This is a genomic window from Alteromonas aestuariivivens (assembly GCF_003367475.1).
GTDB lineage: Bacteria > Pseudomonadota > Gammaproteobacteria > Enterobacterales > Alteromonadaceae > Alteromonas > Alteromonas aestuariivivens.
Window position 1 is genome coordinate 1 of record NZ_QRHA01000017.1, and the last position, 51,787, is coordinate 51,787.

Consider the following 51,787-nt stretch of genomic DNA (forward strand, 5'->3'; position numbering starts at 1 on the left):
CCCCCAGCCAGTCGCAGAGCGACTGTCGTTCATTACTTGTCGAATGCCATTGGGCATTCGCCATGCTTCTGCGAAGCACCGTTCTTCACCCCCATGTGAGAGTAGCACACCGCCAGACTCCCAATTATACGAAGAAGCCCACTCAAACGAGTGGGCTTTTTTCGTATATGCGCAGTAAAACTGCACTACTCCTTGGTGGAAACCCAACCCATCGGGTTTCATGCGGAAAAAGCTGTGCGCCTCCCTCATATACTTCCCTGCAGAATTAATCAGGGCTAATGAAAATCCCTTGATTTTAGAGACAGAGTGTTAAGCCAGTCTGAACGGTCCGTCAGTTTCCCTGCAATGACATGGGTAACGCCTTCTTTCGAGCGTTCCAGTATGCCGTCTACCTGCAACAGGGTGGCCTTCAGAAATGCCTGCTGCTGATGCCGGGCGGTTGCCTGCCAGACCACCACATTAATATTACCGGTGTGATCTTCCAGAGTGACAAAGGTTACCCCGGATGCAGTGCCCGGTGATTGTCTTCCGGTAACACAGCCAATAATGTGGACCACACTTTTGTCGCTCAGTTCGCTAAGCTGTTCGGCAAAGCAAAACCGGCTTAGATTCTGGCTTTGGGCCAGTAACTTAATTGGGTGGCGCTGTACTGACAAAGAGGTAGATTCATAATCTTCCAGCAAGTTTTCCACTTCATTGGGCTGTAGTAACAGTGTTTGTTGATCATAGCCCGAAGAATTGCTAAACAGTGGTAAATTACGCTGTTGATCCATGATCTGCCAGCGTGCCTGATAGCGGTTCCCGGCCACAGGTTCAAAGGCGTTGGCACTGGCGAGCGCCGCAAGATCACCAGCATCAACAGCTAGTGCCTGTACCTCATCGATGCTTTGAAATCCGTTTGTCGGACGGCTTTTAATAATCTCCTGTGCGCTTTGTTCTGAAAGCCCTTTTATTATTCTGAACCCCAGGCGAAGGGCTTTATTGTGACCTTGGGCTTCCACCTTGTGATCGTACCCTGAATGATTAATGCAGACAGGCAATATGGTGATGTGGTGGCGCTGTGCATCCTGCACAATTTGACTGGGCGTATAAAAACCCATCGGCCAGCTGTTCAGCAGACCAACATAGAATTCGACCGGGAAGTAGTGCTTTAGCCAAGCGGATACGTACGCCAGCACGGCAAATGAAGCAGAGTGGGACTCGGGAAAGCCATAGCCGGCAAACCCCTTGATTTGTTCGAACAGTCTTTGTGAGAAATCCAGGCTGTAGCCGCGTTCCAGCATGCCATTGATGAGTTTGTCCTGGAATTCGTGCAGGCGCCCGTTTTTCTTCCAGCTTGCCATTGCTCTGCGCAACTGGTCCGCCTCACCACCACTGAAGCCTGCCGCGACCATTGCCAGTTGAATCACCTGCTCCTGAAAAATCGGTACTCCCATGGTGCGGGACAACACGTTCTTGACTTCATCAGAAGGGTAACTGATGGCTTCATCGCCATGACGCCGCAGCAAATACGGGTGCACCATATCACCCTGGATTGGGCCGGGGCGCACAATGGCAATTTGCACTACCAGGTCGTAATATTTGCGGGGTTTCAACCTTGGCAGCATCGACATCTGGGCACGGGATTCAATTTGAAATACTCCGACAGTATCTGCTTTGCAGAGCATATCGAATACCTGGCGGTCGTCTCCCAATCCGGTTATAAAGGGAATGCTCACCTCTTCTTTAAACTGCCGGTTGATGAGGGCAAAGCTTTTACGGATGGCGGTGAGCATGCCCAGTGCCAGTATGTCGACCTTCAGCAGGCCCAGACTTTCCAGGTCGTCTTTATCCCACTGGATCACGGTTCGCTCTGCCATAGCGGCGTTTTCTACCGGAACCAGCTCGTACAGAGGGCCCGCTGAAATCACAAAGCCGCCCACATGCTGTGACAGGTGCCTCGGAAATCCGAGGATAGCCTCGGTCAGGGTAACCAGCTGCTGCACCTTTGGAGTATCGGTTGCCAGCCCACACTGTTGCAACTGTTGCTGCCAGGGAATGACACGATCACGCCGGTTGATGTTTTTGATTACAAAATCCAGCTGGCTTTCGGCAAAGCCGAGGGCTTTACCGACTTCCCGGAAAGCGCTTTTAAATCGGAAGCAGATCACTGTGGCTGCGAGTGCGGTACGTTCGCGGCCATATTTCTGATAGATGTACTGGATCACTTCTTCGCGGCGCTGATGTTCGAAGTCCACGTCAATGTCGGGGGGCTCGTCACGTTCCTTGGAGATAAAGCGCTCGAACAATACATTGATTTGTCGTGGATCTACGGCAGTGATCTCAAGGCAATAGCACACCACAGAGTTGGCCGCCGAGCCTCGCCCCTGGTACAAAATATTCTGTTGCTGGGCGAATTGCACAATATCATGGATGGTCAGGAAGAAGTATTCGTACTGCTGCTCTTCAATCAGGGTCAGCTCTTTTTCGATGATGGTACGTATTTTCTGGCTGATACCGCCGGGAAAGCGCCGCCGGATCCCACGCTCGACACATTCCCGCAGATATGAGGTGGCAGTATGCCCGCCTGGCACCAGTTCGGCGGGATACTGATATTTCAGCTCCTGCAGATTAAAGCTGCACAGTCCCGCTATTTTGCGGGTTTCGTCTAACCATTGGCGGGGGTAAAGCTTGCTGAGCTTCCTCAGCGGACGCAAGCTTCGCTCGGCATTACATAAGCCTTGCCGGCCCAGACTCTGTACAGTGGTATGCTCCCGGATGGCGTGCAGTGCATGCTGTACCGACAAACGGTCCGTATGGTGGAACAACGCACCGGTGCAGGCACACACAGGGACGGCGAATTTGGTTTGCAGATGCTCGATGTGTTCAAACCGCTGGGTGTCCAGTCCATCCAGCAGCCGCTGTGCGCCTATCCACACTCGGTCACCAAAATTGCTGCACAGCCAGTCGCCCCAGTGATTGTCCTGTTGCTGTTTGCCAGAAGGGAGCCACAGAGCCAGGCAATGCTTGAGTGACTTCAAATCCCACTCGGCCAGAGTGTATTCACCTTTTGGGGAACGCCGGCGTGCATTACTGATGATTCGGCACAGCTCCGTATAGGCCTGCTTGTGCGGGCAAAGCAGTACCAGAGTGAGGCTGTCTGACAGTACCAGACGGCTGCCAACGATCAGCTTAAGCGGCAGCCGGTTACGCCTGATTTCGGCATGAGCCCGCACCACACCGGCTACCGAACACTCATCGGTGATGGCCAGCGCTTCGTAGCCAAGAAAGGCGGCAGTGTTGACCAGCTCTTCCGGGTCCGAAGCTCCAGTGAGAAAGCTGAAGTTTGACTGACAATAAAGTTCGGCGTACATAGCGGTCAGCAATACCAGCCGTGCACAAACCAGCCTTGCCCGGGGTCTTTAAAAATCTGCAGGTACTGACCGGTTTCGGTTACGGCAATGTAGTAATCCCTGCACACCGGTTGCTCGTCCCACCAGCCGGTATGTAACCGAAGCGGGCCATAGGTAATGCGGCAGGGCTGAGCCAGGGGAAAAGGTATAGGGCTGCATAGGGCCGGGTAGCCGGGCAGTGCCGGTATACTTACATTGTTGGCCACTGCCCGAGGGACCGGCTCGTAGCGATAGTCGTTCTGCTCTTGGGGTTGCAATACCCGTTCAGCCCCCAGCCGGGCCTGCAGACGGCCAATCAGCTGCATCTGGTTGAAATACTCAAAGCGATCTTCAAAGAAATCGTTGGATTGCCCATTCGGTTCTTCCAGAGTACCTGAGGCAAGTGCGATAGCTACCACTGGTGCCGGGAGCACAATCTGCTCAATTTTCAGTTCCACCAGAGCCTGCCATTCTTTTTGATGAGCCATGGCGGTAGCGGCCCGAACATCCAGTTTAAGTGGTGCCTCGTCACGAAAGTGCAGTGTCAGATACACATGGGCGGTGCAGGTGTTTCTGAGCCTCAGAAAAATCATCAGTTCATTCAGCAGCGAGTGTAGCCAGGGTATCAGTTGGGCCGTTTTATCGGCTTCATAACTTAATTCCTGATGACGGTGAAAATTCTCTGCGGGCCGAAAAAAGGTGACGGGGCTGGGTTTTGAGCCATTCAGGGCGCACACATAACGAATTAAATCATTGTGGAAACGCTTGCCAAGTTCGGTGGCGGGCAGGTTCAGCAGAGTTTTCAGATTGCGAATACCTACCCGGTTGAGTGCCTGCTTTTGCTTGTCAGTCAGATCGGTGTGCTCAATGGCGGTATTCTGCAACTGCTGGCGGATTGCCGCAGGGGCAGCCAGCAGCCGATTGCACCGGGCTCTGGCCAGAACCTTAGCGGATTCTACGCTCCAGCCACTGCCATAGTGATAGTGCCGTCCGGCACGTTGCAGTTCATTTTTAAGAGTCAGCCAAAGCGGAGTCAGGCCATTGTAATAACGCAGATGAGAGTCGAGGCGAATGGCCAGGTGGGCAGGGGGCAGCAACACGATATCAGAGACAATCTGATAAAGCTGATGGGCAATGGCGCTCAGTTGTTGAGCTTCCATGTCGCTGTGATAGTTGAGTACTTTCAGCGAGGGGCTCAGCGAGGCAGCCTGAGCCATGCCCATGCCTACTTCAATGCCTGCAGCTTGGGCCTGTTGGCAGCATTGCATAATACGATTGTCTGCCGGGTGATAAACAATCATGGGTGTTTGCAACGGTTGGTGCAGCGCAGCGTCAAGAGTCAGCTGGTAAAAATCCAGATACAGCCACAACATAAAACAGCCTTATCCGGCCTGGGATGAGCCTGAATAAATGGGGCTTGCTGCAGCCATTGCCTTCATAATGGCACTATTATCAGGTGTGTGCTGCAACCGGACAGGAATATTTTCTCTGGGCCAGCCTCCCTGCTGTTTGAGTATGTCTGCATATAACGACTGCTCTGACGGATGTAAGGCAAGATCCAGTGTGACTGGTAAAGACAGGCGGGACGATTGCAATGATTCCATCAACAGGCACAGGGTATGGTTATGGGTCGCCGCAACCTGAAGCCGACGGGCCGGTTTAGGTTGCAAAGCCGTTTGCCACAGCACCACCATTCGGCAGGCTCCGCTTTTCAGGCACTGTTCCGTGGCCCACAGTGCTTCGTTATCATTGGGCGGTTGGATCACGTATACCTGCGGAAGGTCGACACCAAGCTGTTTCAGCCAGGGTGCCTGGACCAGGCCGGGGGCGGCCACAAACACCAACAGTTTCTGGCTTTTGGGCTGGCAGATGATCGACTGCAATAAGGATAACTCACCGATACCCAGATGGCTGCGAATGCGCACCAGGCCGCTGGGCGGGAAACCGCCATTGAGTGCTTTATCCAGTTCCCGATGGCCGGTTTCCTGGCGCGTGCAACCCGAAACATTAAGGCCCTCTTTGGCCCGCCAGATACCGGGAAGTTGGAGAAGAGAGAATTCTGCGTCGTTCATCGTATAATTACCTGTATATTTATACAGTATTATAGATGAAGACAGAGCGAACTCAAGCGTAATAAAAACGCCGCTTCAACAGCGGCGTTACTATGAAAAAGTCAGCTTGAAAAATTACTGATTATCTTCGGTTTTTTCGCTCATCAACAACTTTTGGGTAAATGCATTGCAGGCGGTAACGTAGCCGTCTGGCGTGTTTTTGGACCAGGCCAGGCGGACTTCCCGGGGTTGTTTTTTGATGAACTCCCGGACTTCCTCCATATTGGCTTCACTCATTTGCAGGGCCCGGGTAAGGGCTTCTTCTACAGAGTGGCCTTTTTCGCAAAAGTCCATTATCACCTGAGGCATGCTGCGCACAATGCTGCGTGCAACCGGGTAGCTTTTTTCAGGCATTAAACCTTTACTGTGCGCCGTATCGAGCCGGGTCATAAAGGTTTTTTGCAATTCGTTGGCCACAAACAACAGGCTGGTTAACCCGCGGCTGGCCTTTTTGGCATTTTGACGTGCCGAGTTGCGGGTAAGGTTCAGGTCGCGCTGAAGGGTTTGGGAATGCACCACAAAATAAATCAGCAGCAGGACCATGATCCCAATAACAGAAAAAGCAATCAGCATTATTTTACCTTTTGTCGCTCTGCTTCGATGAATGTCTCTATGTTGCGCTTGAGTATAAACAGCGGCACGGAACCGTGTTCGAGCACAGCACGATGAAAGCGGCGCACATCGAAGTGGCTGCCCAGTTCCTGTTCAGCCTGCTTGCGCAGTGCTTTTATCTGAATTTCGCCGATTTTGTACGACAGTGCCTGGGCAGGCCAGGAAATGTAGCGATCGATTTCCGTACGCACGTTGTGTTCAGACAGCGCTGTGTTGGTGAGCATAAAATCCAGCGACTGCTGGCGGGACCAGCCGAACATGTGCATGCCGGTGTCGACTACCAGGCGGCAGGCGCGCCACATTTCATAGCTCAGACGGCCAAAATCGTCATAAGGGTCTTCATACATGCCAACTTCAACGCCCAGAAACTCGGAATACAGTCCCCAGCCTTCGCCAAACGCCGAAATGTAGGTTTGCTGACGAACTTTGGGTAAATCCTGCATTTCGCTGGCCAGTGAAATTTGCAGATGATGGCCGGGCACAGCTTCGTGCAGGGTAAGTGCCGTCAACGCATAAAGTGGTCGCTTATCAAGTGCGTAGGTGTTTACCCAGTAGTAGCCGGGTTGATCGTCCCGGGTTGGGTCGACATAGCGCCCGGTGGTGTATTTGGGCGCAATGCTGTCAGGTACCGGTTCAACACCATAAGGTGTGCGGGGCAGGTACTCAAACAGGCGGGGCAAACGGGCATCCATCTTTTTGGCAATGAAGGACGCTTCTTTGAGCAGTTCTTCAGCACTGCTGGCATAAAACCGGCGGTCGGTACGCAGGAACTGAATAAATGCGTTGATGTCACCATCAAACTCCAGTTTATCCACAATGGCCTGCATTTCATTGCGAATGCGTTTGACTTCCGCGAGGCCCAGATCGTGAATTTCCCGGGCGGTCATGTCTGTTGTGGTGTAGTGTCTGATACGGTTCTGATAGTAGGCTTCGCCGTCCGGCCAGTTCCTGGCGGCGATGTCATCCCGCGCATTGGGGATGTATTCATCAACCAGAAAGTCGTACACCATTTGATAGGCCGGTACTACCTGGTTGAGGATAACGTCTTCGGCCTGTTGTTTCAGTGCCTGTTGTTCAGCAGCAGAAATGTGGGCAGGAAACTGGGTAAAAGGGGAATAAAAAGTGCTGTCAGTGGCTTTGGTCACCAGATAGGGTTTGACCGAGTCTTCAAACCCCTGAAGAACCACTTTGGGTTGTGTGTAGCCCAGCTCCAGGCCAGTTTTCATATACGCAATATTTTGCTCAAAGTATTTCTTAAGAGCCCCAAGCCGTTGCAGATAATGTTGATAATCTTCGCGGGTTTTAAAGGTGATGCTGCGGGCCAGTGAGCCCATGGCGCTGTGAAATCCGTATTCGGAGGTCAGCGGGACAAGATGCGCCTGAAAGCGGTACTCGTCTATGTAATTGTCCAGCCGGTATTGCTGCATCAGCAACGAGATTTGCTCTTCGGCAGTGAGCTCGTCTTTGGCGATTGCGTTAAGCTGTTGAGAATAGTTCTGCCATTGGGCGTGCTGGGCCTTAAGCGCCGCAGGAGAGATGTCCGGCAGCTGGCTGTCTGCACTTTTGATTCCTTCACTGCTGGCCATCAGTGGTGATACACTGAGCTCATACTGCCAGATTTCATCCAGCAGTGTGCTGAGTTTCTGGCTGGCAGGCGATTGCGCCAATACGGAAAAATGAATCAGTGATAAGGCGAAAATAGCTAGGGTGTAGCGCGAAAATACTGGCTTTAACATGCGTTCTCCGGAACCTTGCCCCAGCGCTGCCGGGTTCTGGTTACTCTTTCTTGGGTGTATAAATCGGACTAGGAAACGCGGCTACTTTATCAGATAACTGGGTGATTTTGGCAGTACCTTGCTTTTTTACCTGATCAATTCTCAACACGTTGTGCATGGGAATGTAAGTGCGGGTGACGTCACCAAACTCGGATTTCAGCTTTTCGTGGCTGGGGTCAAGCACCAGACTGGTGTGTGTGTCCCAGACAAAATCACCAATTTCGACAAAGCCAAACAGGCTGCCCTGGCTGATTTCCCGGACATACAACTCATAGCGTTCACCATTGCTGATGAACTGAATTCGATAGAGAGGGTCGTTACGACTCATAGTACTTACCTGGTATTACGTTGACTCCAAAATGGGGGCCTCAACGCAGAAATCCACCCTTGATCTGCAATTTATTTGTTCGTCAAAAGCGGGTGTAACAGTGTATGGGTGGCAAGCTCCATTTCAAGTGCACTGTCTGCCAGAATGCTGTTTACGGCGAACCCCTGAACGTAACTGGTGAGTTGCAGGGCTGCCGATTCCAGGTTGATATCAGGCATCACCATTCCCTGGTGTTGAGCTTTTTCCAGGCAGCCAATGAAATCAAATTGCAGGCGGTCGAGATAATGGCGCCCCATGTCACGAATTACAGGGTCCTGCCTGCCGAGTTCTGTGACGCTGTTGATCAGTAGGCAGCCACGCTGGTGGATCAGTTCAATGTAGCGTTTGAAAAAGCGCTGAATGGATTCAATACCGGGTTGGAGTTCCATTTCGGAAATGATGGGAAACAGCTGGTATTGCTGGTAGTGTTCAAGCACCCGGTAGAGGAAATGCTGCTTGCTGCCGAATTCGAGGTAGAAACCGCGGCGGTTAAACTCCGTTCGGGCAATAATCTCATCCATGCTGGCACCGTAAAAACTGTGCTCGAGGAAAATACTGACGGCTTGCTCAAGAACCGCGTTGAGATCGTATAGGGCTGTTCTGGGCATGGTGGATAACTCCAACGGCTTAATAGAGTAGATTTAAGCGTAACCCATCGCTTGAAAAAGGCATAGACCGCAAACGTCACTTTGAGATATTTTCTGTACCGATTACGTGAGATAACATTAGGCTGATTTAGCCGTAACCTGAATAAAATTATGATTAAAAAACTGATATTGGGCGGAATGTTTTCCGTACTGAGCTGTGCTGCTTCGGCACAACAATCGGGGCAGCAAGCTCCGGCTTTTGAACCAGACACCAACCGAATCAAATCCCATTTGTTCTTTTTAGCTGATGATTTGCTGGAAGGGCGGGATACCGGTTCCCGCGGGCACGACATTGCCGCGCTTTACATCGCGACAGAGTTTGCCAAATACGGCCTTACGCCGGCGGGTACTGATGGCTACATGCAGCCCGTTAACTTCCGTAAGGCAAATCTGGTGCAGGAGTCGCCGACGTTCACATTTAACAATGGTGAGCAGGAAGTGACCTTTTCCTATCCGAAAGATTATCTTACCGGGCCCGACATTCTGCGCGCGGAGTCGACACTGCAAGGCGAGATGGTGTTTGTGGGTTACGGGATCGTGGCTGATGAGTTACAGCACAATGACTACGAAGGATTGGATGTCGATGGCAAAATCGTGGTGATGCTGTCTGGAAAGCCTCAGTCGTTTCCCAGTGAGGAAGGGGCGCATTTTGCCTCTGGTTATCAAAAAGGAAAATACGCTGCAGAGAGGGGGGCCATCGGAATTATCACTGTAACCACCCCAAGGGATGAAAAGGTGCGGCCGTATCAGACTCGTCTTAGCTACATTCACACTCCCCGCATGGCCTGGCTGCAGGATGATGGTACTCCCGCAAACAGCTTTCCTTCCCTGAAAGGTGGCGCGTATTTGTCACAACCTGCTGCAGAGCAATTGTTTGCCAATGCGCCGCAAACTCTTGAACAAATATACGCACAGCTTGAACGGGATGAATCTCCCAAGGGCTTTGAAATGGCGGGTGAAGTGAATATCTCCAGACGCAGCCTGCATTCACAAATTACCAGCCCGAATGTTGTAGGGATACTTGAAGGTTCCGACCCGGTTCTGAAGAGCGAGTATGTGGTGTTCAGCGCCCACTCAGACCACATTGGTTTCGCCAAAACCGTGAAGAAAGACAACATCAATAACGGCGCCATGGATAATGCATCCGGTACGGCCGTTATGCTGGAGACGGCTCGTTTATTCAGCGAAATGAAAGTGAAGCCAAAACGCTCCATTTTGTTTGTTTCGGTAACCGGAGAAGAAAAAGGCCTGCTGGGCGCTGATTATTTCGCGCGCAATCCTACCGTGCCGGTTGAGTCTATGGTGGCTAACGTAAACTTGGATATGCCGATTCTGACATACGAATTCGCAGATGTAATTGCATTTGGTGCCAACCACAGTGACATGAAAGCGTCAGTGGAACTGGCTGCCGGCAATGCAGGGGTCAGCCTCAGCGCAGACCCGTGGCCGGATCAGGCGCTGTTTACCCGCTCTGATCACTATTCGTTTGTGAAGCAAGGTGTACCGGCTGTTTTTCTGGTTCCGGGGTTGACCTCAAAAGATCCGGCGGTGGATGGCAGCAAGGTGTTCGGTACATTCCTTTCAACCCACTACCATAAACCCAGTGATGACATTCATCAGCCATTCAACTGGCAGGCGGCAAAAACCTTTACTGAGGTGAACGCACAGATTGGTTTGACGCTGGCGAACCAGGAACAGCGTACAAAATGGAATGACGGAGACTTCTTCGGGAACACATTTGGCCGTTAATGGCTGCAGGACAATAAAAAAGCGCCAATCGGCGCTTTTTTTATAAAAAGAACTGTCTGAAATTGCCCCACTGTTCATTGAACTGTTCAGTGGGCTTGCGGGTAAAGCCACTGCGGATAAACAGATTGATACGCCCATCGGTATAGCAAATCAGCATGTTGGCAATAACACCCTCATCTGCGCTTAAGGCTTTGCCTTCCCGCAGTTTACGCTCCCGAAGGACCTGCTTGAGTTGGGTTTCCAGCCGTTCATACAGCTTGGCGATGCGCGCGCGCAAGCGTTCCTGCTCACCCATCAGCGCATCGCCGTTCAGAATTCGTGTAATGCCGGGATTTTTCTCGGCAAACCCCAGAATCAGATGCAGAATTAGCTGACAGCGGGCAGCGGAATCTTTTTCTTCATTAATTATTTTGTTGATGCGGGAGAACAGGGTCTCTTCGATGAACTCGATTAATCCTTCAAACATCCGGGCTTTACTGGGAAAATGCCGATAGAGCGCCGCCTCGGAGACGCCGACTTTTTCAGCCAGTTTTGCGGTGGTTATCCGTTGCCCCGGACTGGTTTCCAGCATTCCGGCCAGCGCCTGAAGAATCTGAGCGCGCCGATTGGTTTTTTTTACTGCGGGCATAACGCGTGTGTTTCCTCTCATATCGGGCTTGCACCCGAACTCCATGTTAAGCGGCTTATGGTTAAGCGAGCGATTGCATCAATACTATCGGCACTATGCCGGTTAGTTTGATGTTTTATTGTTGTATTGGGTTGCCACCAGGGCAATTAGCGCATCAGCCAACTCGGTTTTTGTTGCAGGACCTAAAGACCGCTCACCACTATTCCAGAATACCTGTAAGGCATTGTGATCACTGTTAAACCCCAGGCCAGGTTGCGTGATGTCATTGGCGGCAATCATGTCGAGCTTTTTGTTGACCAGTTTTCCTTTAGCGTATTCAGCAAGATTCTGGCTTTCAGCGGCAAAACCAACAGTGAAAGGAGCAGATTCCAGACTGGCTACGGTTTTAAGAATATCAGGGTTTTTAACAAAAGTAAGTGTTAACTCCGTATCCGATTTCTTTATTTTGTTATCAGCGATAATACTTGCCCGGTAATCGGCAACGGCAGCGGTAGCAATAAAGATATCGCAAGGTGCGATATTTTCCAGCACAGAATCCAACATTTGCTGTGCGCTTTCAACGTCAAGACGGCGGCATCCTGCTGGCGTCGGTAAATTAACCGGGCCGGCTATCAGTGTAACTTCGGCACCTGCCCGCGCAGCAGCCTGCGCCAATGCAAAGCCCATTTTGCCAGAGCTGTGGTTGCTGATGTAGCGCACAGGGTCAAGCGCTTCCCGTGTGGGGCCCGCAGTAATAAGGAGCTTTTTGTTCTTAAGCAACAAGGGAGGCGGAGCGATTAATTTCTCAATCTGCTGAACAAGCTCTAGCGGCTCAAGCATTCTGCCAGGCCCTACATCACCACAGGCCTGTTCTCCATTATCTGGCCCAAGAATGGTCAGTTGGGGTTGCTGCAACACAGCCAGGTTACGCTGGGTTGCACTGGCCTGCCACATCTGCTGGTTCATTGCTGGGGCGATAAACACCTTTGCCGTTGTTGCCAGGAACAGCGTGGACAACAAATCGTCGGCAAGCCCGTGGGTCAGTTTTGCCAGGCAATGGGCGGTGGCGGGGGCAATCAGCAAAATATCAGCCCACTTGGCCAGCTCGATGTGCCCCATTGCCGCCTCTGCGGCAGGGTCGAGCAATTCATGATGAACCGGGTTGCCCGAAACGGCCTGTAAGGACAGGGGGCTGACAAATGCTTTGGCAGATTCGGTCAGCACTACGCGCACCTGAGCGCCCGCTGCAGTCAGCTTGCGCACCAAATCCGGGGTCTTGTAGGCCGCAATTCCGCCAGTGACTCCCAACAACACTTTTTTATCAGATAAGGACATGGCCGTTCATCAAGATCAGAAATCCCCAAAGCCTACCACGCTTAATGTCACGAGGGTAGGCACAACTGTCTGTTGAGGCAGTCGCTGATAGCCTGCAAAAGCAGTAAAACAGGAGGAAGGAATCAACGGGAGTCACAAATGGGTGTGAAAGACTGGCCCGCAGAAGAACGGCCAAGAGAAAAACTGATCAGGCAGGGCGTTGAGCAAATGTCTGATGCAGAATTGCTGGCAGTGTTGTTTGGAAGTGGGCAGCGTGGCTGCAGTGTGGTGTCTTTCGCCCGCCGATTGCTTGGTCAATTCGGCTCCCTGCGACGGTTGCTCAGTGCCAGTGCCGCGGACCTATGTCGGGTTGAGGGAATAGGGCCTGCCCGATACTGTCAGCTGCAGGTGGTTCTGGAGATGGCACGGCGGCATTATGAAGAGCCTCTTAAGAAGCAAGCGGTGTTCAACCACGCCGATGATGTTGTGCGCTACTTAAAAGCCCGTTTGCGTGACGAACCCTGTGAACGGTTTGGCGTGTTGATGCTCGACAGTCAGCACCAGTTGATTGCCTATAGGGCGATGTTTAACGGCACCATCAATGCGGCTGCGGTTTACCCTAGGGAATTGGTGCGGCAGGCCATTGCCGATAACGCCGCCGCTGTAATTCTGGTGCATAATCATCCATCGGGTATTGCTGAGCCCAGTGATGCGGACATTCGTCTGACCCGCGACGTGGTTGCAGCTATGGCACTGCTTGACATAACTGTGCTTGATCATTTTGTGGTGGGCGACAGCCAGACCGTATCCATGGCGCAACGGGGCCTTATTTGAACACGCATCGCTAGATTCATGTCCTGGTAAAAATTAGAGTTGTATAATTTTCGGACGGATATTAAGCTGTACATTACCGGGCCTATCGGCGGTAACTTTGCTGTGTAACCATTATAAGTACTGGTCAGCAGTGAAAAAATGCTATAGCATTATCTTTTCCGTGGTGTGGAATTTAAAGGAATCTAAATGAAAAAGTCACTATTATCTATTTTGCTAGGCGCCAGCCTGGCACTTTCTGCCAATGCACAGGAACAGGCCGCGGGTGCTTCAGCAACAGGTGCTGCAGCGGGTGGAATGACCGCTGGCCTGGTGGCAACCGGTGTGGTTGCAACGGGTATTGCTGCGGCTATGGTTGCCAACAACCGTGGTAGCGTTAATCAAGACAACCCGATTATCGAGCCGCCTCCTGTTGATATTATCTGTGACGGTGATGATCCCCTGGTTGACGGCGTGTGTGTTGGTACAACTAACACCGTAACAGTGTCAGGCACTCAAACCGTTACCCTGACAGTTACCTTCACCTACGCTCCAACTGTTGTTGAGTAAGTTAAGGTAAACCATGCGAAAAAGGCCGCTTGCAGTGAGCGGCTTTTTTTATGCTGTTTTTTGCTTGGCCTGGAAAGTTAATCTCTTCGTGTTATCGCATCTCCAATTTGCGTTTTATCAACGACGCAGCGTGTTATTTCTTATTGTTATCCTGGCTGGTGGGTTCACCGGTTGTTCCTCTACAAATAAAGCCTATTACGACACTATTCAGTTGGCCCTGGCGGATAATGATGTCAGCTTAAGCCTGGCTGAAGTGCAGGCCAGCAAAGCCGATTTAATGCAAGTGACCCGTGGCCAGCGTGACACGGTCGTTCTGGCGCTGGCCTTCATTGAAAGTGAGCTTTACAAATGGGTATCTGCTGACCATGCCTTGCTGGTTGCACACCATGGAGTGGTAACAGAAACCCAGGGGCTGGAGCATGATTTGCTTTATGTTAGTGAACTTGAAGCCAACCCATTTAAAACAAACCAGTTTTTTGCTCAGTGGAATTACCGGGTGGATATTCTTGGATTGGGTTATGGGCTTCCGGTTCAGACTCAGTGGCGCGTGGACGGTGAACAGACCCTGAACGTACTTGAGCACGAACTGGCCGTTATCCATGTGGTCCAGGATGTAACGTTTCCCCGAACGTCGCCTTTTTGGGAGTCCGGATTAAGCTGGCAAAATGAATACTGGATTGACAGCAACACCAAGCAACTGCTGCGCAGCACACAAAAGCTGTTTCCTGACAGTGAATGGCTGGATATGGTTTATCTCAGCCGTGCGGCACGGCTGATTGCATCCAGTGAGGGCGAGGAGTGATGAAAAAAGTCACAATGACGCTTTGTATGGCCTCGCTGGCAATGCTTTCCAGCAGTGTTTTGGCCGGGGTTCGGGTCCAGTTAAATCAGCAGGCTTACCAGTATGCCGGCCCGGTCAGAATGGAGCAGTTGCTCGCCCCCGTGGCCCAGCAGCAAAACTGGTATTGGCCTGCAAGTGCGCTTTATGTTATCGACTCTGAACAACCGGAAGCGTTGCGCAATGAGATACTGCAAGAACTCGATCAGTTGGTTATCGAGCTTGCTCCTCAGAGTGAAAAAGCTGTTTCCCTTAGAATGCTGCGTCAACAAATTGAGAGCTGGCATTTGGCACGACGGGTGAAAATTAACATCCATTACGATCGGGCACGGCTGGACCCAAAACACAACCCCATGGTTACTGACGGCGATTACCTGTTGAAGTTATCTGAGCGTCCTGCGCAGATTTATCTGTCCGGTCAGGTTTTCGAACCCGGAGCTTATGAGTTTCAACCGGCCAGCGTACCTTTCAATTACACAGAAGGGGTTAAAACACGCTTTGATGCGGAAACCGATTATGTGTTTGTGATTGAGCCCTCTGGCGCAATAAATAAGGTTGGAATTGCATACTGGAATCGTGAGTGGCAGCCCTTAATCCCGGGTAGTCAGATTTTCGTTCCTATTTCTTCAAGTTTGTTCAGCCCATCAACCCAAGTGTTGAATCAGAAAATTGCTGAACTGGCTGTTCATCGAGTGTTGCCCTGATGACTGTAGTATCCCGTATTGCATTAGTGATTTGTGTCGGATTGTCAGCTTTTGCTGCAATGGCTGGCTCTTCAGAAAGCCTCAGTGTATCGCATTCACAAATGGTCCAGGGTGGAACCGGCCTGATTCAGACGCCCACTGCCCGCATGGGCCCTGAGGGTGATTTTTCCGTTAATTATACCGATAACAATGAATACCGGTTTTGGTCCGTCAGTTTGCAGCTGTTTGACTGGATGGAGGCCACGGCGCGTTATACGGATGTGCGAACCCGCCTTTACAGCCAGGTCGAGAGCTTCAGTGGCGACCAGACCCTAAAGGATAAAGGCCTGGATGTGAAATTCCGCCTGTTGGAGGAAAGCTTTTATCTGCCGCAACTGGCGGTGGGATTCCGCGATTTCGGCGGCACGGGCTTTTTCGAAAGTGAGTATGTCAGTGCCAGTAAGGCCTGGGGCCCGGTAGATTTTCACCTGGGGCTTGGCTGGGGTTATCTTGGCACTCACGACGACATTACCAATCCGTTCTGTAAGCTGAAAGACAGCTTTTGCAGCCGGCCCGTGGATTACTCCGGGCGAGGCGGAAAAGTGGATTACAACCAGTTTTTCAAAGGCCCGATGGCGGTGTTCGGCGGGATAGAATACCAAACACCATGGGAACCCCTGCGGCTTAAGCTCGAATACGAAGGCAATAATTATCAGTATGATAGAGCCGGAGAGCTTGAGCAGGATTCTCGCTGGAACCTGGGGGCAGTGTATCGCTGGAACAACTTTGATCTAAGCCTGAACTATCAACGTGGAAACACCATCGGGTTTGGGATCAGCTACAGGTTTAATATGAACACCTTTTCCCAGGTGAAAGTGGATCGGCCGCCCCGTTCACTGATGCAAAGTGAGCCCGCGGCTGATATCGATACTCTGGACCGCACCCGGCTTTATCAGGATTTATTCCGTCAGGGCAGCTTTATACTCTCTGATACCGATATCAATGAGCAGTCTGCCACGTTCTATGGGCATCAAATTGCGTATCGCAATCCAAAAGAGGCTATTGAACGAGTTGGGCGCATTCTGGCTTCCGAACTGCCGGAATCGGTGAAAACCTATCAGGTGGTCGAGAATTCGGGCAAGATCCCAATGCTCAACACGGTTATCGATGCAGATGCCTTCAAAGCGGCAGCCCGTTATGAAGGCCTGGAAAGCAAGCTCGAGGACACCTACCTGCGCGTGACTCCGGATGATCAGCTTGTCGAAGGTTATGAGCCTGCTCGTCAGTCCGGAGCCTTTTTCTCAACCGATATTTTCTGGACCCAAACCTTTGGCAGTCCCGAAGATTTCTATCTGTATCAGGGGGGGCTGATTTTTGGTGGCGGCTACTCGATTGATCGGAAATGGACGGTATCCGGTAGCATCCGGGCCACGGTGTTGGATAATTTCGACAAGTTTACCTATAAGGTCGACAAGGAAGATTCAACTTTGCCAAGGGTGCGTACCTATGTTCGTGAATACGTAGACCGCAGCGTAGGAATCGATACTGGCTTTGTGCATTGGGCTGATCGCATTGACGACGATTGGTATCTGCAGGCTTACGGCGGCTATCTGGAAACCATGTTTGGCGGTGTGGGTGGCGAAGTGCTGTACCGGCCAGTAGACAGCAATCTGGCATTCGGCGTGGATCTTAACTTTGTGCAACAGCGCTCGTACGAAAATGTGCTGGGCTTTTTTGACTATAAAACGTTCACCGGGCATGCCAGCGTGTATTGGAAGCCTCAGTGGTCAGCGCTAAAGGGCACACAAATCTCTGTCAGCGCCGGGCAATTTCTGGCTAAAGACAAAGGGGTGAATATCGATTTTGCCAAGCGTTTCGACAGCGGCATCGTTGTAGGTGCCTATGCAGCGTTTACCAATGTCTCTGCGGATGAATACGGCGAAGGCAGTTTTACCAAAGGGTTTTACTTGTCCATCCCGTTTGATCTGTTCGTGGTAAAACCGGCTAAAGGGCGCGGGCGTTTCCCCTGGGTACCAATTTCCAGAGACGGCGGTCAGATGTTAAACCGGCCGATTCGTCTGATGGATATGACAGAAGTTCGGGCTCCGTTCTACGATTGATCGTTCTGTGCTGTAATCGAATCGAACATTGCTCAGTTATGAAAGCGGGCAGCAATGCCCGCACCACTTTGCGGGACGACAGCCGCGTTAGGGACGTTCTTTTATGATCTCAATTATCTCGGTGGTTGAAACTGAAGGTGTTCGTGGCAGGTAGATCACCTCGCAAACGTCTTTGAATTCGTCAAATTTACCTTCCCAGTCATTGCCCATGACCAGTACATCCGCCTTGTGAGCCAGAATATACTCGCGCTTTTTGGCCAATGATTCTTCTTTGAACACCTCGTCTACAAAGCGTAATGAGGAAACCAGTTCCAGCCGGCTTGAGTAGGGGTATATGGGGTTACGCCCCTTTTTGCTGAAGTTCAGTTCATCGGAAGACAACCCTACAATCAGGTGATCACCGTGGGTCCGCGCCCGTTGCAGGATCCGAACGTGGCCGATGTGCAGCACATCAAAGGTGCCGAATGTAATGACTTTACGCATGTTAACTTCTCACGTGGTCAGCAAGGTAGCGGGCAATACGGCTGGAGCACAGGCCGTCGGTGGTACCTACCATGGATTTGGTTAAATCTGCCCTTTCGGCCTGTTTGTCATGCGGGTTGGAAAGGCATTTAATGATTGCAGGCTTAACCTGTTTGGCCGAGGCGGCCCTGCGGGTAAGCGTGTGGAACAGTTCTATGTCCGGGTCGAGGCGTTGCTTCAGGCGAAACTTCAGTAAACCCGAATAACTCCAGCGAGTGCGGTAAAAATCACACCAGACAACGGGTTTGTCCATGGCGGCAAATTCAAAAATGGCCGAAGACGCATCCGATAACATGATGTCGGAAATTTGCATAAAGGGCACCAGGTTATAATCCTCTATACCCGCCAGATACACATTGCCGTATTGCTGCCAGGCTGAAAAACGTTCCCGTTGCGCCGCATACTTGCTTTTGGTCAGGCTGAAAAAGTGTGGCTTTACAATGAGGTTATAGTCCTGCAACTGTTCCGGCCAGTGAAGCGGAAAATGTTCAATGCTGGACGGGAAAAACGTCGGGGCGTAAAGAATGGTCTGCTTTTGTTCACTCAGCCCCAAAGAGGATAAAGGTAACAGGGGGGCGTCGCCACGAAATATAGGGTCAAGCTTGGCGTATCCGGTATCCACAAACGAACGGTCCGAAAATCGCTCTGACAAACGTTTCAGCCGCTCCTGACCTTCCACAAAGCGCACATCAAAGGGGAACTCAGAGACGTCGTAGTAGCAGGATTTAGGGCCGATACCGTGTTGCATCAGGGCAAGCCGGGCGGCAATACGGTGCTTGTCGCTGGCGTCAAAGGCAGGTACATTGCCAAATATTACCCAGTCAGCGTTACAGCGTGCATAGAACTCCAATGCATGGGTCTTACCTTCAAGGTATACAAACGAGAACCCTTCCGCTGTCAGGGCTTGTTCCTTAACCGCATCGAGTTCGGCTTCAGGGTACAGCACAAACTGGCACTTGGCGCCCTGGCGTGATAGCGCTTCTGCCACAGGCAGGTATTGTGGAAGGTAATACAGATGCTGCGTGTCAAACAGGATCTTGGCTGACATGTACGGGTCTCCGAAGCTTCAGGTTACAGCGATGTCAGACACAGCAGGCAACGGCTGGCGTAACAAATAAGCACTGCGAAAAGGCAAAAAATCAATCCTTCTAGTGTACCAGCAAATGCTGAAGGGCTCGAGTCTGGTTGTCTGTAGGGGGTGATGTGGGGGCGTTTTGAAAGGGTGAAAAGGCCTTCTTATGGCGCACAAGGTCAAAAAATCACCCCAAACCGGGTTCTTTTTTACTTTGATATTGAAACCTGGCCTGAATTGCTGTATAAAATGCGCCCTCTTATTTAAAGTAAACGTCAACTGACCCAGTGACTGAATGAAGTGGGTGGGTTCGATTGGCGCGACAGTTATCGTTGTTCTGGAGACAAATACAATGTCAAGAGTATGTCAAGTTACAGGTAAGCGTCCTGCGGTTGGTAATAACCGTTCGCACGCGAGAAACGCGACTCGTCGTCGCTTTTTGCCGAACCTTCAAACTCACCGCTTTTGGGTTGAGAGCGAAAACCGTTTTGTTAAGCTGCGTCTGTCTGCTAAAGGCATGCGTATCATCGACAAGAAAGGCATCGATTCAGTTTTGACTGACATCCGTGCTCGTGGCGAAAAAATCTAAGGAAGCCTGAAAATGCGTGATAAAATCAAATTAGTTTCTTCTGCAGGTACGGGTTTCTTTTACACTACCGACAAGAACAAGCGTAACATGCCTGGCAAAATGGAGATCAAAAAGTTTGATCCCGTTGTGCGTAAGCACGTTATGTTCAAAGAGGCCAAAATCAAGTAATTACACTTGCTTTTGTCTCCACGAAAACCCGGCCTTCGCCGGGTTTTTTGCGTGTATGCAAAATGGGTCCGATGCCGGTGAACGTCGGCTGAAAGGGTAAAGGACATTGGCAGTATGCTCAGGCTAACCAAACAAACCATGAACAACGTGGTGATATTTTCCATGTTGTTCATGATGCTGCTATTTAATCTGGATTCGTTCCTGCCGGCTGGCAAAGCGGAGGGTGAACGCCCGTTGTTGCCGCAGGAAAGCTATGTTCTGAAGATTGAGCAGGGCAGCCAGCGCCTTGAGCGGGCTGGGCAACAATGGCGGCAGGTAGCGGAGCGAATCGACGCAGCGGTCTCACCGGAAAACCAGATAAATGCGTGGCAGAGCGCACGCCTGAAGCCGGTTGAGAGTGTAGATCAGCAGGTCGCGGCCAGTTCGCCTTACGTAGTGGTGGTTTGGCTGGCCGGGCAGTCTGAAGGGCTGGTGGTAGGGTTTTATCCGGGCCAGGCCGATACCTGGGTGAAAATTCACGGTCAGTGGTTTCTCCTCACCGGAGTAACAATGCACGAACTGTTGCCGTGGAATCCGGCATGAAAAGTCATCACGGAGTGAGCAGTAATGCCTGAATTACCTGAAGTTGAAGTCAGCCGTTTGGGTATTTCGCCCTGGTTGGACGGCCAGCGTATTGTAAACGTTATTGTGCGTGATGGCCGCCTGAGATGGCCGGTGCCGGATGAGGTGTACCACTTAGAGGATGTGTTGGTAAAGGCTGTGCGGCGTCGGGCGAAATATCTGCTGATTGATGTGGGCGACGGTGAAATAGTTCTGCATCTTGGTATGTCCGGTAAATTACGCGTGGTTGATGCAAGCACCCCAGTGGTGAAGCATGATCATCTGGATTTTGTGCTCGGTAACGGGAAAAGCCTCAGATTCAACGACCCAAGGCGCTTTGGCGCATGCCTGTGGCAGCCCAGTGGGCAGCAACTGGTTCAGTTGGCCGGTTTGGGGCCAGAGCCTTTAACGGCCGACTTTGACGGCCAGCGATTGTACGTTCTCTCGCGTAACAAAAAATCTGCAGTGAAAAATTTCATTATGGACAATGCGGTTGTCGTTGGCGTGGGTAACATCTATGCCAACGAAGCATTGTTTATGGCGGGTATCGACCCACGGCGTGCGGCGGGAAGAGTGAGCCAGTCGCGATACCTGGCACTGTCTGAAGCAATCAAAAACGTACTTGGTTTTGCCATTGAGCAAGGCGGAACCACATTAAAGGATTTCGCCCAAAGTGATGGCAAACCCGGCTACTTTCAGCAGCATTTGCGGGTTTATGGCCGCACCGGGCAAGCGTGTGAACGGTGTGGGGGAGAAATTCACAGTGAAATCATCGGCCAGCGCAATACGTTTTTCTGCCCCCGGTGCCAGCGTTAACCCTTTTTGCCGTGCAGGCGTTCGTAGAGGGCCTGCTCTACAACCGGATGGCAAAAGCTTCCTACCTTTCCTCTGTGCAGCGCTACCTCTTTGACCAGGGTTGATGAAATGAAGGAATTTTCTTCAGCGGGGGTAAGAAATACACTTTCGAGCTTAGGGTTCAACCGGCGGTTCATGTTTGCCAATTGAAACTCGTATTCAAAATCGGAGACAGCCCTGAGGCCACGTATGAGCACTGTTGCGTTTTGCGCATCGGCAAAGTCGGCCAGCAATCCGGTAAAACCGATTACCTCAACGTTGTCCAGTGACTCAGTTATGGTACGAATCATGTTTACCCGCTCTTCGAGTGAAAACAGAGGCTGTTTGCTGGGGTTGGCGGCAATGCCTACAATGACATGGGAAAACATCTGCGAGGCCCGCTCAATCAAATCAGCATGGCCATTGGTAATAGGATCAAAGGTGCCAGGGTACACGGCTCGGGTGTGCATAATTACGGTTTGTTCGCTTGTTGGCTGAGGGCCTAAAAGTACCCAGAATTCACCTAATATGCAATGAAGCTAGGGCCTGTTGATCTTTGGAGTTCAATTTTGCAGCTAATTGTCATGCATTTATGCAAGGCAGAGACTGTGAAGTCATCTGCATGAATAGTCTCTAACGCAGCAGAAAAGCGCGACAAACGCTGCCCTTCGGGTTCACTTTGAGTGATTCCAGTGCTGTGTTGTTCGCCATTTACTTAGCTGATTAAGCTTCATGACTCTTGCCTTGCCCTGAAATCACTCAGAGAGAACGAATTTCGAACAGCAAAGATCAACAGGCTGAGTGTTCAAACGGTGGCCTGATATCCGTTCAGAAGGGTCTGCCAGTCTTTCTCCTGCCAGTAAAACTGTGGGTTCCTCTGTTGCTCCTTGTGCAGCGAGCGGTTCAGACGGTCCAGGGTTTGCTGTTTCCAGCGCACTCCGGCTCTGACGTAACAACGGTCAAAATCAATGATCCAAACCTGTTGATGCGCGTCCAGCATGATATTGCGTATATTCAGGTCGTGATGATACACCTGCGCTTTATGCAGGCGGGCCACCGTAACGCCGACCTGATACCACTGTTGTTCAGTCAGTGCCTTTTGGCACAGTATATGATGCAGATCTGCGCTGTTCGGAATCAGGGCCGTGATGAGGTCTGCGCGGTAAATCAGCCCGCTTCTGAAAATGTGAGCGGCGATGGGCCTGGGCACCGGTAAACCAAGGGAATTCATGTGCTGAAGCAACTGAAATTCCTGAAATGCCCGGGTACGCCTTGTGCCCAGAAACAGATATTGATCACTGAGTAGCTTGCCAATCAATCCGCCGCGGCAGAAGTGACGTAATACCCAAACAGAATTAGAGTGCCGGATAAACAGTGTTGTCCCACGGCCTTTGGCCTGACCTGTGATCGCCTTACGGCGTTTCCAGAACTCTGCTGAAAACAGCTCAGGTTGAGGATTTTCAACCAGTTGATCGTCAAAAACGATGAAGTGGCCTTTAGCCGGATTCCGGAGTTTGGTCGCCATGCAAACCGCTACTTGTGGTAAATTCTACATTGTAATGAAATAAAGAAGGTTTTTAAGCGTCTGTGAGTAATCCTTTGAAAAAAATATGTCTGATGCGGCTGTCGGCAATTGGTGACGTTTGCCATGCGGCGGCTATGGTAAATCGTATTCAGCAACATTGGCCGGATACGGAACTGACCTGGGTTATCGGCAAAATTGAGTATCAGCTGGTGAAACTGATGCCGGGTATTCGTTTTGTTATTTTCGATAAGTCGCGGGGTAAGCTGGCCGTTGACGATTTGCGCAGGGAACTTGCGGGTGAGGAATTTGATGCTTTACTGATGATGCAGGTTGCCCTGCGGGCTAACTGGGCTTCGCGGGCCATTAAAGCCCGTCGCCGAATTGGTTTTGACTGGGCTCGAAGTAAGGAGTTGCACTGGCTGTTCGCCAATGAGCGTGTGGCACCGCGAGCGCATGCGCATGTGCTCGAAGGGTTTATGGATTTCGCCGATGCACTTGGGGTGCCTTCTGTCGCAGAGCCTCGCTGGTCGATTCCGCTGGAGCCTGAAGCGGAGTCCTGGGCAGAGGCTAAGGCAAAACAGTTGGGTGAGTTTGTTGTTATCAGCCCTGCTGCCAGTAAGCAAGAGCGGAATTGGTTGCCGGAACGATACGCAAGTATAGCTAACCATCTGGCAGATAAAGGGAAAAAGGTTGTACTCTGCGGCGGCCCGGGGCCACTGGACCGAGAGACAGCGAAAGCTATTCTGTCTCATAATCCAGCCATAGCCGAAAATTTTGTGGGCAAAACTACGCTGCATCAATTATTGGGGCTGATTGCTAAAGCCGATTTGGTGATTGCACCGGATACCGGGCCCGCTCACATGGCTACAACAGTAGGCACACCGGTTATCGGTTTGTATGCCCACTCCAACCCACGTCGCACAGGTCCTTACCGGGATTTGAAACGGGTGGTTTCGGTGTACGATGAGTGCATCGAAGCACAATTCGGCAAGCCATGGCAGTCGTTACCCTGGGGAGTGCGAGCCAAAGGCAAGACGTTGATGGAGCAAATTTCAACCGAGCAAGTAATGCAACAGGTGGATGAACTGCTTACTGGTAATGACAACCGCTAAACACTCGTTAAACCAAGCAATATTTCGTTCTGTTTTCTACACTAAGCATTTAGATGGGATAGATCCTTTCGTGCCAACCAGGGAGAGTACTCTTTGACCACGGCAGCCGCCTGCAGGGCACAGCAGTACCCGGTCCTCAAAGTAACAAGACATTGTCTGTTTGCTTTGGCATGCCTGTTTTTTGTCAATGCCAGTCATGCAGATGGTGAGCCTTTGGCAATCATTGCGAATCATTCTGTAACTACATTGCAGTTGTCGCGCAGTGAAGTCAGGCAGATTTTTACCGCCAACAAACAGTACTGGCCTGATGGCAGCAAAATCACGGTGTTTGTGATGGATCCCCGAACCTCAATTCATAAAAACTTTTGTCAACAAAAGTTGCAGATGTTTCCCTACCAACTCGAACGATTGTGGAATCAGGTGACGTTCTCCGGCCAGGGCAGTCCTCCGGTCAAGGTGTCAACGCACGCCGAACTGATCCAGGCAGTAAAATCGACTCCGGGGGCGATAGGATACGCAATAGCGGGAGAGTCTGGCGACGTGCAAACCATTAGGGTGAACAATTCATGAAGTGGTTAATGGTAACCAGCCTGGCAACCATGATTGGTTTTGGCAATAACGTACACGCGGAGTCGGTGAGCTGGCATGGGTATCTCTCCCAAGGGCTGACCCAGTCCATCGACAGTGACTTCATAACCGATGCCAACTCGGTTACTGCGGAATTGACCGAGCTGGGGCTGGTTGGCCGCTACCAGTTCAACTCCGATTTGGCGCTGGTCGGGCAGGTCGTCTATCTGGATGGCGGCAATCGCTATGATCAGGGGGGGCGTCTGGATTACCTGTTTCTGGACTGGCGGCTACCGGAATACAATCAGTGGCAGGCTCACTTGCATGTTGGCCGTTATAAAAACCGGCACTGGCTCTATTCCGCCACCCGCGATGTACCGCAAACCCGGGCAACCGCTGTGTTGCCCCAATCTGTTTATTACGACGCCTTTCGCGACATCGCGCTTGGCAGCGATGGTGCACTGATTCAGGTAACCCGCAATACCAACCATGGAAACTGGGAATTCAATTGGAGCTACGGACGTTCCCCCATTGATACCGAAACCACACGTCTTTTGATTGGTCCTTTGGCCAAGGGCGAAGTGGAACAGGATTTTGTGCATCAGTTAAGCGGTTATTGGCAAACGCCTTCGCTTAACTGGCGTGTCGGTGTCAGCTTTCTGGATTCAGACTTTGTTTACCGTGCGTCAGAGGACGATATCCTGCTGGATGGCAGCACCAGCATTCAGAGAGTCATGTTTTCCGCTATGTATTTTGGTTCCTCTGTGGAGCTGAGTAGTGAGCTGGTCAAGGAATATCAGCACGACCGTGGTGCCTATCACCCCGAGTACCAGTTCAGGCGAATTGGAGAGGGCGGCTATATTCAGGGGCGCTACCTGTTCAATTCGGAATTCAGCGCTTTGGCAAGCTTCGATACCTACGTGTTCAACAAGGACGATCCGGATGGTGAATTGCTGGAAGCGGGGTCCGGTGGCCTGATTCCGGCCTATTTTGGCTACATGGATACCACTACCCTGGGGTTGCGCTGGGACATTGCGCCAAACTGGCGATTGCAGGCTGAACATCATTGGGTAAATGGTGCCAACCGTACCAAAGGGATACTCAACCCTGAGGCACAGGTGACGACGCGGGAAAACTGGAGGATGTGGGCCCTGCAACTGATGTTCTGGTTCTAGCCCATGCAGGTAAAAATGTCTTTCACCACCAAGGTGATGCTGATCCTGCTGGTAATGATGCTGTCGGTGACTATCGCCATTGCATCGTTACTGATTTCCCAGTCGACCGAAAACCTTGAGCGGCAACATTTAAATTCGCAAATCCAGAACCAACGCCGTTACGAGTTACTTGATGAACTGCTTATCTACCCACTGGTACTGTGGGTGGAAAGTTTTTCGCAGTTCGTTGATACCAATGATATGGAAGGGGCTACAGACAGGCTGCATGATGCCTGGGAATATCTGAATATCAACCTGCAGGTTGATGATTTGTGGCTGTTCAGCCCTTCCGGGCAGGTGCTTTATGGTGAACGAAGTGAATTGCCGGCATTTGCACTTCGGCAGGTGAAACGTTCGCAGGAGGAACTGCGCCCGTTGTCCAGGGTGTATTGTGAACTGGTGTGCCGCCGGTATGTATCGGTACCTGTCATGGGGGCAGATCAACAAACATCCGTTATGGTGCTTTCCAGCAACATGCAGGAAGTACTGGCCCAGAGCAAGCAGCTCACAGGAGCAGTTAATCTTGCCATTGTCCGGCGCATTCCCGATATGCGCAGTGGCACCCCAACACTGCAGGTAATCAGCCGCTTACGTCCGGAATACCAGGTATTTTTCACTACTTTGCTCAATCACCTGCCGAAGCTTGATAGCCTGGATACCCTCATTCAGAAGGGCGTCACGCTGGAATTGAACGAACGCCAGTTGTTGGTGAGCCTGCTGCCGCTGGAAGATGCCTACAGTAACGGTCAGTTTATTCTCTATGCCCAGGACATTACTGAGTCTGTGGCCGCAAACCGGGCCTACCGGCGGCAGGTTGTCGGCAGCGCAATCGGACTGTTCGCACTGTTCTCGGTACTCATGTACCTGTTTTTGAATCAGTACCGCCGCAAGCTATTGGCGCTAAGTGAGCACTTACCATTGCTTGCAATGCACCGATATCAGGATTTCCTGATTCAAAACCAACAAATTCAAAAGTGGCAGCGCAGCTGGTTTACTGACGAACTGGATGTGCTGGACGAGGCTGCCAACAGTGTGGCCAAACAGCTCGAAGAATTTGACAGCCAGATTGCCCTCAATACGGCTCAGCTTGAGAAAATGGCGATGTTTGATTCGCTAACCGGGCTGCCCAATCGCAATATGCTGACGTTTCAGATTGAAAAGCAGGTGGCAGGTTCATCCCGAACGCCGAGCATGGTTGCGCTCATGTTCCTTGATCTGGACGACTTCAAAAAAGTTAACGACAGCTACGGTCATGACGTGGGTGATAAGTTGCTTAAGGCTGCGGCGAAACGCATCGCCGGCCCCATTCGTGAAACCGACATTGCCGCCCGCTTTGGCGGCGACGAATTTGTGGTGCTGTTGTCGGATGTCAGTGAACGGGAGCAGGTGGAAGTGGTGGCCAGAAAGCTGCTGCAGGAATTTGCTTCCCCCATTCAGATTGGCGATATGCAGTTTTACATATCGGTAAGTATTGGCATTGCGCTCACCCAGCACGCGGAAGCGTCAGCGGTGGAGCTGTTGCGGCACGCCGATATTGCCATGTATGAAGCAAAGGCTCAGCAGGGCGCAGCATTCCGAATTTTTGATGCCACCATGAATCTTAAAGTAATGCGTAAAGTTGAACTGGAAAGTGAAGCCCGCGTTGCCTTACGCGAAAACCAGTTCAGCCTGGCGCTGCAGCCACAACTTGAACTCAGAACCCGCCGGCTGATGGGGTTCGAAGCGCTTATACGCTGGCATCATCCTGTCAAAGGCCATATTTCTCCGGGAGAGTTCATTCCCCTGCTGGAAAACACGTCATTCATGCTGGAACTGGATTATTGGGTGATCACCCACGCCACCCGTTTGCTGCGCGAGCTTTCCGCAAATGGCCATCCGTATTTGAAAATGGCGATCAACCTGTCATCGGCTCAATTCATGGACCCGTCGTTGCCGGAGTTTCTGGCCAAGCAAATTGAATTAAACGGTATTCAGCCGAGTCAAATAGAGCTGGAATTGACCGAGAATGTGCTGGTGGCAGACATGAAACGCGCCAAAGCCATTATGAAAACCATCCGGGAGATGGGCTGTTTGCTGGCGATAGACGATTTCGGTACCGGCTATTCCTCGCTCAGTTATCTGAAAGCGTTGCCCGCCGATTTTATCAAAATTGATCAGTCGTTTGTCGCTGGCATGCTTGAAAATCCAGATGACCGCAGCATTGTCTATTCCACCCTGACCATGATTCGTAACATGGGCCTGATGGCGATTGCGGAGGGCATTGAAAACGCCGCGCAATACGAATTGTTGTGCCATTTTGATTGCCATCAGGGGCAGGGGTACCTGATCAGCATGCCGGTTCCGGAGGCAGATATATGGGACTGTCTGAACGAATGTGTGAAAGATCAGGTCTGGTGTAAACCACTGCCAATATTCAAACCGGAAGAAAGCTAGAGAGGGTGCGAAATCTGCTTTGCACCTGCGCACTTCAGGCCTCACTGAGTGACGATAGAATTATTCGTACCCTCCCTGGACTGTTGTTAATAATTTACAGCCCGGGTGGGTGCAGGCCACTGAATTGGCAGTTGAACGGTGTACCCGGTGACGGGGTTTCTTTAAAATACGCGCCTTTTTAGGCGAACGGAGAACACCATGTCTGAAGCATTCATTGCTCATTTGCGCCAACAGATTGATGAAGTGAAGCAAGAAGGGCTGTACAAGCAGGAGCGGGTAATTACCTCCCAGCAGCAGGCCGACATCCAGGTTGGCGAAGGGGAGCCGGTCATTAACTTTTGCGCCAACAATTATCTTGGGCTGGCGAATCATCCTGAATTACTGAATGCGGCCAAAGAGGGGCTGGAAAGCCATGGCTTTGGAATGGCCTCCGTGCGCTTTATCTGCGGAACCCAGGATATTCACAAAGCGCTGGAGCACAAGATAGCCGATTTTCTGGGCACGGAAGATACCATCCTTTATCCATCCTGTTTTGATGCCAACGGCGGTTTGTTCGAGACTCTGCTGGGCCCGGAAGATGCCATCATTTCCGATGCGCTGAATCATGCCAGCATTATCGACGGTGTGCGTTTGTGCAAAGCAAAACGATACCGTTACGCCAACAACGACATGGCAGCCCTAGAAGCGCAGTTAAAGCAGGCGAATGAAGACGGGGCGCGATTTAAAGTTATTGCTACCGACGGCGTGTTCTCAATGGACGGCGTAATCGCCAACCTGGCGGCAGTGTGCGATCTCGCTGACAAGTACGACGCCCTGGTAATGGTGGACGACTGTCACGCTACCGGGTTCCTGGGTGAGAACGGCCGTGGCAGCCACGAATATTGCGGTGTTATGGGCCGGGTAGACATCATCACAGGCACGCTGGGCAAAGCGCTTGGCGGCGCGTCAGGCGGTTACACCAGTGGAAAAAAAGAGATTGTAGAATGGTTGCGCCAGCGCTCCCGTCCGTATTTGTTCTCTAACTCGGTTGCGCCACCCATTGTCTCGGCGTCGCTGAAAGTGTTTGACATGATGAAAGACGGCCACAAACTGCGTGACCAGTTATGGCGAAATGCTGCGCATTTTCGCCAGCGTATGGAAGCCGCAGGTTTTACTCTGGCGGGCAAAGATCACCCCATCATTCCCGTGATGCTGGGCGACGCGAAACTGGCCAGTGACATGGCCGACAGGTTGCTTGCCAAGGGCATCTATGTGATTGGTTTCTCCTATCCGGTTGTGCCTAAAGGGCAGGCTCGCATTCGCACTCAGATGTCCGCTGGGCATACACTGGAGCATGTAAATAAAGCGGTGGATGCCTTTATTGAGGTCGGCCGCGAGTTGGGGGTGATTGCATGAAATCCCTCGCCAAACTGCACGCCAAGCCCGGCATCTGGATGCACGACAGCCCGGAACCGGAAGTTGGCCATAACGACCTGCTGATAAAGATCCGCAAAACCGCCATCTGCGGTACCGACATGCACATCTACAACTGGGACGAGTGGTCGCAGCAAACCATTCCTGTACCCATGGTGGTCGGCCATGAATACGTGGGCGAAGTGGTGGGCATGGGCCAGGAAGTGCGCGGCTTTGAGATTGGCGATCGGGTTTCAGGAGAAGGCCACATTACCTGCGGACATTGCCGCAACTGCCGGGCAGGCCGGCGCCATCTGTGTCGCAATACTACCGGCGTGGGCGTAAACCGCCCTGGTGCGTTTGCTGAATATCTGGTGATCCCGGCGTTCAATGCTTTTAAAATTCCGGATAACATCAGTGATGATCTGGCGTCCATATTCGACCCGTTCGGAAACGCCGTACACACTGCGCTGTCGTTTGATTTGGTGGGTGAAGACGTGCTGATTACCGGTGCCGGGCCAATCGGCATTATGGCCGCAGCAGTGGCCAAACACGTGGGCGCCCGTCATGTGGTGATCACTGATATCAACCCGTATCGCCTGGCACTGGCGGAAAGAATGGGCGCGACCCGGGCGGTGGATGTCAGTAAAACCTCACTGAAGGAAGTGATGAATGAATTGGGCATGACCGAAGGCTTTGACGTAGGTCTGGAAATGTCCGGTGTGCCGGCAGCGTTTCGTGATATGCTGAATAACATCAACAATGGCGGTAAAGTGGCGATGTTGGGTATTCCACCTTCGAACGTGGCGATTGACTGGAACCAGGTTATCTTCAAGGGGCTGACCATCAAAGGCATTTACGGCCGTGAAATGTTTGAAACCTGGTACAAAATGGCCAGCCTCATTCAAAGCGGACTGGACTTGAGCCCTATCATCACACACCGTTTCAGCATCGATGATTTCCAGCAGGGCTTCGACACCATGGGCTCTGGTGAGTCAGGTAAAGTAATTTTGGATTGGCAGGCATAATGGCAGAATTTACTCATATCAGTGTGAGCGACGTAGCGAAAAGACAGGACGAACTGGTGGTGGTGGACATTCGTGATCCACAGTCCTACGCCAGTGCCCATATGCCTGACGCAACAAACCTCAATAACGACAATTTTGCTGCGTTTCTTGAACGTACTCCACGCACACAGCCGGTGGTGGTGGTGTGCTATCACGGTGTCAGCAGTCAACAGGCTGCTCAGGTCATCGCTCAGCAGGGTTTCGAGCAAGTCTATAGTATGGATGGTGGTTTTGAAGCCTGGCGTCTTGCCCAGCCGGTGGTGAGCGACTAGGTGCCTATCCCGCTGATTGCCCTGCGCTACGAGCCTCATGCGCATTTGCTGGCGCATTACCTCAATAGCCAGGGTATCAGTGCCAGTTTGCGTTCGTCTGAGCCTTCGACTGAGTCTTCGTCTGGGTCTTCGACTGAGTCTTCTCAAGAGTTCGTAATTGAGCTTGAAAGAGAGTCGGATATAGAGCGCGCTCGCCTAATCTGTAGCGATTTTATCCGCTTTCCCAACAACCCCAAATACCAGCAGGCCGCCTGGCAAAGCGGTGAGAGCGTGGCAATCAAAACGCCGTCCGGCTTTCGCTTTTCCGGCTTACTAAAATGGTGTTTCAGTGTGCCGTTTACCGCGGCCATCCTGTTGATATGCACATTGATTTTCGTGTTTTCGATACTGGGCTGGTTCGGCCCACTCGCCAATGCGCTTATGATGCAGCCTTTCGCGGTATTGCTCGAAACCCAGCAGTGGTGGCGCTTAATTGGGCCTGCATTTTTGCATTTCAGTGCCTTGCACTTTGTGTTCAATCTGCTGTGGTGGAGCATGCTGGGCGGGCAAATTGAACGCAAGCTGGGTGTAATGATGCTGCTGGTGGTTTTTTTGGTTTCAGCAGTGGCCTCCAACCTGGCCCAGGCGCTGGTGTCGGGGCCAAACTTCGGTGGGCTCTCTGGGGTGGTTTACGCGTTGCTGGGTTTTGTGTGGTGGCTGGGCTGGTTAAAACCCGCCTGGGGTTTGCAATTGCCCAAAGCCATTGTGGGTTTTATGTTGATTTGGCTGGTGCTGGGCTATGCCGATATTCTATGGGTCAGCATGGCCAACACGGCGCATACGGTGGGCCTGATTGCCGGCTGCTTGCTGGCGCTGATGTTGAGTCTCGGCGCCGATCGCAGCCATAAAGCGGGTTAGCCCTGATACAGGTACTTGGTGAATATGACGTCTTTGATAACCTCAGTGCCGGTTTCCTGAATCATCAGCACCTGAAAACTTTCCAGCATGGCACGGCGAATGTCTTCCCGGCCAGTTAACGATTTGACCTTGTCTTCGGGCTGACGTCCAAACACCTCGATTGCCGTTGCTCGCAGTAACGGCATATGGTGCTCGGCAATTTCGAGGTATTCCACATCATGGATCATCAGCTCAATGGTTACCCGTACATACCCCAGGTTACGACTGGATGGGCCAATGAAATTGGTGACAATGTCCGGCTCCAGGCCAAGGTAGGCGTAATCAGCTCCGCTCTGGGCCTGTAATGGTGAAACGAGCGCGCTGGCAAATAAACTCAGGAACGCGAGTGCACGGGGGCGAACAATACTGGTCAGGTAAGACAAAGCAACAATCCTGGCAACTTACAACTAGCGCTAGTTTAGCAAAGGTAAAAAATTAGTCACTACAGCGTTTATGACATTGGTATGCGAATTCAGGGGTAAGGTTTCCCAATTGAGGCAGGTCTTTGCTTTCCGCAGGCGAATGGTAAGATACGCGTCGAGTTTTGAATTTAACCGTGGAGTAGCGATTGGTTGTGCCTGAAGAGTTTCCGGTGGGGTTGGATGCCGATTGGCAGGCACCTGGCAGTGTGAAAATTGATTGCCCCTATCTGAAGAACTGGTTACTGGATACTGGCTCGCTTACTGAGCGATTGCAGTCGCTTTGCCGTCATTTTGAATTGAAGTTGATTGGTCAGAAGAAGCAGCCACTGCACACCAGTGAAGCGAACTGGCTCAATTCGTCAGTGCCTGGCGAATATCAGGTGCGGGAGGTGGTATTAATGGGTGACGGTGCGCCCTGGGTATTTGCCCGCTCGGTGATCCCGGAGGCATTAATTCAAAGTGAACTTGGCGGGTTGGGCTGTCAGCCGCTTGGTCAACGGCTGTTTAACGACCCGCGATTTCGCCGCGGTGGCTTTGAAGTGTGTCGCATTCCTGCACAACAGTGGCTGAACACCCAGCAACCCGAAACACTGTGGGGCCGGCGTTCGCGATTTTATTTCGATAATCTGAGCATGATTGTTGCCGAAGTGTTTCTGCCTGCTGCGCCAGTTTACAATCAGGAGTGATGTGTTGGAAATTCGCCTGTCTTTAAACAACCTGCAGGGCTACGCCCGGTTGATGCGGCTTGATAAACCCGTCGGTATCTACCTGTTGCTGTGGCCAACCCTGTGGGCGCTGATTCTGGCGGCCGGTGGATTACCGGGCGCACATATTACAGCAGTGTTTGTTGCTGGTGTTGTGCTGATGCGTTCTGCCGGGTGCATCATCAACGATTACGCTGATCGTAAGGTGGACGGTGCGGTTGAGCGCACCCGCAACAGGCCTCTGGTCACAGGGCAGGTAACCGAAGCTGAAGCCCTGCAGTTGTTTGCATTGCTCGTACTGCTGGCCTTTATGCTGGTACTGACCCTGAACTGGCAAACTATCGCCCTCTCAGTGCCTGCGCTGTTACTGGCTGCGAGTTACCCGTTTATGAAACGCTATACCTATTTGCCCCAGGTCGTATTAGGGGCTGCGTTTGGTTGGGCCATACCCATGGCATTTGCGGCGGTTCTTGGTTATGTTCCAATGTGGGGCTGGCTGGTTTTTTTTGCGAATCTTGCCTGGACGGTGGCGTATGACAGCCTTTACGCCATGGTAGACAGGGATGACGACTTAAAAGTGGGCATAAAGTCCAGTGCCATTTTGTTCGGGCGCCAGGACTTACTCATCATCGGCCTGCTGCAACTCACCACCCTGGTTTTGTTGCTTGCCGTTGCCCGGATAATCGGAGCAGGGTGGCCGGTTTACCTGGCTTTGGGGATCTGCGCCGGGTTATTCGTTCATCAGCAGTTTCGTGCGCGCAACCGGAGCCGAAATCAATGCTTTCAGGCGTTTCTTGAAAACCATTATATTGGGCTGGTGATGACGCTGGGACTACTGCTCGATACCCTGGTTTAATGGCCGGTTAGGATTTTGGTTTGCCTGTTTCCAGTTGCGCTTCGAGCTCAGCCATCCGGCTTTCAAGGGCTTCGAGTTTTTCACGTGTGCGAATCAGAACCTGGCTTTGAATATCAAACTCTTCACGGGTAACCACATCCAGGCGGGATAATTGCGCCTGCAGTATTTGCTTTACTTTGGATTCCGCGCCTTCTGCCATATTGCGCACACCGGGGGGGACTGCGTCAGCTATCTGTTTGGCCAGCTCTTCGAGTTTTTTCGGATCAAGCATTGGTTTTCCTTTATAATGCGCCATCGTCAGTAGAACTATCTATTCTATAGCCTGGCGGTGGACTTGCAATGAAAACTGCTGAACAGAGCGGCATCTAACTTTCCTGAATTTTAATGAGACTGAACGACGCACAACAATCTGCGGTGACCTTTGTTTCCGGGCCATGTCTGGTATTGGCGGGGGCCGGCAGCGGAAAAACTCGGGTGATCACCAACAAAATCGCTTATCTGGTGCGCGAATGCGACGTGCCAGCGCGTTACATTGCGGCGGTTACATTCACCAACAAAGCTGCCCGTGAAATGAAAGAGCGGGTTGCCCAGACACTGGGTAAGCCCGAAGCCCGCGGTCTGAAGGTCTCTACATTCCACACGCTGGGCCTCAATATCATTAAGGCCCATGTAAAGGAACTGGGCCTGAAACCGGGTTTCTCGTTGTTCGACGATAAAGACTCGCTGGCGTTGCTGAACGATCTCACCACTGACACCCTCGACGGTGACAAAGATCAGCTCAGCCTGCTGCAAAGTTGCATCTCCAACTGGAAAAACGACCTGCTTTTGCCCGATGCCCTTTTGCGTCAGGCTTCCAGCACGGGAGAGAAGGAATTTGCCGAAGCCTACCGCCAGTATCAGAACCATCTTAAAGCATACAATGCACTGGATTTTGATGATCTGATATTGTTGCCAACGCTGTTGCTGAAAACGAATGAGGATGTGCGCGCTAAATGGCAGCGCAAAATCCGTTACCTGCTGGTGGACGAATATCAGGATACCAATACCAGCCAGTATGAGCTGGTAAAGCTGCTGGTGGGTGAGCGTGCGCGGTTTACCGTGGTGGGTGACGACGATCAGTCAATCTATTCCTGGCGTGGGGCCAAGCCGCAAAATCTACACCTGCTGCAGCAGGATTTTCCGCGCCTGAACGTGATCAAGCTACAACAAAACTACCGATCGTCGGGGCGAATTTTGCATTGTGCGAATATCCTGATCCAGAACAATCCCCACTTGTTTGATAAAACCCTGTTTTCAGAACTGGCCTACGGTGAGCCGCTGAAAGTTGTGGTTGCCAAAAATGAAGAACACGAAGCCGAGCGGGTGGTGGCAGAACTGCTGGCGCACAAGTTTATGAACCGCACCCAGTTTAAGGACTATGCCATTCTCTATCGCGGCAATCACCAAAGCCGTCTGTTCGAAAAGCTGCTGATGAGCAACCGTATTCCCTACAAAATCAGTGGCGGAATGTCGTTTTTTGGCCGCGCAGAAGTGAAAGACATCATGGCGTACCTGCGGCTGATGGTAAATCAGGACGACGACAATGCGTTGCTGCGGATCATCAATACACCCAACCGCGGCATTGGCCGTGCAACGCTGGAAAAGTTGGGTAACTTCGCCAATGTGCTTGGTGTGTCAATGTTTGAAGCGGCTACCCACAATGGCCTTTCCAGTGTGTTGAGCGGCAATGCGTATCAGGCCGTTTCCGGGTTTGCGCGCTGGGCAGTGGAAACGTCCGACAGTGCCCAGCGTGGCGATTCCACCGAAGCCTTACGGGGCATGATCAAGTCTATGAGGTACGAGGAATGGCTGTATGAGCACAGCCCCAGCCCAAAAGCGGCCGAGATGGCCATGGCCAACGTCAGTACTCTGTTTGGCTGGGTAAAAGACATGCTCGAAGGCAATGAGCTGGACGCCCCAATGACATTGCAGGAAGTGGTTAACCGCCTGATCCTCAGAGATATGATGGAGCGGGGGGAGGAAGACGGTGACGCTGACCAGGTGCAACTGATGACGCTACACGCGTCAAAAGGGCTGGAATTCCCGATTGTGTTTCTGGTGGGAATGGAAGAAGGCTTGCTGCCGCATCAAAGCAGCATTGACGAGGACAACGTTGAGGAAGAACGTCGTCTTGCCTATGTAGGGATCACCCGCGCACAACGGGAGCTGATTTTCTCACTGGCCAAAGAGCGTCGCCAGTTTGGTGAGGTAATTCAGCCTGAGCCGAGCCGTTTTCTTTACGAATTGCCTACGGATGACGTGGTTTGGGAAAATAAAAAAGTCAAAGACAGCGCTGAAGTCCGCCAGCAGAAGGGCCAGGCCAGCATCGCCAATCTTAGGGAAATGCTGGGCAAAAAGTAGTATTCAGGAAGTTACTCTATTACTCGGCGAACGCCCGCACTGACACAGGGCGTGCCTCATGCAGAATTTTTCCTTGCGCGTAAATGCACTCAATTTCATTCAGGGCCTTCAGTTGGGCCTTTGAATCTACCCCTTCGGCAATGACTTTAAATTTCAGATGGTCGGAAATCAGCATCACCGACTGGATAAGTTTCTGGTTACGTTGGGAACGCGGCAGAGAGCGCACAAACCTGTGATCAATTTTAATGTAATCAAACGGGTAGGCGAATAAATAGCTCAGTGATGCGAGGCCACTACCAAAGTTATCCAGCACCAGGGTTAAGCCAGCCCGTTTCAGCTTTTTGATAGCCGGCAAAATGTAGTGGGAACGGCGATTGAGGTCGTTCTCGTCAAATTCAAACACCAGCGACTGAGCGGATACCCCAGAGCGCTCGATGACACGGATAATCTTGTTCACCAGTGAAGGCTGCAACAGGTGGTTAATCGACACGTTTACCGCCAGACGCTGTGGGGCATCCGGGTCATCCTGCGACGCGAGCAAAAGTTCGCAGGCTTTTTTGAGCTGAAACATGTCCAGCTCCAGTGTCAGGCCACTCTGGTCGGCAACCTGCCGGAATTGCCCGCGTGTGACTTTGCCCAGTGAAGGGTGTTCCCAGCGCACGTACATTTCCTGATACAGCGCCTCTTCATTGCGCAAGTCGACAACGGGTTGCAGGAAGCATTCAAATTCTTCTTCCCGCAATGCCCGGCGAAACTCGTTTTCCAGTTCCAACTCTTCAAGCAGACGCTCGCGCATGCTTTTGTCGAACATCACATAGCGCCCGCGGCCGTGGGTTTTGGCCTGATACATTGCTGCATCGGCATCGCGCAGTATTTCATCAGCACTGCGATAGTAGTTTTCCAGATGGGCAATACCGATACTGGCTCCGGAATACATCTCTTTGCCTTCCAGTTTGAAAGGCTCTGATATGGCATCAATGATACGTGAGGCAACCTCTTCCACGTCACCGGTTTCTTCAAAGTTGTCCAGCAGCACCACGAATTCGTCGCCGCCCAAACGCGCCAGCAAATCGTGACCGCGAATGCACAGCGACAAGCGCCGGGAGACTTCAATCAAAAACTCATCCCCGGCATGGTGGCCCAAAGTATCGTTGATCACTTTAAAGCGGTCGAGGTCGATAAAGAGCACCGCGAACAGGTTTTCCGGGTGGCGCTGTTTACTAGCAATGGCCAGTTCCAGGCGGCTGGTGAACATCGCCCGGTTGGGCAGGTCGGTCAGTGCATCATGGTGAGCATCGTGAAGCAGCTTAAGTTCAATTTCCTTACGCTCTTCAATTTGTTGCTTTAATACCTGGTTGGCCTTGTCCAACTCCATTGTGCGTTCGTTAACGCGTTCTTCAAGTTGCAGGTTGTAACGGTGAATCGCTTCGGTACTGCGTTTGCGCTCCATGGCAACCGCAATGTGGTGTGAAACAAAGCGCAACAGTTCCAGGTCTCTGCTATTGTATTTGGCGTGCTGACCGTAGGTTTGCACTGCAATAACACCTGAAATCTCGCCATCAACCACCAAGGGTGAACCCAGCCAGGAGTTGGCGCTTTGCAGCATGTTCTGGGCCACGCTCACATCCAGTTCACCGGATTCGGCCAGTTCTAATACCCTTGGCGGGTTGATCAGTTCCGCCTGACCTGTACGCAGTACAAACTCTGTTAGGCCCCGCCCAAGGGGTCTGCGTTCGGCTTTTGCGCTCTGAGTATCGTTAAAGTAAGGGAATTCCAGGTATTCGCGGCTTTCATCCAGGGTGGCAATAAAACAGTTGGGGGCGCTTATCAGCCTGGCCAGAATCTCGTGCAGGCTGGCGTAGAATGCGTTCATATCGCCTTCAACGTTGGCCGCCAGTTCAGAGATTTCAAACAGAGCCTGCTGCAGAGACTCTACTTTTTGGCGTTCGAGAATTTCTTCCTGCAAGTCGTCGTTGATCTTGCGCAATTGGCGGGTACGTTCACGAATGGTTCGTTCGGTCAGTTCGCGGCTTTTTACCCGGTCTGCCGTGGTAACAATGTGCTGCGACACGAACAGCAGTACTTCAAGGTCTTCTTCGGTGTAAACCACATCACGGGCGTAGGTTTGTACCACCATGGCGCCAATAACCTGGGTTCCCCGCTTGAGCGGTACGCCCAAAAGGTGCTCGGGTGTTGAGCCAATCATTTTTACGCCGGTTTGTTCACAAAACTCATCCACATTGGATTTGGTGAATACCAGATGCTTGCCGCTACGAAGAATGTAACCGGTGATCCCGTCCATAAGTTGCTCAGCGGGAACCTGTTTTAAGGTTTTTTCGTCAAACTCATCAATAAAGTAGGCGAAATCTATGAAGTTGGTATCACGTTCGTAGAATGCAACAAAAAAATTATCGGCGTTCATAAAGTCGCCAATAATTTCGTGAATTGCGGAATACAGCCGTGCGAGGTTACTGACGGAACTGGCCAGTTCTGAAATGTCGAAAAGCGCTTTCTGAACGCGCTCTGCTCGTTTGTATTTGTCTGTAAGTTGTTGAAGCTGAGGAATTAATTCCCGTAACTCTTCTTCTGACAACTCGTACTGCATCGACTCTGACGACATCCTGGTGGCTAGCTTGCAAACGTACCGTTACTACTAAGTAACCTAACCTACCCGATTTGTCGTAGAAACGCTACTTTTTGCTGCAAGTAAAAAGTAGCGCTAAATTCGCTTAAATACCTTCGATCATGTACTCAATGGCGGCTTTTATCTCGTCATCGCTACAATTGCCACAGGTACCACGGGGAGGCATGGCGTTGAAACCATTCAGGGCATTTTGCCACAGCCCGTCCAGGCTGCGAGCGTCCAGTCTTGGTTGCCAGTCGGCAGCAGCGTGTAATTTCGGCGCACCCAGTACACCCGCACCATGACAGGCAACACATGCTGCGTTGTACACAACTTCACCAGAACGGGCTCCGCCATTACCTGATGCCGCCTGGGCCTCAGCACCGGCAATATTAACCGAGCCAACAGGCTTGATACGTTCTTTGATGGCTTCTTCAGTCATTTCCTGTGCTTGAACGGTAAATACCGTCAGCGCGACAGCCATAACACTTAACCAAGATCTCAATTTCACATCTGTCTCCAGGCAATTTAATTAGTTGCGGGTATATTCAATGGCCAGATTATAACGGTTAATCAAGCCCGAACAACAGTTTGCGCTTAAATACCCGCAAAAATGCTGCGGTCAATCCGGCATTTATACCAATAACTTTGATCAATCTGTACAAACACGTTGAAACCACCCGCCAGCATCAGTATTATTACGCCCGCTTGAGCCTAGTGGGGCCTTCCTGACTCTACTGCTCAATACGCACCCGTAGCTCAGCTGGATAGAGCGTTGCCCTCCGGAGGTAACGGACATCCGGAAAACGGAAAAAGCGGGCAACGGACATTGTGCGAAAAATACGACGCAACGTCGTGTATTATAAAAATTGAAGTAAAAAGTTTATCCGCCCCTAGCTCAGCTGGATAGAGCGCAGCCCTCCGGAGGCTGAGGTCAGAGGTTCGAATCCTCTGGGGCGGGCCATTTCTCTCTTTCTTGTCCTTTGCTTTTCTTAGTCACAATCGATAAAAGCAGAGTCTGTGACCAAACTGAAGACACAATAATATTGGGCGAGCAGAATCTTTAATTAAGTTTATCCGGCTTTGAGTATTTCCCGTTTCGTAAAACTTTGCGCTCTGGTACTTCAGCATGAATACTACGTTGCTCAAACCCATCAACAGTACCATTATTGGCTTGACACTAGCCCCTTACTTCGCTTCTTAATTTTTTGCGGGAGGTATACTTTGCGCCTGAAATATGTCTTCATGAGTTATAGGCAAGTGTATGTCCGATTGATAATCCATTACCACGGGCTACAGCCGTCTTCTGGTAAGTTTGGGGATAATGAAAGCACTAACCTATTGAATTGAACTCATGTGATATTTGTAACCGATTTACATTATCAACGATCCATACAATAAAAATGTGACCACTTAACCAGTAATATGATCGGTTTTGTCCTATATTTTTCCGCTGTCTTCATGCTATAACTCCATTCAATTGATAATGTTGTGCGCCCAGATGGCGGTGACGTAGTAAAAGTTAACCATGGAGCGGTTGGATTTATCTTTAGCCGCTATTTAGGGTCAAAAATGCGGTTAAAAGAAGCCTTAAGTGTCCTTTCAAAATCATCTCCCTTTGCAGTATCGACGGAAAGAGACGGAGATACCCACTCACAGCTAGAAGAAATAAAAAGCTATCTCTACATAGAAATGCCTATAGAGAAGCATGTTGATGAAGTAATCTCATCCTTCGGTGCTAATGATAAAAAAATTCTATTTCTATGTGGAAGTAGTGGTGATGGAAAGTCTGAGTTACTGACAAAGGCCAAGGAAAAATACAGTCAAAGAGTCAATTTTCATTTGGATGCAACGCATAGCTTTGATCCACATGGAACAGCAATTCAAACCTTAGATAATGAATTTCTGAAGTTTGAACAGGGAAATAAACCTCTCGTTGTTGGCATAAACACAGGCATGCTGGGTAACTATGCTGAGGAAGGCCAAAACGAGACCATTAGAGCTTCCTTCGCTCGTTATCTTCAAAATCGCAATTTCGAAACCCAAAACATCAAGTTCATCAACTTTGAGGATTATCCAAAGTTTGCAATTCGTGAGAATGGCTATGACTCTGATTTTGCGCAAAAGCTATTACAGCGGCTAACTCAAAAAAACGACAATATCATCAGGCAGTTAGTGGAGAAGGAAAGACAGCTCGGTGACTATGACTCGCAAAGGGTGCTTACAAACTTTGAGATGCTGAGCATACCTTCAGTCCAGCGAGTGATTATAGATCTGCTATTCAAAGCGCGATTAATGCGGGACCAATTCCTAACTGCGCGTGCATTGCTTGACTTTATCCATGAGCTATTGCTCGCCGATGGGTACTTATTTGACAACTTGTTTGCTGGTGGAGGAAATGAGCTAGCAAATAAAATTCAAGATTTTGATCCCGCGAACCTGCGTACGAAAGAAATCGATCGCTTTATCTTAGCCTTTGATCTGAATTTATCTAACGAGGAATTTGAGGAGTTCAAAGAGGCAATAAAACTGTTTGGGATTGAGGGTCTTACGAGCGGCGCCCAATACCTGCGCTTGTTCTACATCCTTAAATATGATGACTTTGCTAACAACTATCATAAGAAATATCAGGAAGACTTTAACGCTTCGTTAATCGATCAATACATTTCTGTGTACCAGCTGCATAAAGGCTATACGGGTAGTCCAGAACAAAAATCAGAGCTTAAAGTGTTTTATCGAGATACCTTGATTGCTGCGATTAGAGCATACATCAATCGTAATGCACCTAAATTAGGTAAAAAGTATTACCTGCTTTCTGACTTTGGCGAATACCAAGTGGCAGCACCGGCCGACCTATCAATGGATTCCGACGCTATTAGGCAAAACACGATGAGAAGTAGTGCCTTTTTTAACGCTCGGCTGAAGTTAAAAAGCAAGCAATTCATCCTCCCAATCAATATCAATTTGTTGTCTTTACTCTTGAGTATCAACAACGGCTATAGGCCAAACAAACATGATAAAAATTCTGTAATCCTGCTGGATGAGCTGGCAAATGAAATAATACAAGAGGCTAAATCTGCTTGTGAGTTAGTGATAACTGGTGAAGGTAGAAGATATCAGCTAGAGCTCAATGATGAAGAAATAATGGTAAGTGAGGTGTAAGCAGTGCCACTACTACATGAATTAAAGCCGAAAAATAATAGTGCCGCCAGCTTTTTCCCAGTCTCAGCTAACAGTGCCAATAACAAATATGATTGGGATGTTGTTGTGGGCTTCTTTATAAAGTCTTTGCATAAAATTCAACTGGCGAAGGAAATTAAGTCGCTCGATGATTTCAAGCATCTATGTAGGGCCCAGCTAGAGAATAAACTGGATGGTGAACCCTTTTGGCATGTTGTAGAGAAAATGTACTTCGATACAGCACAAGTATTTAATATATCGCCTGAATTGCAAGTCTTAAAAGTGCTAAGTACCGAAAGTAGCTGTGCTGGAGATGAGCGCTTAACTTCATTTCTGGTCAATTTGATGGGGGACCTAGAATTAGCAGAACCTCCTACTTCTCATTTCAATTTCTTAGAAAGAGAAATAAAAAAGGTATTTGATTCGCCACAAGTTACGGCAAAAAGCAAAAAAAATGAGAGGGTTAACAGCCCCTATTTGCCTCAGCTAACTGAGCTCTTCCAGAAAGATCTCAAGTTTCTAGTAGCTTATCCAGAACATTTTTTACTAAGTATTAAATCTTTCCTCCAACTTTACGGTTTTTTGTACACTTCGCAATTAGCTTTAAATGTAAAAGGTTGGAAAAGTGAACCAGAAATTAAGCCATGCTACTTTATTTTGGATAGTGAAAAGGCCAGTAAAGAGCGCACTAAATTGCAGTTACATGGGCATAAGCAGGTTGTGGATGCAAGTTATGCTTTGTTCCCCTATCTGGCTTTAAACGAGAGCTTACAAGATACCAATGTCGCCATTTTACCCCTTTGGGAGCTTGTTCCGGAGCTGACGGATGCAGATGTAGATGCACTTAACAGTTATGCACAGAGTTTTTATGAGGATCGCAAGTTAACCAGTCACCTCAGCCCTGCACACAACATATCTGAAGCAATTACTAATCTAACTAATTTGTTTGCCGAACAATTTAAGAAAGGGGCTACCAGAGAAACCGCCTTCAATAATTTTGTTAAGGCCACGCGAGAGACATTCATTAAGCCATTCGAACAAGGTCGCGGTAGAGCGGGCTCTTATTTAGTACTCAACCAGGATTATCTCCTACTGCTTACAAATATTGCTATAGGTAACCGAGATCAGTTGCGTCTCCATGAGTTGTTGGTCGAATTTCAACATCGAGGAGTGTTTTTCGACAAGAGCAGTGAAGAGTCTTTGATCGAGCTCTTCGAGCGGATGGGCAACATAGAGCGAATGAGTGACAGCGGAGATGCAGTTTATGTCAAAAAAACTATATGAAGATTTTCTAGTCGAGCACTTTTGCAAATGGGCCAGACAAGGAATAGAGGGAGAAAGTCGTTTTCAGTTTCGCTCGCCAGACAGCTCAAATAGCCAAAACTTGTACAATGCCCTATTAAAAGTGGCCGATACCAGCATTTCAGTTGTTACTGAAACGATAAATCAGCAATTCCAGGCGATTGAGATTGCGGACAAAAAAATAATACCAGTTGTGCACAGCGAGACAGAAACGGGATTTAGTGAGAACTATATCTCGCACTTGCGTGACTTAATATCCAGCCAAACTGGAAACTTAAGCGATTGCGTTTTACTGGTTGTTCATAATTCCTTTTTAGACACTCTTATCAATTCAGCAAGGGACCTGGGTAAGCCTGGTGAAGTTTGGCATCCCTCTACAATAAAACACTCCCTGAGCGAATTAATAAGTTCAATCACTGGTACTGACCAGATTTCACAATGCTTACTTGATCACCGCTTTAAATTGATAATCGAAGATGGCGCAACCATGTTTGGCTTTAGCGAGCTGTATGAAGCGCTCGAAGATGGTGTTATCCAATTCAGTGAATTGGGACTATTCAATGACAATACAATCATAAGCTGGGACGATACAGCGCAAATTGATAAACGCCTGTCACAAAATCATCAGCTTTACGAGAGTATCAGCGAAATAGTAGAGAAATATCCCCAAGAGCTTGTCGAAAAACTTGGCGATCTCGATCTGAGCGAGAAGTTTGTAAAGCAACATTTTATTGATGGAGATAGTTGGGTAGAGCTCGATTTTGGCGCCATAGTTAAGGAGCGCAGAGAAAATAAAGAAAACCTCCTGGCCTTTGAACGAGAATCAGCGGGAGCCCTTAACTTCATCGCGCGTGAAAATAAAAAAGAGCGTCATCTAATCATCGAAGTTCCTGAGGGCCAGAATGAGTTTAGCCTTGAGGCATATTTTACCGGTGGTAAGATAGAGAAGAATGAGCTTAAGCTCCAGCATACCAACGAACCAATATCACTGGACGTAAACAACCGCTCCCAGAAACACTCTATCGTTCAAGCTAACGGATCGTTTGGCGGAAAACCTCTTTATTTTAGTATCGATTTTAAACGGGAAAAGCCCCAGGAGCGGTTCAAGTATCGAATTCTTGTTTTGCCGCAAGGCGCCTTTTATTTAGCAGATTTAGCTGACAGTTTCTTACTCACACCACGAAAGCAGCTAATCACGTTGCAAACAAATGCAGGCAAACTGCAAGTAGCGGAGCACGGCGATACAGCTAAAGTGACACAGTCAAACCAAACTTTTGTGGTCAACCAAACACAAACCGTTGACTTTGCCGAGTATGCCAACGAAACGGATTCTTTAACATTTTCAGTTCAAAGTGGCGAGTGTACTTTGAGCTTTGAGGTGGAGGGAGCTGTTTCTGGCGATTCATTAAGCCTACCACTCGTTCTAGATACAAACTTCTTCACCCGTTTATACAACGATGAATTCAATGGCCTATACAACAGAGCCAAAGAAAAGGTCGTAATTGATGGTAAGGACCTAACGCCAAAAGGTATGCGTAAAAACCTGCTGAGGTGGGAAGCTGAGCTACTGGATACTCGCACGTTGGCAACAAAGGTAGGGGCGAGGCCTGAAGTAAAGCTAGAAAATTTAGAGGAACCTTTTGGAGAATTACACCAAGCGTATAACGATCTTTTTGATTATTTAGATTCTCGAAAAGGGCTTATCAGTACTTGTTCTTGGGGGCCAAAGTTCGTTGATTTAGTCGAGAAAGTAGTTGAGAACTACCTAAATGAAATTGAAAAGTTGGATACCAAAGTACTACTTTCACCAGATTCGGTTATTTTGGCCAACATCGGAATTGCAGAATTTGACGAGCAAGAGTACCTCACTCCTTACCATCCACTAAATCTCGCGTATTTTGCACAACTAGTAAATAAAGCATCACAGGAAGATGATAGTAGCTTCGGTACTTTACCAAGGGCTACAGTTAAGCGCTTAAATGCCGAAGGGTTGTTACCCTTTGTTTGGCATGCGGAAGACAATTTTGCTTATAACCAAGCGGTAGCAGAAAACCGAATGTGGTGTAAGTTGGTTGCTGACAAAGATACCAGCCTAGGTTACGTGAGGCCTTTAGTCAGACAAAAAGCAAATGAGTTTACTAAGGCATTTGACGTGCTTTTCAGTAAAGGGGGTAAAGAAACTCTTTACATCAACTCGATTAATAATGCGGACAATACTTCTCTTTTTCTTGGGTTGGTTGATTACCTCAAGAAGCTCTCACCGGAGCAAGCAAATCGAATCCATGTAAATCTATACGATAAGAAACTACAGCGAACCTATTTTGATGACTTTGCGGATGCTCCAAGTTACGACGAGTTAAAAGAATTAGCCGAGCTTGGCAGTGAAAAGGATAAAGGCGATGCGATTGCTGATCTGCTTAAAAGTCGTATCACTTACAGTAAGTTTAAATTGGATAGTGCCGTCGAAGCATTTAACTACGCACACATCAGTTTTGTTCGCAATGATACCAGTGTAGAGGCGACGCCAGTCGATGTACTGACCGAGAAAACTGGGGTGGCCTGCCATGGGCTGCTTGCTGGTGAGACTGCCTACGATGAGCAAAGCACCTATTTTACTACCTATGGATTAAACAACTTAGAAATGGCCAATAACCAAAGCCTCAAACTCAGCAGCCACTTTAACAATTTGGCTAAAGCGGCGTGGTGTGGCCAAAAATACGAAACCAACAATGGGTTAGCGCTTAAAGTTTCAGGAAAGCTCACTGAGCTCCTTGAACATGTCTACGAAAACTCGGTTTGGACAGTAATCATAGATCCGAAAGTCACCCTCGATTTCTTTAAAACCCAAAAAGACGCAGTGCTGATCCATTATTCAGACAACTTCTCAAACTCAGCAAATTACGATGCAATCACGGTTACCAAGCGCCGCGACTTGTATGACCAAGTGCTATCTCAGGGCGTGAAAGGTTTGATTGATGAGTTCAATGCGTTCAATGGTGAGTGGTTACTTAAGATGATCACTTGCAATGACAATGAGCGCAAAGAGAAGAAAAGTATTATTGGTGCATACAAATACGTTAACTGCCTACTTCATCAAAGCGATATCATCTGGGTACCCATGAGCGTAGCTGAGATGTTGCGAGTGGCTGGCAATATTGGGCTAAGAATGAGTGAAAGTGAATTCTCTCGCTTTTCCCAAGGCTATAAAAGCGGCGCCATTTCAGACGATGTCTTGTTCGTTGGCTTCAAAGACAAAGAAATGTACCTGCTGCCCCTTGAAGTGAAAATGGGTCAGAAGCGTAATCATAGTAAAGGGGTTCAACAAGCTAAAGAGCTTAAGCGCTATTTGGTAGAAAACTTATTTGGCCGTGACGACTTAGCCGGGCACTTGTACCGGGGCCTGTTTGTGCGCCAGATTTTTATGCAAGTCGACAAGTTTGAATTGTATAAGGTGTATCAAGAGGATTATTTCGAGAAACTCAAAGCGCGCAGAGAATGGTGGCTTCAGGGCGACTACAGGGTTGTTGATTTAGCCAATTATCCTCAAGGCTTTATGATGGCATTTTTTGAAAATGCTGATTATGCAAAAGAGGAATACAGCCTTGAAGATAATATCCTCCAAATCAAACTACCTAGCGCAAATCTAAACCGGTTCATTAGTACGCCACTGCAAAACCTGCTCAGTAATATTCAAAGTAGTGAACTCTGTTACATTCCAGATGAGTTCATTCTATCTGCGGAGCAAGCTCTTATAACCCCAGCAATAGAGCCTATAAATCCAAATGAAACCGATAGGCCGGCTTACAACGGGAATCAACCAGAAGAAAAAGAAGTCCGTAAAGTCGCTGAGCAAGAAACGTCTTCTTTGATCAACAAGACTAATACTTTAGAGCCTCTTAAAGTGCTGGTTGGCCACGCTACCAATAATAATCAACCCGTCTACTGGGAGCCGACTAATACTGCAAAGTTCATGAACACAAATTCGGGCATTATTGGCACCATGGGTACAGGCAAGACCCAGTGTACCAAGTCAGTAGTTACACAACTTCATTGTAATCAACATAACAATGTTGATGGTAAACCAATCGGTATACTTATCTTCGATTACAAATCGGATTATGTGGATGACAAATTCTTAAGTGCCACTAATGGTAGGAGCTTTAAATTACATAAATTGCCTTATAACCCTTTAAGTTTATTTGGTGATACACCGATGCTGCCAGTACACACGGCTCGGGGGTTTTCGGAAACCATGGGTAAGGCATTTGGTTTAGGTCAGAGACAACAACTAAGGCTACGACGTCTAATCGGCGAAGCATATGAGCTTGCAGGTATTGATAGAGCAGATGAATCAACCTGGCGAAAGCCCGCACCATCCCTAGCTGATGTATGGGAACTTTTCATAGATAGTGAGCCTACAGAAGATTCATTATTTGCAGCACTTGAAAGCGTCTGTGAGTTAGAGATATTCGAAGACGATATCAATAATTGCATGTCACTTTATGAACTCATTAATGGGACCACGGTAATAGAGTTAGCTGGCTACCCAAGTGAGGTACAAAACTTAGTCGTAGCTTTGACCTTGGATCTATTTTATTCACAGATGCAAAAGCAAGGTAAACCTGAAGTCCAGGGTGACCTTAGACAGGTGACTAAGCTTATCTTAGTCGACGAAGCTGATAACTTTATGTCGCAAAACTTCCCGAGCCTGAGAAAAATTCTGAAAGAAGGGCGGGAGTATGGAGTAGGTGTTATTCTCTCCACACAGGACATCACCCACTTTAAAACCGGTGAAAATGACTATTCGGCTTACATTTTAAGTTGGATTGTTCACCGGGTTTCACAAATCAAAAACCAGGATATTAAGTCTATCTTCAACAAAGATGATAAGAGTGATCAAGAGTTGTTAATGAAGGCTGTCAGAGAACTTGAAAAGCATCATAGTTTGTATATCAATGGTGATAAAAAAATAACGAAGATAAAAGATAAAGCATTTTGGGAGCTAAAATAAAGAGAAGGTTTATATGCGCAAAAAGAATATAGTTACATCTGAAGAATTGGTTCGCGGTCATCAAACTAAAGGGATAGCAATCATCTCAGCCATAACCTGGCTATTCCTCTACAATTTGTTGCCGGAGGATTTTTGGAGCAAACACGTTGCTAGTTATATACCAGCACAAGTTCAATATATTACTGCCTCAATGCTCATGTCGTCTGTCCTTTTGATCTATTTCTATTACAGCGATCCGCTATTTAAGCGCAGAAATAGTACGAGTGACTGGATAAAAACTTTATATGCGAGCAACCTATTAATAGAAAAGTTTGGCTTAAATTTACATGAAGCCAATGCTCTATGGTTTAAATATCTAAATCAATGGCAACACAAGGAGCACCCAAACCATTCATTTCTAAAGAAGTCTCATTCAGCAAGTTACAACGCGAGATTGGTGTATTTTATCATTTTAATTTCGCTCCTATATGCAATTGTCGCTTTTCTCGCAGCTTTGTATTCTTTGAAAACACAGATAAACTGGTCGTTTTTTATATTATCTATTGTTTTTGCTCTAGCTAGTTTTGTTTTATATTTTCTGAACCGGCCGCCCAAATTAAAAGATGGAATACTAAGAAGAGAACCTGCGGGAGTATGGCGTTCAGTTGAAGAAAGTTTTTTGCAGTGCAGAAGTTTATTTGAGCTTGAGATCGTATCTAAGTGTAAAGATGTTGAGTGTATAGTTAGCTCAATAGAAATAGGAGCTCAAAAGTGGATTCGATAAAATATTTTATGTAAGAGAAAGGGTTAAAAATGATCGACCGGAATTCACCAGAAGTTAAAGAGAATTTGGCCTTGATTGCATTGGAAAATAAAAAGGCGGAAGTAGTCACTCTTAGAGAGTAGTATGAATCAACAGAGCATCACACAGATGAAGTCAAAAGCTATATTTCTACATTTGAAAAGCTTGGAAGGCTAGGAAAATAGTTACACAAGCGAGGCGTCCCAAGAGTGACCGAGCGTTTTTGCAGATGAGGTATGCTCGCTAGTCGAAGCAACTTATACACGTAGAGATTTAGATTTTTCCGCACCGCTATGTGCATTTGTCTGCACACAAAATAAAAAATAAGATTTCAGCTACACGAATAATAGAAAAAACATGAAAAATATTCAAAATATAGAAATTAGTGAATTGGAACTCGATCGAGATAATCCAAGGTTGCCGTCTAAGCTTCGTAAAAAAACAAGCAAAGATAGAGAGATAATAAATTGGATGCTACAGGATGCCTCAATTATTGAATTGATGATGGCGATCGGTGAAGCAGGTTTCTTTGTTGGTGAAGCAATATTGGTTACATGGGACGAGCAGAGAAAAAAATATATTGTTATTGAGGGTAATAGAAGATTAACAGCGGTTACACTTCTTAATCAACCCGAATTTGCTTCGTTACACAAGAAAAAAATTGCCAAGGTAATCGAGGAAGCAGAACATATTCCACTAGAGATTCCATGTATAGTTTTTGATAGCCGCTCTGAAATTACTCAATACTTAGGATATCGACATGTCACAGGAGTTAAATCTTGGGGTATTTTATCAAAAGCTCGATATCTGAATGAGCTTTATAAGTCTTTAGAAGATGAAAGTTTAACTCAGAAATGTAGAGAGCTAGCTAAAGCTATAGGCAGTCGAAGTGACCACGTTAGAAAGTTGCTAATCAGTTTCTGGATTTATGAACAAGTCGAAGACGAAGGCTTCTTCAATATACCTGGCTTAGATGAATCTACAATTTTTTTCAACTACTATGCAGATTCTTTAGGCAAGGACAATATTAGAAAATACATTGATGTTGATCTCCTGTCAGAAACTCCCACAGTATCACTGAATATAGATAAGTTAGAAGAACTTACAAACTGGTTTTTTAGAAAGAATGACCAAGGGGCAACACGAGTATTAGGCAACAGCGAACAACTTAAGATGCTTAACGATGTGTTAGCTGACCCATTGGCATTCGATTATTTTAGAGGGGGTAGCGGCTCAGTTAGAGATGCTTACAACCAAGTATCTGTAACTGCTGATTCATACCATAATGAAATAGAACTATCTCTTTCTTCTCTTAAAAGAGCGAACTCGATGACACATAATGTCAAAGAGCATCATTCATCCGATTTAGTAAAACTCCGAGAGATTTTTGATTTAGCCAAAGCGATAAAGTCAGCGATAGAAGCGAAAAAAAATAATGAGGACTGGGATGCTTGAGGTTAGAAATATTGCAACTCCTCCTGATAGAACTTTTAGTAAGTGTCATTATTACAGTGATTATATCGAGTTAGTAGCTTTGCTAGCGAGTGACGATTTAGTTTCCGACCAAGATATATACGATCGTTTTTATGACTCTGGCGTTATAAACGAGGATGAGAATCCTATAGGTACAGAAGACTGGATTGGTTCTGACTACGCATCAGAATATACCCAAAGATGGAATGATCGTATTCTTCAATGGTTTGCAATTTTGCTTAGTCGAGTTAGCAGTTATGGTGACAATTATCCCTTCGAAGTAACACCTAATTCCATTAAATTGAAAGAAGAGTTAACAGACCAAAACAAGATATATCTAGGCCTACTTCTAGCTTCATCTAACAGTTATCACAACAAGCAGTCACTTCTGAGTGCGATATTTGAGGAAATATCAAGATTGGCAATGTCTGCTTATTTAGGAGGAACTTCTTCTGTTCATCGTTTTGGAGCTTCAGGGTTGCAGAATAATCGTTATGTCGGCTCTCTTGAGGACAAAATGAAAAGATTAGCTATTGATATAGACTGTGAGGTCACGTCAAGATCACACGTATTTAGAGAAGGTGACAATGGTGACGGGGGAGTTGATATAGTGGCTTGGCTGCCATTCCCAGACGATACTTGTCTATCTAGAACACAGATATTTCTGGGGCAAAGCGCTACTGGGAAAAACTGGAACACTAAACAAGGTAGCGTGGCTAGAGTTAAAAATTACATAAATATCCCGGATACAAGCATGAATAGCCTGTTTGTACCTTATGACATGAGGGATATTGAAAGAAGGTACGATGAGGAAGGGGAACTTACCGCATCAATAGTCTTTGATAGATATCGCATAATGTCATTAATTAGCGATGCAACAAGTATCTGGCAAATAGACAGAGGAAGTGAGTTCCTGGCAACAATAGAACAGGCTATTACCTTTGAAGAGGATTTAGTTTAGTTCAAAAAGGTATGCATTACTTGTAATAGCCCAGACCTGATCTTACCGTCACCCGATTTTACGGTGTCGTGTGGTAATCCCCCCTAAAAATAACAGCAGCCAAAAGTAGAATTTTCTCGTAACCTGAACGCAGGAGATTCTGCATGAAAAAATCACGATACACGGACAGTCAGATCCTGGCCATTCTTAAGCAGGCG

The 51,787-nt window shown here is 49.0% G+C and carries 44 protein-coding genes and 1 tRNA gene; 28 read left to right on the forward strand and 17 right to left on the reverse strand.

Annotation, left to right across the window (positions count from 1 at the left end):
- Window positions 1-275: 275 nt before the first annotated feature.
- The 7 genes from DXV75_RS16370 to DXV75_RS16400 form a co-directional block, all read right to left on the reverse strand.
- Window positions 276-3,353 carry an error-prone DNA polymerase gene (locus DXV75_RS16370; protein ID WP_115594506.1) on the reverse strand — a complete coding sequence of 1,026 codons (3,078 nt, stop codon included), beginning with the start codon at window positions 3,351-3,353 and terminating at the stop codon, window positions 276-278.
- Between the two features lie 5 nt (window positions 3,354-3,358).
- Window positions 3,359-4,744: a Y-family DNA polymerase gene (locus DXV75_RS16375; RefSeq protein ID WP_115594507.1), complete on the reverse strand. Its 1,386-nt coding sequence runs from the start codon at window positions 4,742-4,744 to the stop codon at window positions 3,359-3,361.
- A 9-nt stretch (window positions 4,745-4,753) separates the two neighbouring features.
- Window positions 4,754-5,443: a translesion DNA synthesis-associated protein ImuA gene (gene imuA / locus DXV75_RS16380; RefSeq protein WP_115594508.1), complete on the reverse strand. Its 690-nt coding sequence runs from the start codon at window positions 5,441-5,443 to the stop codon at window positions 4,754-4,756.
- Between the two features lie 114 nt (window positions 5,444-5,557).
- Window positions 5,558-6,055 carry a hypothetical protein gene (locus DXV75_RS16385; RefSeq protein WP_115594509.1) on the reverse strand — a complete coding sequence of 166 codons (498 nt, stop codon included), beginning with the start codon at window positions 6,053-6,055 and terminating at the stop codon, window positions 5,558-5,560.
- On the reverse strand, window positions 6,055-7,830 hold the full coding sequence (locus DXV75_RS16390) for a DUF885 domain-containing protein (RefSeq protein WP_115594510.1): 1,776 nt from the start codon (window positions 7,828-7,830) through the stop codon (window positions 6,055-6,057). The genes DXV75_RS16385 and DXV75_RS16390 overlap by 1 nt, the downstream gene beginning before the upstream one ends.
- Window positions 7,831-7,870: 40 nt before the next feature.
- Complete coding sequence (locus tag DXV75_RS16395) at window positions 7,871-8,197, reverse strand: DUF1820 family protein (RefSeq protein ID WP_115594511.1); 327 nt, start codon at window positions 8,195-8,197, stop codon at window positions 7,871-7,873.
- Window positions 8,198-8,268: 71 nt separating this feature from the next.
- Complete coding sequence (locus DXV75_RS16400; protein ID WP_115594512.1) at window positions 8,269-8,844, reverse strand: TetR/AcrR family transcriptional regulator; 576 nt, start codon at window positions 8,842-8,844, stop codon at window positions 8,269-8,271.
- 177 nt (window positions 8,845-9,021) lie between these two features.
- On the opposite strand from DXV75_RS16400, the gene DXV75_RS16405 reads away from it, so the two are divergent.
- A complete protein-coding gene (locus tag DXV75_RS16405) occupies window positions 9,022-10,632 on the forward strand; it encodes a M28 family metallopeptidase (RefSeq protein ID WP_425451720.1) in 1,611 nt (536 codons plus the stop codon).
- A 40-nt stretch (window positions 10,633-10,672) separates the two neighbouring features.
- Here the strand turns inward: DXV75_RS16405 and slmA are convergent, their stop codons facing one another.
- Together slmA and coaBC are read right to left on the reverse strand one after the other, a co-directional pair.
- On the reverse strand, window positions 10,673-11,260 hold the full coding sequence (gene slmA / locus DXV75_RS16410) for a nucleoid occlusion factor SlmA (RefSeq protein ID WP_115594514.1): 588 nt from the start codon (window positions 11,258-11,260) through the stop codon (window positions 10,673-10,675).
- Window positions 11,261-11,362: 102 nt separating this feature from the next.
- Window positions 11,363-12,574 carry a bifunctional phosphopantothenoylcysteine decarboxylase/phosphopantothenate--cysteine ligase CoaBC gene (gene coaBC, locus DXV75_RS16415; protein WP_115594515.1) on the reverse strand — a complete coding sequence of 404 codons (1,212 nt, stop codon included), beginning with the start codon at window positions 12,572-12,574 and terminating at the stop codon, window positions 11,363-11,365.
- Window positions 12,575-12,712: 138 nt separating this feature from the next.
- Here coaBC and radC point away from each other — a divergent pair, with 138 nt between their 5' ends.
- The 5 genes from radC to DXV75_RS16440 all read left to right on the forward strand — a co-directional run bounded on the left by radC (window position 12,713) and on the right by DXV75_RS16440 (window position 17,574).
- The gene (gene radC, locus DXV75_RS16420) at window positions 12,713-13,387 is read left to right on the forward strand and encodes a RadC family protein (protein ID WP_115594516.1); all 675 of its coding nucleotides are present in this window, start codon (window positions 12,713-12,715) and stop codon (window positions 13,385-13,387) included.
- A 186-nt stretch (window positions 13,388-13,573) separates the two neighbouring features.
- On the forward strand, window positions 13,574-13,933 hold the full coding sequence (locus DXV75_RS16425; RefSeq protein ID WP_115594517.1) for a hypothetical protein: 360 nt from the start codon (window positions 13,574-13,576) through the stop codon (window positions 13,931-13,933).
- A gap of 130 nt (window positions 13,934-14,063) precedes the next feature.
- Window positions 14,064-14,735: a YjbF family lipoprotein gene (locus DXV75_RS16430; protein WP_245953273.1), complete on the forward strand. Its 672-nt coding sequence runs from the start codon at window positions 14,064-14,066 to the stop codon at window positions 14,733-14,735.
- Window positions 14,735-15,475, forward strand: coding sequence for a capsule biosynthesis GfcC family protein (locus DXV75_RS16435; protein ID WP_115594519.1), 741 nt, complete (start codon window positions 14,735-14,737; stop codon window positions 15,473-15,475). The genes DXV75_RS16430 and DXV75_RS16435 overlap by 1 nt, the downstream gene beginning before the upstream one ends.
- Complete coding sequence (locus DXV75_RS16440) at window positions 15,475-17,574, forward strand: YjbH domain-containing protein (RefSeq protein ID WP_115594520.1); 2,100 nt, start codon at window positions 15,475-15,477, stop codon at window positions 17,572-17,574. The genes DXV75_RS16435 and DXV75_RS16440 overlap by 1 nt, the downstream gene beginning before the upstream one ends.
- An 87-nt stretch (window positions 17,575-17,661) precedes the next feature.
- Here the strand turns inward: DXV75_RS16440 and DXV75_RS16445 are convergent, their stop codons facing one another.
- Together DXV75_RS16445 and DXV75_RS16450 are read right to left on the reverse strand one after the other, a co-directional pair.
- Window positions 17,662-18,057, reverse strand: a complete 396-nt coding sequence (locus DXV75_RS16445) for an FAD synthase family protein (RefSeq protein WP_115594521.1) — start codon at window positions 18,055-18,057, stop codon at window positions 17,662-17,664.
- Window position 18,058: 1 nt separating this feature from the next.
- The gene (locus DXV75_RS16450) at window positions 18,059-19,144 is read right to left on the reverse strand and encodes a CDP-glycerol glycerophosphotransferase family protein (RefSeq protein WP_115594522.1); all 1,086 of its coding nucleotides are present in this window, start codon (window positions 19,142-19,144) and stop codon (window positions 18,059-18,061) included.
- 376 nt (window positions 19,145-19,520) lie between these two features.
- Between DXV75_RS16450 and rpmB the strand changes: the two genes are divergently transcribed.
- The 4 genes from rpmB (at window position 19,521) to mutM (ending at window position 21,341) form a co-directional block, all read left to right on the forward strand.
- Window positions 19,521-19,757 carry a 50S ribosomal protein L28 gene (rpmB, locus tag DXV75_RS16455; RefSeq protein ID WP_115594523.1) on the forward strand — a complete coding sequence of 79 codons (237 nt, stop codon included), beginning with the start codon at window positions 19,521-19,523 and terminating at the stop codon, window positions 19,755-19,757.
- A gap of 12 nt (window positions 19,758-19,769) precedes the next feature.
- Window positions 19,770-19,925 (forward strand): 50S ribosomal protein L33, encoded by a 156-nt coding sequence (gene rpmG, locus DXV75_RS16460; RefSeq protein WP_013786148.1) that lies wholly within the window; start codon window positions 19,770-19,772, stop codon window positions 19,923-19,925.
- A gap of 114 nt (window positions 19,926-20,039) precedes the next feature.
- Window positions 20,040-20,507, forward strand: a complete 468-nt coding sequence (locus DXV75_RS16465; protein WP_245953276.1) for a hypothetical protein — start codon at window positions 20,040-20,042, stop codon at window positions 20,505-20,507.
- A gap of 24 nt (window positions 20,508-20,531) precedes the next feature.
- Window positions 20,532-21,341, forward strand: a complete 810-nt coding sequence (mutM, locus tag DXV75_RS16470; RefSeq protein WP_115594524.1) for a bifunctional DNA-formamidopyrimidine glycosylase/DNA-(apurinic or apyrimidinic site) lyase — start codon at window positions 20,532-20,534, stop codon at window positions 21,339-21,341.
- Here the strand turns inward: mutM and coaD are convergent.
- Both coaD and DXV75_RS16480 read right to left on the reverse strand, forming a co-directional pair.
- Entirely contained in the window at window positions 21,338-21,829 is a 492-nt protein-coding gene (coaD, locus tag DXV75_RS16475) for a pantetheine-phosphate adenylyltransferase (RefSeq protein ID WP_115594525.1), read from the reverse strand. The two genes, mutM and coaD, sit on opposite strands and share 4 nt — an antisense overlap.
- Before the next feature lie 335 nt (window positions 21,830-22,164).
- Entirely contained in the window at window positions 22,165-22,884 is a 720-nt protein-coding gene (locus tag DXV75_RS16480; protein ID WP_115594526.1) for a 3-deoxy-D-manno-octulosonic acid kinase, read from the reverse strand.
- A gap of 92 nt (window positions 22,885-22,976) precedes the next feature.
- On the opposite strand from DXV75_RS16480, the gene DXV75_RS16485 reads away from it, so the two are divergent.
- The 8 genes from DXV75_RS16485 (at window position 22,977) to glpG (ending at window position 31,838) form a co-directional block, all read left to right on the forward strand.
- Entirely contained in the window at window positions 22,977-23,996 is a 1,020-nt protein-coding gene (locus tag DXV75_RS16485; protein WP_115594527.1) for a glycosyltransferase family 9 protein, read from the forward strand.
- A gap of 93 nt (window positions 23,997-24,089) precedes the next feature.
- Entirely contained in the window at window positions 24,090-24,566 is a 477-nt protein-coding gene (locus tag DXV75_RS16490) for a type 2 periplasmic-binding domain-containing protein (RefSeq protein WP_115594528.1), read from the forward strand.
- Window positions 24,563-25,738 (forward strand): hypothetical protein, encoded by a 1,176-nt coding sequence (locus tag DXV75_RS16495; protein WP_115594529.1) that lies wholly within the window; start codon window positions 24,563-24,565, stop codon window positions 25,736-25,738. The genes DXV75_RS16490 and DXV75_RS16495 overlap by 4 nt, the downstream gene beginning before the upstream one ends.
- A gap of 15 nt (window positions 25,739-25,753) precedes the next feature.
- Window positions 25,754-28,210, forward strand: a complete 2,457-nt coding sequence (locus DXV75_RS16500) for a putative bifunctional diguanylate cyclase/phosphodiesterase (protein WP_245953277.1) — start codon at window positions 25,754-25,756, stop codon at window positions 28,208-28,210.
- A 198-nt stretch (window positions 28,211-28,408) separates the two neighbouring features.
- Window positions 28,409-29,605: a glycine C-acetyltransferase gene (gene kbl / locus DXV75_RS16505; protein WP_115594531.1), complete on the forward strand. Its 1,197-nt coding sequence runs from the start codon at window positions 28,409-28,411 to the stop codon at window positions 29,603-29,605.
- Window positions 29,602-30,630, forward strand: coding sequence for an L-threonine 3-dehydrogenase (gene tdh, locus DXV75_RS16510; RefSeq protein ID WP_115594532.1), 1,029 nt, complete (start codon window positions 29,602-29,604; stop codon window positions 30,628-30,630). The genes kbl and tdh overlap by 4 nt, the downstream gene beginning before the upstream one ends.
- On the forward strand, window positions 30,630-30,941 hold the full coding sequence (gene glpE / locus DXV75_RS16515; protein WP_115594533.1) for a thiosulfate sulfurtransferase GlpE: 312 nt from the start codon (window positions 30,630-30,632) through the stop codon (window positions 30,939-30,941). Before tdh ends, glpE begins: the two co-directional genes overlap by 1 nt.
- The gene (glpG, locus tag DXV75_RS16520) at window positions 30,942-31,838 is read left to right on the forward strand and encodes a rhomboid family intramembrane serine protease GlpG (protein ID WP_115594534.1); all 897 of its coding nucleotides are present in this window, start codon (window positions 30,942-30,944) and stop codon (window positions 31,836-31,838) included. It abuts the gene before it with no gap.
- Here the strand turns inward: glpG and DXV75_RS16525 are convergent.
- Complete coding sequence (locus tag DXV75_RS16525) at window positions 31,835-32,251, reverse strand: flagellar basal body-associated protein FliL (protein WP_425451721.1); 417 nt, start codon at window positions 32,249-32,251, stop codon at window positions 31,835-31,837. The genes glpG and DXV75_RS16525 overlap by 4 nt on opposite strands.
- 200 nt (window positions 32,252-32,451) lie before the next feature.
- On the opposite strand from DXV75_RS16525, the gene DXV75_RS16530 reads away from it, so the two are divergent.
- The gene (locus DXV75_RS16530; protein WP_245953278.1) at window positions 32,452-32,985 is read left to right on the forward strand and encodes a chorismate--pyruvate lyase family protein; all 534 of its coding nucleotides are present in this window, start codon (window positions 32,452-32,454) and stop codon (window positions 32,983-32,985) included.
- Between the two features lie 4 nt (window positions 32,986-32,989).
- Entirely contained in the window at window positions 32,990-33,859 is an 870-nt protein-coding gene (gene ubiA / locus DXV75_RS16535) for a 4-hydroxybenzoate octaprenyltransferase (RefSeq protein WP_115594548.1), read from the forward strand.
- 7 nt (window positions 33,860-33,866) lie between these two features.
- Here the strand turns inward: ubiA and ubiK are convergent, their stop codons facing one another.
- Entirely contained in the window at window positions 33,867-34,130 is a 264-nt protein-coding gene (ubiK, locus tag DXV75_RS16540) for a ubiquinone biosynthesis accessory factor UbiK (RefSeq protein WP_115594536.1), read from the reverse strand.
- Between the two features lie 113 nt (window positions 34,131-34,243).
- Between ubiK and rep the strand changes: the two genes are divergently transcribed.
- A complete protein-coding gene (gene rep, locus DXV75_RS16545; protein WP_115594537.1) occupies window positions 34,244-36,259 on the forward strand; it encodes a DNA helicase Rep in 2,016 nt (671 codons plus the stop codon).
- 19 nt (window positions 36,260-36,278) lie between these two features.
- On the opposite strand, the gene DXV75_RS16550 is transcribed toward rep, so the two are convergent.
- Both DXV75_RS16550 and DXV75_RS16555 read right to left on the reverse strand, forming a co-directional pair.
- Window positions 36,279-38,879, reverse strand: a complete 2,601-nt coding sequence (locus DXV75_RS16550) for a bifunctional diguanylate cyclase/phosphodiesterase (RefSeq protein WP_115594538.1) — start codon at window positions 38,877-38,879, stop codon at window positions 36,279-36,281.
- 109 nt (window positions 38,880-38,988) lie between these two features.
- Window positions 38,989-39,393 carry a c-type cytochrome gene (locus DXV75_RS16555; RefSeq protein WP_115594539.1) on the reverse strand — a complete coding sequence of 135 codons (405 nt, stop codon included), beginning with the start codon at window positions 39,391-39,393 and terminating at the stop codon, window positions 38,989-38,991.
- A gap of 376 nt (window positions 39,394-39,769) precedes the next feature.
- Here DXV75_RS16555 and DXV75_RS16560 point away from each other — a divergent pair.
- The 7 genes from DXV75_RS16560 (at window position 39,770) to DXV75_RS16590 (ending at window position 51,590) form a co-directional block, all read left to right on the forward strand.
- A tRNA-Arg gene (locus tag DXV75_RS16560) sits at window positions 39,770-39,846 on the forward strand.
- Window positions 39,847-40,373: 527 nt separating this feature from the next.
- A complete protein-coding gene (dptF, locus tag DXV75_RS16565) occupies window positions 40,374-42,044 on the forward strand; it encodes a DNA phosphorothioation-dependent restriction protein DptF (protein ID WP_245953279.1) in 1,671 nt (556 codons plus the stop codon).
- Between the two features lie 3 nt (window positions 42,045-42,047).
- Window positions 42,048-43,346 (forward strand): DNA phosphorothioation-dependent restriction protein DptG, encoded by a 1,299-nt coding sequence (dptG, locus tag DXV75_RS16570; RefSeq protein WP_115594541.1) that lies wholly within the window; start codon window positions 42,048-42,050, stop codon window positions 43,344-43,346.
- A complete protein-coding gene (dptH, locus tag DXV75_RS16575) occupies window positions 43,327-48,375 on the forward strand; it encodes a DNA phosphorothioation-dependent restriction protein DptH (protein WP_115594542.1) in 5,049 nt (1,682 codons plus the stop codon). Before dptG ends, dptH begins: the two co-directional genes overlap by 20 nt.
- Before the next feature lie 13 nt (window positions 48,376-48,388).
- Window positions 48,389-49,138 carry a hypothetical protein gene (locus DXV75_RS16580; protein ID WP_115594543.1) on the forward strand — a complete coding sequence of 250 codons (750 nt, stop codon included), beginning with the start codon at window positions 48,389-48,391 and terminating at the stop codon, window positions 49,136-49,138.
- A 375-nt stretch (window positions 49,139-49,513) separates the two neighbouring features.
- The gene (locus DXV75_RS16585; protein ID WP_115594544.1) at window positions 49,514-50,611 is read left to right on the forward strand and encodes a hypothetical protein; all 1,098 of its coding nucleotides are present in this window, start codon (window positions 49,514-49,516) and stop codon (window positions 50,609-50,611) included.
- On the forward strand, window positions 50,604-51,590 hold the full coding sequence (locus DXV75_RS16590; protein ID WP_115594545.1) for a hypothetical protein: 987 nt from the start codon (window positions 50,604-50,606) through the stop codon (window positions 51,588-51,590). The genes DXV75_RS16585 and DXV75_RS16590 overlap by 8 nt, the downstream gene beginning before the upstream one ends.
- The last annotated feature ends 197 nt before the right edge of the window (window positions 51,591-51,787 follow it).

Excerpts from the sequence above, each read along its gene's own strand:
- DXV75_RS16370 (WP_115594506.1), bottom strand. The coding sequence starts at position 3,353 with ATGTACGCCGAACTTTATTGTCAGTCAAACTTCAGCTTTCTCACTGGA.
- DXV75_RS16375 (WP_115594507.1), bottom strand. The coding sequence starts at position 4,744 with ATGTTGTGGCTGTATCTGGATTTTTACCAGCTGACTCTTGACGCTGCG.
- imuA (WP_115594508.1), bottom strand. The coding sequence starts at position 5,443 with ATGAACGACGCAGAATTCTCTCTTCTCCAACTTCCCGGTATCTGGCGG.
- DXV75_RS16385 (WP_115594509.1), bottom strand. The coding sequence starts at position 6,055 with ATGCTGATTGCTTTTTCTGTTATTGGGATCATGGTCCTGCTGCTGATT.
- DXV75_RS16390 (WP_115594510.1), bottom strand. The coding sequence starts at position 7,830 with ATGTTAAAGCCAGTATTTTCGCGCTACACCCTAGCTATTTTCGCCTTA.
- DXV75_RS16395 (WP_115594511.1), bottom strand. The coding sequence starts at position 8,197 with ATGAGTCGTAACGACCCTCTCTATCGAATTCAGTTCATCAGCAATGGT.
- DXV75_RS16400 (WP_115594512.1), bottom strand. The coding sequence starts at position 8,844 with ATGCCCAGAACAGCCCTATACGATCTCAACGCGGTTCTTGAGCAAGCC.
- DXV75_RS16405 (WP_425451720.1), top strand. The coding sequence starts at position 9,022 with ATGTTTTCCGTACTGAGCTGTGCTGCTTCGGCACAACAATCGGGGCAG.
- slmA (WP_115594514.1), bottom strand. The coding sequence starts at position 11,260 with ATGCCCGCAGTAAAAAAAACCAATCGGCGCGCTCAGATTCTTCAGGCG.
- coaBC (WP_115594515.1), bottom strand. The coding sequence starts at position 12,574 with ATGTCCTTATCTGATAAAAAAGTGTTGTTGGGAGTCACTGGCGGAATT.
- radC (WP_115594516.1), top strand. The coding sequence starts at position 12,713 with ATGGGTGTGAAAGACTGGCCCGCAGAAGAACGGCCAAGAGAAAAACTG.
- DXV75_RS16425 (WP_115594517.1), top strand. The coding sequence starts at position 13,574 with ATGAAAAAGTCACTATTATCTATTTTGCTAGGCGCCAGCCTGGCACTT.
- DXV75_RS16435 (WP_115594519.1), top strand. The coding sequence starts at position 14,735 with ATGAAAAAAGTCACAATGACGCTTTGTATGGCCTCGCTGGCAATGCTT.
- DXV75_RS16440 (WP_115594520.1), top strand. The coding sequence starts at position 15,475 with ATGACTGTAGTATCCCGTATTGCATTAGTGATTTGTGTCGGATTGTCA.
- DXV75_RS16445 (WP_115594521.1), bottom strand. The coding sequence starts at position 18,057 with ATGCGTAAAGTCATTACATTCGGCACCTTTGATGTGCTGCACATCGGC.
- DXV75_RS16450 (WP_115594522.1), bottom strand. The coding sequence starts at position 19,144 with ATGTCAGCCAAGATCCTGTTTGACACGCAGCATCTGTATTACCTTCCA.
- rpmB (WP_115594523.1), top strand. The coding sequence starts at position 19,521 with ATGTCAAGAGTATGTCAAGTTACAGGTAAGCGTCCTGCGGTTGGTAAT.
- rpmG (WP_013786148.1), top strand. The coding sequence starts at position 19,770 with ATGCGTGATAAAATCAAATTAGTTTCTTCTGCAGGTACGGGTTTCTTT.
- DXV75_RS16465 (WP_245953276.1), top strand. The coding sequence starts at position 20,040 with ATGCTCAGGCTAACCAAACAAACCATGAACAACGTGGTGATATTTTCC.
- mutM (WP_115594524.1), top strand. The coding sequence starts at position 20,532 with ATGCCTGAATTACCTGAAGTTGAAGTCAGCCGTTTGGGTATTTCGCCC.
- coaD (WP_115594525.1), bottom strand. The coding sequence starts at position 21,829 with ATGCACACCCGAGCCGTGTACCCTGGCACCTTTGATCCTATTACCAAT.
- DXV75_RS16480 (WP_115594526.1), bottom strand. The coding sequence starts at position 22,884 with ATGGCGACCAAACTCCGGAATCCGGCTAAAGGCCACTTCATCGTTTTT.
- DXV75_RS16485 (WP_115594527.1), top strand. The coding sequence starts at position 22,977 with ATGCGGCTGTCGGCAATTGGTGACGTTTGCCATGCGGCGGCTATGGTA.
- DXV75_RS16495 (WP_115594529.1), top strand. The coding sequence starts at position 24,563 with ATGAAGTGGTTAATGGTAACCAGCCTGGCAACCATGATTGGTTTTGGC.
- DXV75_RS16500 (WP_245953277.1), top strand. The coding sequence starts at position 25,754 with ATGTCTTTCACCACCAAGGTGATGCTGATCCTGCTGGTAATGATGCTG.
- kbl (WP_115594531.1), top strand. The coding sequence starts at position 28,409 with ATGTCTGAAGCATTCATTGCTCATTTGCGCCAACAGATTGATGAAGTG.
- tdh (WP_115594532.1), top strand. The coding sequence starts at position 29,602 with ATGAAATCCCTCGCCAAACTGCACGCCAAGCCCGGCATCTGGATGCAC.
- glpE (WP_115594533.1), top strand. The coding sequence starts at position 30,630 with ATGGCAGAATTTACTCATATCAGTGTGAGCGACGTAGCGAAAAGACAG.
- ubiK (WP_115594536.1), bottom strand. The coding sequence starts at position 34,130 with ATGCTTGATCCGAAAAAACTCGAAGAGCTGGCCAAACAGATAGCTGAC.
- rep (WP_115594537.1), top strand. The coding sequence starts at position 34,244 with ATGAGACTGAACGACGCACAACAATCTGCGGTGACCTTTGTTTCCGGG.
- DXV75_RS16550 (WP_115594538.1), bottom strand. The coding sequence starts at position 38,879 with ATGTCGTCAGAGTCGATGCAGTACGAGTTGTCAGAAGAAGAGTTACGG.
- dptH (WP_115594542.1), top strand. The coding sequence starts at position 43,327 with ATGTCAAAAAAACTATATGAAGATTTTCTAGTCGAGCACTTTTGCAAA.
- DXV75_RS16580 (WP_115594543.1), top strand. The coding sequence starts at position 48,389 with ATGCGCAAAAAGAATATAGTTACATCTGAAGAATTGGTTCGCGGTCAT.
- DXV75_RS16585 (WP_115594544.1), top strand. The coding sequence starts at position 49,514 with ATGAAAAATATTCAAAATATAGAAATTAGTGAATTGGAACTCGATCGA.
- DXV75_RS16590 (WP_115594545.1), top strand. The coding sequence starts at position 50,604 with ATGCTTGAGGTTAGAAATATTGCAACTCCTCCTGATAGAACTTTTAGT.